42 protein-coding genes and 1 pseudogene (1 of these 43 running past the window's edge) are annotated in these 57,671 nt (G+C 67.8%); 18 read left to right on the plus strand and 25 right to left on the minus strand.

Features of this window, described 5'->3' with window-relative positions:
- Positions 1 to 377 precede the first annotated feature (377 nt).
- Positions 378 to 1,097: a methanethiol S-methyltransferase gene (gene mddA / locus QZ951_RS00485; RefSeq protein WP_292997402.1), complete on the minus strand. Its 720-nt coding sequence runs from the start codon at positions 1,095 to 1,097 to the stop codon at positions 378 to 380.
- Positions 1,098 to 1,176: 79 nt separating this feature from the next.
- Here mddA and QZ951_RS00490 point away from each other — a divergent pair, with 79 nt between their 5' ends.
- Positions 1,177 to 1,446, plus strand: a complete 270-nt coding sequence (locus QZ951_RS00490; protein WP_292997404.1) for a hypothetical protein — start codon at positions 1,177 to 1,179, stop codon at positions 1,444 to 1,446.
- A 109-nt stretch (positions 1,447 to 1,555) separates the two neighbouring features.
- Here the strand turns inward: QZ951_RS00490 and QZ951_RS00495 are convergent, their stop codons facing one another.
- The 4 genes from QZ951_RS00495 to edd form a co-directional block, all read right to left on the minus strand.
- Positions 1,556 to 1,879, minus strand: coding sequence for a hypothetical protein (locus QZ951_RS00495; RefSeq protein ID WP_292997406.1), 324 nt, complete (start codon positions 1,877 to 1,879; stop codon positions 1,556 to 1,558).
- A 173-nt stretch (positions 1,880 to 2,052) separates the two neighbouring features.
- Positions 2,053 to 2,457, minus strand: coding sequence for a hypothetical protein (locus QZ951_RS00500; RefSeq protein ID WP_292997408.1), 405 nt, complete (start codon positions 2,455 to 2,457; stop codon positions 2,053 to 2,055).
- Between the two features lie 202 nt (positions 2,458 to 2,659).
- On the minus strand, positions 2,660 to 3,280 hold the full coding sequence (gene eda, locus QZ951_RS00505; protein WP_292997410.1) for a bifunctional 4-hydroxy-2-oxoglutarate aldolase/2-dehydro-3-deoxy-phosphogluconate aldolase: 621 nt from the start codon (positions 3,278 to 3,280) through the stop codon (positions 2,660 to 2,662).
- Positions 3,281 to 3,360: 80 nt separating this feature from the next.
- Positions 3,361 to 5,223, minus strand: coding sequence for a phosphogluconate dehydratase (gene edd, locus QZ951_RS00510; RefSeq protein ID WP_292997411.1), 1,863 nt, complete (start codon positions 5,221 to 5,223; stop codon positions 3,361 to 3,363).
- A gap of 139 nt (positions 5,224 to 5,362) precedes the next feature.
- Between edd and zwf the strand changes: the two genes are divergently transcribed.
- From zwf to QZ951_RS00525, 3 genes are all read left to right on the plus strand, one after another.
- A complete protein-coding gene (gene zwf, locus QZ951_RS00515) occupies positions 5,363 to 6,823 on the plus strand; it encodes a glucose-6-phosphate dehydrogenase (protein ID WP_292997413.1) in 1,461 nt (486 codons plus the stop codon).
- 1 nt (position 6,824) lies between these two features.
- A complete protein-coding gene (gene pgl, locus QZ951_RS00520; RefSeq protein ID WP_292997415.1) occupies positions 6,825 to 7,538 on the plus strand; it encodes a 6-phosphogluconolactonase in 714 nt (237 codons plus the stop codon).
- A 94-nt stretch (positions 7,539 to 7,632) separates the two neighbouring features.
- Positions 7,633 to 9,102, plus strand: coding sequence for a M20 family peptidase (locus QZ951_RS00525; RefSeq protein ID WP_292997417.1), 1,470 nt, complete (start codon positions 7,633 to 7,635; stop codon positions 9,100 to 9,102).
- Positions 9,103 to 9,255: 153 nt separating this feature from the next.
- Here QZ951_RS00525 and QZ951_RS00530 read toward each other — a convergent pair whose 3' ends face one another.
- The 3 genes from QZ951_RS00530 to QZ951_RS00540 form a co-directional block, all read right to left on the minus strand.
- A complete protein-coding gene (locus tag QZ951_RS00530; protein WP_292997419.1) occupies positions 9,256 to 11,103 on the minus strand; it encodes a vanadium-dependent haloperoxidase in 1,848 nt (615 codons plus the stop codon).
- Positions 11,104 to 11,597: 494 nt separating this feature from the next.
- Entirely contained in the window at positions 11,598 to 12,140 is a 543-nt protein-coding gene (locus QZ951_RS00535; RefSeq protein ID WP_292997421.1) for a hypothetical protein, read from the minus strand.
- Positions 12,140 to 13,372: a phosphotransferase family protein gene (locus tag QZ951_RS00540; RefSeq protein WP_292997423.1), complete on the minus strand. Its 1,233-nt coding sequence runs from the start codon at positions 13,370 to 13,372 to the stop codon at positions 12,140 to 12,142. The genes QZ951_RS00535 and QZ951_RS00540 overlap by 1 nt, the downstream gene beginning before the upstream one ends.
- Before the next feature lie 151 nt (positions 13,373 to 13,523).
- Here QZ951_RS00540 and QZ951_RS00545 point away from each other — a divergent pair, with 151 nt between their 5' ends.
- Complete coding sequence (locus tag QZ951_RS00545) at positions 13,524 to 14,126, plus strand: carboxypeptidase-like regulatory domain-containing protein (protein WP_292997425.1); 603 nt, start codon at positions 13,524 to 13,526, stop codon at positions 14,124 to 14,126.
- A gap of 37 nt (positions 14,127 to 14,163) precedes the next feature.
- Entirely contained in the window at positions 14,164 to 15,336 is a 1,173-nt protein-coding gene (locus QZ951_RS00550; protein WP_292997426.1) for a lipase family protein, read from the plus strand.
- A gap of 9 nt (positions 15,337 to 15,345) precedes the next feature.
- Here QZ951_RS00550 and malQ read toward each other — a convergent pair whose 3' ends face one another.
- From malQ to glgB, 3 genes are read right to left on the minus strand one after another with little or no spacing between them, the layout of a single operon-like run.
- Positions 15,346 to 17,418 (minus strand): 4-alpha-glucanotransferase, encoded by a 2,073-nt coding sequence (malQ, locus tag QZ951_RS00555; RefSeq protein WP_292997428.1) that lies wholly within the window; start codon positions 17,416 to 17,418, stop codon positions 15,346 to 15,348.
- A complete protein-coding gene (gene glgX / locus QZ951_RS00560; RefSeq protein ID WP_292997430.1) occupies positions 17,411 to 19,552 on the minus strand; it encodes a glycogen debranching protein GlgX in 2,142 nt (713 codons plus the stop codon). The genes malQ and glgX overlap by 8 nt, the downstream gene beginning before the upstream one ends.
- Complete coding sequence (gene glgB, locus QZ951_RS00565) at positions 19,549 to 21,768, minus strand: 1,4-alpha-glucan branching protein GlgB (RefSeq protein WP_292997432.1); 2,220 nt, start codon at positions 21,766 to 21,768, stop codon at positions 19,549 to 19,551. The genes glgX and glgB overlap by 4 nt, the downstream gene beginning before the upstream one ends.
- Before the next feature lie 265 nt (positions 21,769 to 22,033).
- On the opposite strand from glgB, the gene glgC reads away from it, so the two are divergent.
- The 3 genes from glgC to cysC all read left to right on the plus strand — a co-directional run bounded on the left by glgC (position 22,034) and on the right by cysC (position 25,477).
- Positions 22,034 to 23,290, plus strand: coding sequence for a glucose-1-phosphate adenylyltransferase (gene glgC, locus QZ951_RS00570; RefSeq protein ID WP_366943773.1), 1,257 nt, complete (start codon positions 22,034 to 22,036; stop codon positions 23,288 to 23,290).
- Positions 23,291 to 23,315: 25 nt separating this feature from the next.
- Complete coding sequence (gene glgA, locus QZ951_RS00575) at positions 23,316 to 24,749, plus strand: glycogen synthase GlgA (RefSeq protein ID WP_292997436.1); 1,434 nt, start codon at positions 23,316 to 23,318, stop codon at positions 24,747 to 24,749.
- A 107-nt stretch (positions 24,750 to 24,856) separates the two neighbouring features.
- Entirely contained in the window at positions 24,857 to 25,477 is a 621-nt protein-coding gene (gene cysC / locus QZ951_RS00580) for an adenylyl-sulfate kinase (RefSeq protein WP_292997438.1), read from the plus strand.
- 129 nt (positions 25,478 to 25,606) lie between these two features.
- On the opposite strand, the gene QZ951_RS00585 is transcribed toward cysC, so the two are convergent.
- Positions 25,607 to 26,212 carry a hypothetical protein gene (locus tag QZ951_RS00585; protein ID WP_292997440.1) on the minus strand — a complete coding sequence of 202 codons (606 nt, stop codon included), beginning with the start codon at positions 26,210 to 26,212 and terminating at the stop codon, positions 25,607 to 25,609.
- Between the two features lie 232 nt (positions 26,213 to 26,444).
- Between QZ951_RS00585 and mdeB the strand changes: the two genes are divergently transcribed.
- On the plus strand, positions 26,445 to 29,150 hold the full coding sequence (gene mdeB / locus QZ951_RS00590; RefSeq protein WP_366943759.1) for an alpha-ketoglutarate dehydrogenase: 2,706 nt from the start codon (positions 26,445 to 26,447) through the stop codon (positions 29,148 to 29,150).
- A 150-nt stretch (positions 29,151 to 29,300) separates the two neighbouring features.
- Here the strand turns inward: mdeB and QZ951_RS20355 are convergent, their stop codons facing one another.
- From QZ951_RS20355 to QZ951_RS00625, 8 genes and pseudogenes are all read right to left on the minus strand, one after another.
- Entirely contained in the window at positions 29,301 to 29,963 is a 663-nt protein-coding gene (locus tag QZ951_RS20355) for a CDGSH iron-sulfur domain-containing protein (protein WP_366943774.1), read from the minus strand.
- A gap of 618 nt (positions 29,964 to 30,581) precedes the next feature.
- Positions 30,582 to 31,286: pseudogene (locus QZ951_RS20360) on the minus strand (ferritin-like protein); the annotation flags it as partial.
- Between the two features lie 24 nt (positions 31,287 to 31,310).
- Positions 31,311 to 31,946 (minus strand): response regulator transcription factor, encoded by a 636-nt coding sequence (locus tag QZ951_RS00600; RefSeq protein ID WP_292997446.1) that lies wholly within the window; start codon positions 31,944 to 31,946, stop codon positions 31,311 to 31,313.
- Positions 31,943 to 36,748, minus strand: a complete 4,806-nt coding sequence (locus tag QZ951_RS00605) for a GAF domain-containing protein (protein WP_292997448.1) — start codon at positions 36,746 to 36,748, stop codon at positions 31,943 to 31,945. The genes QZ951_RS00600 and QZ951_RS00605 overlap by 4 nt, the downstream gene beginning before the upstream one ends.
- 84 nt (positions 36,749 to 36,832) lie before the next feature.
- On the minus strand, positions 36,833 to 38,275 hold the full coding sequence (locus tag QZ951_RS00610) for an efflux transporter outer membrane subunit (RefSeq protein WP_292997450.1): 1,443 nt from the start codon (positions 38,273 to 38,275) through the stop codon (positions 36,833 to 36,835).
- Entirely contained in the window at positions 38,268 to 41,447 is a 3,180-nt protein-coding gene (locus QZ951_RS00615; RefSeq protein ID WP_292997452.1) for an efflux RND transporter permease subunit, read from the minus strand. Before QZ951_RS00615 ends, QZ951_RS00610 begins: the two co-directional genes overlap by 8 nt.
- Before the next feature lie 6 nt (positions 41,448 to 41,453).
- A complete protein-coding gene (locus QZ951_RS00620) occupies positions 41,454 to 42,620 on the minus strand; it encodes an efflux RND transporter periplasmic adaptor subunit (protein ID WP_292997454.1) in 1,167 nt (388 codons plus the stop codon).
- A 501-nt stretch (positions 42,621 to 43,121) separates the two neighbouring features.
- The gene (locus QZ951_RS00625) at positions 43,122 to 44,018 is read right to left on the minus strand and encodes a LysR family transcriptional regulator (RefSeq protein ID WP_292997456.1); all 897 of its coding nucleotides are present in this window, start codon (positions 44,016 to 44,018) and stop codon (positions 43,122 to 43,124) included.
- Between the two features lie 104 nt (positions 44,019 to 44,122).
- On the opposite strand from QZ951_RS00625, the gene QZ951_RS00630 reads away from it, so the two are divergent.
- The 7 genes from QZ951_RS00630 (at position 44,123) to QZ951_RS00660 (ending at position 50,249) form a co-directional block, all read left to right on the plus strand.
- A complete protein-coding gene (locus tag QZ951_RS00630) occupies positions 44,123 to 44,845 on the plus strand; it encodes a pirin family protein (protein WP_292997458.1) in 723 nt (240 codons plus the stop codon).
- Positions 44,846 to 44,898: 53 nt separating this feature from the next.
- Positions 44,899 to 45,603 (plus strand): hydrolase, encoded by a 705-nt coding sequence (locus tag QZ951_RS00635; RefSeq protein WP_292997459.1) that lies wholly within the window; start codon positions 44,899 to 44,901, stop codon positions 45,601 to 45,603.
- A gap of 80 nt (positions 45,604 to 45,683) precedes the next feature.
- On the plus strand, positions 45,684 to 45,959 hold the full coding sequence (locus QZ951_RS00640) for a XapX domain-containing protein (protein ID WP_292997461.1): 276 nt from the start codon (positions 45,684 to 45,686) through the stop codon (positions 45,957 to 45,959).
- On the plus strand, positions 45,956 to 47,824 hold the full coding sequence (locus QZ951_RS00645) for an amidohydrolase (protein ID WP_292997463.1): 1,869 nt from the start codon (positions 45,956 to 45,958) through the stop codon (positions 47,822 to 47,824). Before QZ951_RS00640 ends, QZ951_RS00645 begins: the two co-directional genes overlap by 4 nt.
- Before the next feature lie 2 nt (positions 47,825 to 47,826).
- Entirely contained in the window at positions 47,827 to 48,543 is a 717-nt protein-coding gene (locus tag QZ951_RS00650; RefSeq protein ID WP_292997465.1) for a YoaK family protein, read from the plus strand.
- Positions 48,540 to 48,938, plus strand: a complete 399-nt coding sequence (locus QZ951_RS00655; RefSeq protein WP_292997467.1) for a DoxX family protein — start codon at positions 48,540 to 48,542, stop codon at positions 48,936 to 48,938. The genes QZ951_RS00650 and QZ951_RS00655 overlap by 4 nt, the downstream gene beginning before the upstream one ends.
- 6 nt (positions 48,939 to 48,944) lie before the next feature.
- Positions 48,945 to 50,249, plus strand: coding sequence for an alginate export family protein (locus QZ951_RS00660; protein WP_292997469.1), 1,305 nt, complete (start codon positions 48,945 to 48,947; stop codon positions 50,247 to 50,249).
- Between the two features lie 513 nt (positions 50,250 to 50,762).
- On the opposite strand, the gene QZ951_RS00665 is transcribed toward QZ951_RS00660, so the two are convergent.
- Genes QZ951_RS00665 through QZ951_RS00675 form a run of 3 tightly spaced genes read right to left on the minus strand, consistent with a single transcriptional unit; the run spans position 50,763 to position 54,226 of the window.
- A complete protein-coding gene (locus tag QZ951_RS00665) occupies positions 50,763 to 53,480 on the minus strand; it encodes an excinuclease ABC subunit UvrA (protein ID WP_292997471.1) in 2,718 nt (905 codons plus the stop codon).
- Positions 53,481 to 53,484: 4 nt separating this feature from the next.
- Positions 53,485 to 53,892: a heme-binding protein gene (locus QZ951_RS00670; RefSeq protein ID WP_292997473.1), complete on the minus strand. Its 408-nt coding sequence runs from the start codon at positions 53,890 to 53,892 to the stop codon at positions 53,485 to 53,487.
- A gap of 31 nt (positions 53,893 to 53,923) precedes the next feature.
- The gene (locus QZ951_RS00675) at positions 53,924 to 54,226 is read right to left on the minus strand and encodes an antibiotic biosynthesis monooxygenase (RefSeq protein WP_292997475.1); all 303 of its coding nucleotides are present in this window, start codon (positions 54,224 to 54,226) and stop codon (positions 53,924 to 53,926) included.
- A 181-nt stretch (positions 54,227 to 54,407) separates the two neighbouring features.
- Here QZ951_RS00675 and QZ951_RS00680 point away from each other — a divergent pair, with 181 nt between their 5' ends.
- Entirely contained in the window at positions 54,408 to 55,436 is a 1,029-nt protein-coding gene (locus tag QZ951_RS00680; RefSeq protein ID WP_292997477.1) for a helix-turn-helix domain-containing protein, read from the plus strand.
- Between the two features lie 281 nt (positions 55,437 to 55,717).
- Here the strand turns inward: QZ951_RS00680 and QZ951_RS00685 are convergent, their stop codons facing one another.
- Both QZ951_RS00685 and QZ951_RS00690 read right to left on the minus strand, forming a co-directional pair.
- Entirely contained in the window at positions 55,718 to 57,013 is a 1,296-nt protein-coding gene (locus QZ951_RS00685) for a substrate-binding domain-containing protein (RefSeq protein WP_292997479.1), read from the minus strand.
- A 312-nt stretch (positions 57,014 to 57,325) separates the two neighbouring features.
- Positions 57,326 to 57,671, minus strand: partial view of a filamentous haemagglutinin family protein gene (locus tag QZ951_RS00690; RefSeq protein ID WP_292997481.1) — the 3' portion only. 11,825 nt of this gene lie beyond the right edge of the window; the window shows 346 of its 12,171 coding nt (coding positions 11,826-12,171); its start codon lies beyond the right edge, outside the window; its stop codon occupies positions 57,326 to 57,328.

A 57,671-nucleotide genomic window follows, 5' to 3' on the forward strand; every position in this document is an offset into this window, starting at 1 on the left:
TCTTCAAGGCCATAGAGCGATCGATGGGCTCTTACTGCTTTCATCGATGCTCCGTAATGCATTGGCTTGCTGCCAAGCACCCGGAAGCACCCACAAAAATCACTTGTTATTCTGTTAAAGATCAGGCTTCTGGGCTTCCGCGTCTCGCGTCAGGCCCGTCAGCAGGGAGGCGAATTATAGAGGACTTTCATCCCCTGTCAACTCTTTCCGATAAACCCCGAAAGCGCCGACTCCTTTTTCCTTCCCAACCCCCGCAACGGTGGCCGCTGCGAGGGGGCGAATTATAGGGCAGCCGCACACACCGTCAAGGGGATTTCGAAAGAATTCTCGAAGACCGCGGCGCTTTCCCAGAAATGCTCAAAAAATGGTCACTTTCGTCAAAACGGCAGGAAGCGACCGGTGCGGGCGACATAGTCCTGGTACGGCTTGCCGAGCTCCTTTTTCAATCCCGCTTCCTCGAAGTGCACGCCGACGACGATGTAGATCGACATGCCGACGCTGAAAAGGAGATGGCTCACGGTCATCTCCGGCGTCGCCCATAACGCGATGAACAGTCCCAGCATCATCGGATGGCGGACCCAGCGGTAGAACAGGTGCTCCTTGAAGGCGACTGCGCTGTAGTTGCGGCGCAGCAAGTTCAGCCAGACCTGACGCAGGCCGAACAGATCGAAATGGTTGGTCAGGAAGGTCGAGATCAGCACGATCAGCCAGCCGACCGCAGCCAACATGTACAGCGCCGTCGACAGCATCGGTTCACGAATCTGCCAGACCACGCCCGGCAGCGGTTCCCAGAACAGGTAGGTCAGGATCAGGACGACGTTCGTCGCCAGCACGTAACTGCTCCGCTCGATCACGTGCGGCACGAATTGCGTCAGCCTCCTTTTGAACCAGGGTCGCGCCATGACGCTGTGTTGAACGCCGAACAGCGTGATCAGGCCGATGTCGACGAACAACGCTGTCGCGACCGGCCCCGGTAGGCCGCTGTTGACCGATTTCAACACACCGACATCGTTCAGGAAGCCGATCAAATAGACGAACACGGCAAAAAACAGCCCGTAGCAGGCCACGCCGTAGGCAAACGACAAATAGCGGTTCACGGATTCGGCTCCGGGATGACGTTGCGAAGGATCGACACGCGTTGATCGCGTTGCCGCGACCCGCGATTAAACGACTGTCTTGGCTGCCCGGCAAGCCATGCTGGCTGGCGGCGAGCAGCACGTCATCCGCAAGCCGCCGATCCTCGCATCGACGGTCGGCAACGCCGGGTTCCACCACGGCAGCCGCGTTCAACGGCTCTTTCATCAGCCGTTGCTGAGCCGCGCCGACAAGGCGCAGGCCGAGTCCGACTCGGCAGCGTCCGCTCGGGCAGGCAACTGCGCGTCTCGATCGCGATCCTTCATTCATGCAGGGATCGAAGGTCGGCTGGCCGCTCATTTCTGTGATTGACGCGATCTTCGCAGACGGTGCCCGCCGGGCCCAGTCTTCAAGCAAGCCACGTCGCCGCAAGAGCCGCCCGCGCCCAGCGGGCGGCTCTTGCGGAGACTATCGACCGTGATCAGCGCTTTCGGGTGGTCTGCAGATGCGGAAACTTCGCCTGCTTCCAGGCTTCGATCGCATCCAGCTTCGGCGTGCTTGCGCCATCACTCGTCGCCACAACGGCGCCGTCGGTCACGACCCGCTCGGGTTGCCTGGCCGCTCGCCAAGCTTCGTTCGAATCCACCATCGGCTTGCTGCCAGCCGGTTCCGGCGAGGGCACGGCCTTGTCCGTGGTCGGATAAAGCCAGTGCTGCTTGGTTTTGAGCCAGTCGGTGGCCATGGCGTTGGGAGTTGCAAGGGCTGCGGCAAGCGCGGCGATCGTGAGAAGTTTCCAGTTGGACATGAGATGTACCTCGTCTTGAACGAATAAGGAACAGACCTCTCCCTGCAGTGATGGCCGGGCAGCCATCGGGCTAGTGGGAAGGGCGTGGAGCGATGGGTTGGGGAGCGATGGCAAAGCCATCGGGCGCAGGGCCGCCGCCAAACGCGGCAGCCGGACGCCAGATCAACCGCGACTCAAATCCGGAGACGCGCGGTGACGAGGAAGGTGCTTGATCCCGGCGACGCCGCGGACGGCATGCGTGCGCGGAAGCGGAGCAACGCCGGCGGACGGTAATGCCGCAGCGCCGAAACGAGCGGCGACGGCCAGGCGGCCGGCGGATCGCTCGCTTGCGGATGGGTCAGCTCGGCGACCAGATCGTCCAGATCATCCGTCTGCCTCGCGGTGCGACTGGCGAGGTCCAGCGCAACCTCGCAGCCCGAGCCGCGGTCTTGCGGCGCATCGCCATGACCGTCAGCGATCGCAGCGTGCAGCTTGCAGGGTTCTGCCGTTCCCAAGGCGCCGGGTTCGCAGGCGTACGCCACCCTCAGCTGCATCAGCAGCCCGAGCACGACGACGGCAATGGCGAGAAGCTTCTTCATGGTGCAGTACACGCACAGTTTCAGTGCATTGACTGCCGATGGCAACAGAAGTTCCGGAAATTTCGACTGTCGATCGAACTTAATGATGCAAAAACAAAGCTTTGACGCATCCTCGACAAACGCGCACAGTCATGAGCCCTTGCCCGAAGCGCACCGATTTAGTGCAAAGCACGTGCCCGTCAGCGCATGAAGACGCGATCGATCAGCGCAACCTGCCTGCCGCGCGGGCCAGATCGGTGATGCCCGCCCAGTCGCCGGCTGCGATCATCGCGGGCGGGGCCAGCCACGAACCGCCGACACAGGCGACATTCGGCAAGGCCAGATAGCCGTGCGCGCTCGCGGCGTCGATGCCGCCGGTGGGGCAGAACAGCACGTCGGAGAACACCGAGCCCAGCGCCTTCAGCAGCGGAATGCCGCCCGCGGGCGCTGCCGGGAACAGCTTCAGCGCCCGGAATCCCGCATCGCGCGCCGCCAGCACTTCGCTGGGCGTCATCGTGCCCGGCAGGAATGGCAGGCCGGACTTGCGAACCGCATCGAGCAGAGCCGGCGTTGCCGCCGGGCTGACACCGAACTGCGCCCCGGCCGTGATCGCGGCAAGCAGGTCCTCGCTGGTCGTGACGGTGCCGACGCCGACGATCGCTTCCGGCACGGCCGCCCGAATGGCGCGCACGGAGTCCAGTGCCACCGGCGTCCGCAGGGTCACTTCCAGCACACGGATCCCGCCACCGATCAGGGCCCGGGCCAGCGGCACGGCATCGCGCAGCTCATTCAGGACGATGACCGGCATCACCGGCCCGGCTTTCAGGATGTCGACGATCTGCATGTTCCGCGGGTGCTCCACTGGTGCGTTCTGGTTACGGCGATCAGCCAACGTGGCGAACGAAAAACGTGCTGGACCGGACCTCAGCGTATCTGCAGATCGAAGCCGCTGCGCACGCCCGCCACGGCGTCGCCGACGATCATCGCGCCGTGCTCGGCGTTGCTGACCTGCGACCGCGCCGTCGCGAACAGTTCGCGGCCACAGCCGCTGTCGTTGGCGGACAGATCGGCTTCCGCCGGTTGCCGTGCGAGCCACTCCGCTTCCGGAACCAGCGCCTGCAGCAGGCCTTGCTCGGCGTCGAGCCGGATCACATCGCCATCGCGCACCCTGGCCAGTTCGCCACCGGCCAGACACTCCGGCGACACGTGAATCGCGGCCGGCACCTTGCCGGACGCGCCACTCATCCGGCCATCGGTGACCAGCGCGACATGAAACCCTTCATCCTGCAGCACGCCCAGCGCCGGCGTCAGCTTGTGCAGCTCCGGCATGCCGTTCGCGCGCGGGCCCTGAAAACGGACCACGGCGACGAAATCGCGCTTCAGCTCGCCGCGCTTGAAGGCCGCCAGCATCGCTTCCTGCGAATCGAACACCTGCGCCGGCGCTTCGACGATGCGATGTTCCGGCTTCACGGCCGACACCTTGATCACGGCGCGGCCCAGATTGCCGGTCAGCCGGCGCAGGCCACCATCGGCGCTGAACGGATGCGACGCCGGGCGCAGCACGGATTCATCGAGCGACGCCGCCGGCGCCGGCCGCCAGGCCAACGCGCCATCGGGATCGAGAAAGGGCGCTTCGGCATACGCGTCGAGGCCGCGACCGGCGACGGTCTGGACGTCGCCGTGCAGCAGGCCGGCCGCCAGCAGCTCGCGAATCAGAAAGCCCATGCCGCCGGCGGCGTGAAAGTGATTCACGTCGGCCTTGCCGTTCGGATAGATGCGCGCCAGCAGCGGCACGACGGCGGAGAGATCGGAGAAATCGTCCCAGTCGATGACGATGCCGGCCGCGCGCGCCATCGCGATCAGGTGGATCGTGTGATTGGTCGACCCGCCGGTGGCATGCAGGCCGACGATGCCGTTGACGATGGCCCGCTCGTCGATGACCTCGGCCAGCGGCAAACGGGCGTCGCCCAGCGCGGTGATCGCGGCCACACGCTTGCCGGCGGCGGCCGTCAGGGCATCGCGCAGCGGCGTGTTCGGGTTGACGAAAGCCGCGCCGGGCAGATGCAAGCCCATGATTTCCATCAGCATCTGATTGGAATTGGCAGTGCCGTAGAAGGTGCAGGTGCCCGGCGCGTGATAGCTCTGCGCTTCCGATTCCAGCAGCGCCTCGCGGCCGACCTTGCCCTGCGCGAACAGCTGCCGGGTCTTGGCCTTGTCATCGTTCGAGATGCCCGACGGCATCGGCCCGCCCGGCACGAAGATCACCGGCAAGTGACCGAAGCTCAGAGCGCCGATCAGCAGGCCCGGCACGATCTTGTCGCAGACGCCGAGCATCAGCGCCGCGTCGAAGGTGTTGTGGCTCAGTGCGATCGCGGTCGACATCGCAATCACGTCGCGCGAGAACAGGCTCAGCTCCATGCCGGGCTCGCCCTGCGTCACGCCATCGCACATCGCCGGGACGCCGCCGGCGAACTGCGCCACGGCGAACGCTTCCCGCGCCGCCTGCTTGATGATCGCCGGGAAGCGCTCGAGCGGCTGATGGGCCGACAGCATGTCGTTGTAGGCCGAGACGATGCCGATGTTCGGCCAGCGGCCGGCGCGCAGTTGCTGCTTGTCGCCGGCGTCGGACGCGGCGAAGGCATGCGCGAGGTTGGTGCAGCCGAGCCGACCGCGCGCCGTGCCGGCGAGATGCGCGGCGTCGATCTTCTTCAGGTAGGCGGTGCGGGAAGCGGCGCTGCGGGCCCGGATTCGGGACGTGACGGCGGCGACTACGGGATGCAAGGCCATGAAAACTCCGGCGATGGGGCCACCTGTGCGCGTCCGGACGGGACACTGGCAAGAAAACCGCTAGCCAATGACCGCGACATCGAGCAGGCACGATAGCATTGCAAGAACGGTGCAAAACGCAGTTCGAGAACCTCACGCCATGGCCCAACCGCAGTGCTTTGACCTTGTCTTCTTCGGCGGCACCGGCGACCTCGCCCTGCGCAAGCTGTTGCCCGCCTTGTATTATCGGCATCGAGATACAATCGATTGCACGGGCTGGCGAATCATAGCCGTATCGCGTCAGGCCCTCGATACCGCGGCCTATGTCGCGATGGTTCACGATGCCTGCCAGCGCTTCGTGCCGGCCAAGGATTTCGACGAAGCGGTCTGGCAGAAATTCGCCACGCGGCTCGAATATCTGGCGATCGACGCAACACAGGCCGCCGATTACGGGAAGCTCTCCGCCGCCCTCGCCGACTCGGCCGATCGCATCCGCGTGTTCTATCTGTCGACCGCGGCCAGCCTGTTCGCCGGCATCTGCAACCACCTCGCGAGCGCCGGGCTGGTCACGCCGCTGTCGCGCGTGGTGCTGGAGAAGCCGCTCGGCTTCAGTCTGGATTCGGCGACGGCGATCAACGAATCGGTCGCCAGAATCTTCACCGAGAAGCAGATCTTCCGGATCGACCATTACCTCGGCAAGGAAACGGTCCAGAACCTGATCGCGCTGCGCTTCGGCAATTCGATCTTCGAGCCGATGTGGCACCGCGCCAGCGTGCGCGATGTGCAGATCACGCTGGCCGAGACCGTCGGCGTCGGCGATCGCGGCGAGTACTACGACCGCTACGGCGCGCTGCGCGACATGGTGCAGAACCATGCGCTGCAACTGCTCTGCATCCTGGCGATGGAGCCGCCGTCGAGCATCAACCCCGACGAGATCCGCGACGAAAAGCTCAAGGTGCTCCGTGCCTTGCGGCCGTTCACGCCGGAGGACGTGCGCAACAAGATCGTCCGCGGCCAGTACCGGGCCGGCGCGATCGAAGGCAAGGCGGTGCCCGGCTATCTCGACGAAACCGGCATTCCGGATGGCTCGACCACCGAAACCTTCGTCTCGATGCGCGTCGATGTCGACAACTGGCGCTGGGCGCGCGTGCCGTTCTACCTGCGCACCGGCAAGCGCATGCAGGAGCGGATGTCGGAGATCGTCATCAACTTCCGCGCCGTGCCGCACGCGATCCTGCCCGGCAACGATGCCGGCAACGTCAACCGGCTCGTGATCCGCCTGCAGCCGGACGAAGGCATCGAACTGCACGTGCTGGCGAAGGTGCCGGGTGCCGACATGCGGGTGAAGCCGGTCAAGCTCGACCTCGACTTCGCCGAAACCTTCAAGACCCGGCAATGGGACGCCTACGAGCGCCTGCTGATGGATGTGATCGGCGGCAATCTGACCCTGTTCATGCGCCGCGACGAACTCGACGAGGCCTGGCGCTGGATCGACCCGATCCACGCCGCGTGGGCCGCGCAGGGCGATGCCCCGAAGGGCTACAGCGCCGGCACCTGGGGGCCGACCGCATCGAGCGCGCTGATCGTCCGCGATGGCTTGAGCTGGAAGGAAGAAAGCTGAGATGGCGCTGTTCGAACGGACGCTGGCCGATGGCGATGCCCTGCCCGCAGCCGTCGCCGCGTCCGTCGCCGACGATCTTCGTGCGGCCATCGCGCAGCGCAGTCAGGCATCGCTTGTCGTCTCCGGCGGTCGCAGCCCGGTCCCGTTCTTCGCCGCGCTGCGCCGGGCGGATGTCGACTGGTCGAGGGTCTGGATCACACTGGCCGACGAGCGCTGGGTGCCGCCGTCGGCTGCGGATTCCAACGAACGCCTGCTGCGCGAGCATCTGCTGATCGATGGTGCGGCGGCCGCGCGCTTCATCGGCCTGAAATCGGCATTCGATACGCCCGAAACCGGCCTCGCGGCCACCCGCGCGGCATTGGCGGCGATTCCGCGGCCGTTCGATGTCGTGGTGCTCGGCATGGGCGAAGACGGCCACACCGCGTCGCTGTTTCCGGGCGCGGCAGGCTTGGCGCAGGCGCTGGACGTGGCGAACGCGGACGTCGTGGCCGCGATCACGCCGCTGACCGCGCCGCATCCACGGATCACGCTGACCCTGGCAGCGCTGCTCGATGCCCGGCGCATCGTGCTGCCGCTGTCGGGTGCGGCAAAGCTCGCCGTGTATCGCGCCGCGGTCGCCGCGGATGGCGATCCGTTGCTACGGCCGATCGCGGCGGTGCTGCAGCAGCGCCGGGTGCCGGTCGAGGTCTGGATCGTCGACCCGGCCGTCGTCTGAATTCGTTGTCCGTCCGTACCGAGCACGAGCAACGAATTCCCGCGGGCGCCGGAATCCCGGAGGCAGCGGGCCGCATTGACTATATATTCACATCATGCGCTGGCCAAAGACCGCACTGACTGCCCTCGGCATCGCCCTCATCGCGTTGATCGCGGTGCTCGCGTTCAACACCGCACGACTGCCGGGCATGCCAGGCGCTCGACCGGCCGCGCCCCGCTTGCCGCTCGATGAAAAGGCACTGGCCGAACGGCTCGCGGCTGCGATCCGCATCCCGACGGTCTCGTTCGAGGACAAGTCGCAGATCGATCTGGCGACATTCGAACGAATGGCCGCGCTGCTGGAGACGAACTACCCGAACGCGCATCGGGTCATGACCCGCGAAGTGATCAACGGCCACAGCCTGCTGTTCACCTGGCCGGGCAAGGACCCGGTCGCTGGCCCGGCGCTGTTCCTGGCCCACATGGACGTGGTGCCGGTCGAGCCCGGCACCGAATCGCTGTGGCTGCAGCCGGCGTTTTCCGGTGCGGTTTCCAATGGTTACGTCTGGGGCCGCGGCACGCTGGACGACAAGGTCTCGGTCATCGGCCTGATGGAAGCCGCGGAATCGCTGGCCGCCAGCGGCTGGCAACCGGCCCGTACCGTGCTGTTCGCGTTCGGGCACGACGAGGAGATCAGCGGCCTCGACGGTGCGGCGAAGATCGCCGAAACCCTGAAGGCGCGGGGCGTGAAGGCCACCGTGCTGCTCGATGAGGGCGGCGCGATCACCATCGGCCTGATGCCCGGCGTCAAGCGCCCGGTCGCCGCGATCATGGCCGCGGAAAAGGGCTATGCCTCGTTCAAGCTGACGGCGAAGGCGATCGGCGGTCATTCGTCGACGCCGCCGCCGGATACCGCCGCCAGCAGCCTCGCCCGCGCCATCGTGCGCCTGCAGGATCACCCGATGCCGGCGCGCATCGCGCCGCCGGTGGATGTGATGCTGGAACGCGCCGCGCCCGCAATGAGCCTGCGCAACCGGGTGGTGATCGCCAACCGCTGGCTGTTCGAACCACTGCTGCTGCAGCTGCTGCGCGGCGAACCGGTGACCAATGCGCTGATCCGCACCACGACGGCCCCGACGATCCTGCGCGCCGGCGTCAAGGACAACGTGCTGCCGGCGGAAGCGACCGCCGTGATCAACTTCCGGCTGCTGCCGGGCGACAGCGTGGCGGATGTCGAACGGCACATTCGCAGCGTGATCGGCGACGATGCGATCACGATCACGCAGGAAGCCGGTTTCGGCAATCCGGCCTCGCCGGTGTCCGACGCCAGCGCCCCGGCCTTCCGGCACCTCGGGAACGCCGTGCTCGACGTGTTTCCCGATGCGCTGGTCAGCACCGGCCTCGTCGTTGGCGCCACCGACGCCCGGCATTACGCCGGGCTGTACGACAACCGCTACAACTTCCTGCCGGTGCCGCTGGTGGCAGCGGACCTGAACCGCATCCACGGCGCCAACGAGCGCATCGCCATCGGTGATTTCGCCAACGCCGTGCGCTGGTATCGCCGGGTGCTCGAAACGCTGGAGTGACGGACGCGCCACCAGTCAAAAGGCGCTGCGATCCGGATCGAATCGCAGCGCCTTCAGCCTCTCCGTCAGACCGGGTTCCCAGGCGCCTCGCGGTCAGCAGAGGCTGATGCGGGAGCCTGACGATCAGCCGACGCTGATTCGGTGTCCTGACGATCAGCCGACGCTGATCGTGGATCCGTCGTACTTGGTGATCGTGAATCGCGAACCGGCGCCGGGCTCCTTGAACAGCTTCTGGTTGTCCTTGAGGATGCTGATCGACACCGCCTCGCCCAGCCGCTGCGCTTCGGTGGCGTCCGTGCGCCAGTGCACGCCGCACATGTTGCGGGCCTGCGCGACATTGCTGCCGATCTTGTTCAGCTCGCCGCCGACCGTGAGGTCCGGAATGCTGTCGTCGACGATCAGGCTCAGGCCGTCATCGCTGGTGCGGTAATACGGCCGCGGCAGGATCGTGTTCTCGTCGAAGAAGGCCTTCAGCACCGTTACGCAGGCGCCGGCCACAGTGGCATGGCCGGAGCCATACGAGCAGTGGTTCGGCGAGCCTTCCGGGAAGCCCTGCGACAGCAGCCACGTGCCGCTGCCGCCATTCAGCGCGGCGTTGCGGGCCAGCACTTTCGGCAGCACCGTGGAACTGAACATCGAACCGTGGATCGGATAGTTGCGCGCGCCTTGACGCATCACTTCGAGCCGGCCGCCGAATTCTTCCGGCCGCAGGCGGCGATGCACGCACCACTTCTCGTTCCAGACGTGCTTCAGCGCCCGGGTCGAGACCTCAGCCATCAGCGCGAGGATGAACGGCCCTCCCAGCGTTCCGAACGCGACCTGCGTGCCGTTGAGGATGTTCGGGGTCGGCCCGTTGAAGGCGGCATCGTACGGACGCCCGGCACCGCCTTCGGGCTGGCGGCCGTACGGGTTGCCGGCGTCCCATGGCACGCCCAGCCCGAGCAGGATGTTCATCGCGTTGAAGTAGGCCTGGTAAAGCTGATCGATGTGCGCGAACTGGCACATCGTTCGGCTGCCGGAAATCCAGCGCGCCTGCGACTCCACCGTGATGCCGGGCGTGTTGACGCCGTTCTGCACCGCCAGCCAGGCCGGGAACGTGGTCATGTAGTCGACACCGGGCAGGCCGGCCTTCACGCGCTGGTCGATGAACTGAGCGCCGAACGGAATCGGCTTCAGGAAGAACTGCGACAGCCACGGCCCCACGGTCACGCCCGGGAATGGATCGCGGAACAGGGTCTGCGGCGTGACGATGCCGCCTTCCTTCGGGCCCTTGAAGGCGCTGCCGAAATTCGTGAGATCGGCCGCCGCGGCGGCGATCGTCGGGTCCGTGCTCCACTGGTTGAACGGAATGTCGCGGGTCAGCGCCATCCAGTACAGCTCGGCCATCTCGGCCGCTTCTTCCTTGCTGTCGAAGCTCGGCGCCGGCGGCAGCCCGAGGCGACCGACATCCGCGCCTTCCAGATCGAAGGCCATGCCGGCCTGCGGATTGACCAGACGCCGGCCGTTGCCGAGCGGGTTGTGCACGCCCACCGGCAGGGCATCGAAATCCGCCTGGCGGCCGCTGCGGATTGCGGCGACGAGCTGCGTGAACGCGTTGACGTCCGGCTCGCCGAGGCTGTTGTGCGGCAGCGATTTCGAGAAGCTGGCGATGCCGTTCGGCCAGCGCAGTTCGTCGCTGTTCGGCGTGCCGTTCCGCAGTTCGGCATCGCGATTGGCCTGCGCCGCGTCGACGCGCAGCTCGTAGGCTTTCTTCCGACGCTCGCTTGCCGTCAGCCCGCCGCTGACATCGCCGCCGCCGCCGCCACCGCCACCGCCACCGCCGCGACCGTCGTCGTCGGCCAGCACCGACTCGCTGGTCGCCATCGCGCCGGCGCCGAGCGCGATCGGCAATGCCGTCAAACCGCCCAGAAAGCGTCGGCGGCTGCCCGACGCCGGCCGGCCCTCGTCCTGCATCGCCCCGGCAACCGCTTGGTCCTGCGTGAATTCACCCTTTGTGCCCATGTCGTCATCCCCAGTGGTTCTTTGATGAACATCGGTTTCTGCTCGGCGCGCTGCCGGCAGCGACCGGACGATGGTCGTTGATCTGGATCAAGTCGAGAGGCGGAAAAATGCGCGGGCGAAATCCGCGACATGGTCGGCGACGAACGGACTATTTCGTGCCGACAGCCGGTAGCGCGGTCGCAAGTTGTCCCCAGCTCCGGCCGATGACACCATTTTCACAAGTAGGGATTTACGACAGCCGCGCAGCCGCGCGGGGCCACGGCAATGTGACGCGTTTCACAGGCTCGCGCGGACGGCGGCCGTGCCGCCTTGCCGCGTGCCGGTCAGCGCCGTGGTCACGAAGCAACCTGCGGCGGCGCGATCGCCGCGCCGGCAAGGACGATCGGACGGTGTTGGGTCAGCGCCGATACGGCGGCGGGATGGCCGCCGGGTCATCGGCCGAGCGCTCGGCCTTCGCGAACGAGGGACGAGCGCGAGATGCCGGCGGCTGACGCCTAGTCGGCGGTGCCGAGCAAGGACGCAAGCGGCGGAATCGCGGCCGGATCGGGCTCCCAGCCCTGTGGAAGCATGGCCGCGCGATCGCGCAGCAGCTGCGCCTTCGACATCCGCAGCACCGCCGCCTGCACCGCGGCACGCGCAGCGGCCTCGCCGTCGACATGCACCTGCGTGATCACGTCGCCGGACAGGCTGCGCAGCGCCCGCACCGCCGCTTCGACTTCCGCCGGCGACGAACGCGCGCCATCGAGCACGCGGCCGGCTTCGGCAGCGGCTTCGGCCAAGGCCGTCACCGCCGCCGCGGTCTCGGCGCCACCGTGCGCGTGGTTCTGCAGCTCGTGCGAGAACGCCAGCAGCCGTTCCAGCTCGTCGCAGTCGAACGCGAACTGCGTCGGCAGCTGGCTCGCCATCAGGCCGAGCAGTCCGATCACCAGCCGCGCCTGTTCCTGCGCCAGCTTGTTGGCGGGATCGAGCGCCGGCAGCACGACATCGGTCATCGCCTTGACGATGCTCTGGATCTGGATCGCGGGACGCATCTGCATTACGGGGCCTCCTCGATCAGGGTGCGCATCTCGTCCAGCAGCATCGAGCCGATGCCCATCAGCCAGGTCACGAGCACGTCCTGATGGGTCTTGCCGCCGCGCGCCACGCGGTAGCCGGTTCCGAACAGCAGGGTTGCCATCATGTAGGCGTTGTAGACCTTGTACCAATGCACGCTTTTCGCGTTGACGCCGAGCCCGGACGCCTCTTCGTAGGCCGCGAGGAACGCGCTTTCCGGCAGCAGGCCGCAGGTCAGGAAAGTCTTGCCGTCTTCGGCCAGATGGCCGAACGCCTGACTCGTGGTCCACGCCAGATCCTGATGGCGATCGCCGATGCGGCCGAGCTCCCAGTCCAGCCACGCGGAAATCCGTGCGTCGTGCTCGGTGAACAGGAAGTTGCCGAGGCGATAGTCCGCGTGCACGACGACCGGGCGATCGAGCACCGGCAGGTTCGCACGCAGCCACGCGGCGCACAGCCGCACCAGCGGGATGTCCTCGTCGCTGTCTTCCTCCCAGACCCGCTCCCACCAGTTCACGCCCCACAACGCGCAATCGGTGCTGCCGGCCGCGGGGACGGCGAAGGCATCGAGCCCGCGACCGCGAAAATCGACCGTGTGGATCGCCGCCAGATGCGCGACGAACTGCGGCGCCAGCTGTGCCCGCAGGTCGATCGGCAGATGGGTGCCGAGCCCGGTGACACCGCTGTGCGCGGTGGTCGGCTTGGTCACGCCCTCGGCAAAGCCGTAGATCAGCGCCGGATACGGCAGGTGCGCGCCGTCGGCATCGCACCAGTAGACCGGCGGCACCGGCACCACGCCGCGCATCGCGCGGATCAACTGGAACTCGCGCTGGCGGCTGGTCTCGACGATCGACTCCGCCGGCTCCATCCGCAGCACCATCGGCGTTTTCTGCGGCGTGCGCACGCCGTCCGGACCCGGCGCGTTCCAGTGCAGCGTGAACGCCATCTGCAGCTTGGACGCGCCGCCGGACAGCCAGCGGGCATCGACGATCTCGAACGGGTCGGCCAGTTCCGCCTTCAGCAGCGAGGTGACGCCCTGCACCAGCCGCTCCAGCGGCAGCGGCGTGAAGCCCGGCCCGCTGCGGCGCTCCATCTTGCGGGTCAGAACCCGGTCGATTTCCGGCTCGGTCGGAAAGCGGCGTCGCAGATCCGCGATCCATTCCGGCGATGGCCGGGCCTTGTCGATCACGCCGCGGAAACGGGCCGCGGCGGTCATGCCCGCCCTCGCGCGCAACCCCACGCCGCCGTGGCGGCCGCCAAGCAAAGCATCATCAGGAATTCTCCCGGAGCACCCGTGTCAGGGCTTCGCTGTCAGTCTGCGAGGCCGTCGTCGTTGAAAGCGTCGCCTGTCGCGGCGCGGTGCGTCAATGCCGGAACTGCCGACGACGCGCGTCCGGGTTGAATGTCGCGCCGCAGCCGTCGTAGCCTTTTGTCTCCAGTTTTGTTGCAGCGTGGTGCCCATGCGCAGGCAGGCTGATCCAGCGACGGCGACCCGGCGGCGAAGGCTCTGGCCGGTCGCCGGCCTCGCTGTGCTGGCCGCTGCGCTCGCATTCCTGCTCCCGCCGACGGAGGCGCTCGCCATGTCGAAGATGTGCCTGTTCTCGGAAGTCAGCGGCGTGGTGCTCGACCACGGCCAGCCGGTCGCCGGGGCCACGCTGGAGCGCAGTTGGTTCTGGCACTGGAAAGACCAGAAAGGCGGCGACAGCACCCAGACCGACGCGCAGGGCGCGTTCCGCTTTCCGTCGGTCTTCGGCGGCTCCCTGCTCGGCTCCTTCCTGCCGCACGAGCCGTTCGTCGAACAGAAGATCCTGATCCAGCACGGCGGCAAGACCTACCGCGCGTGGGTGTTCGAAAAGGGCAGCTACCGCGAAAACGACGAACTGAACGGCAAGCCGATCCGGCTGGTGTGCCGCCTCGAAAAGGACCCGGTTCGCAAGGACAACGTGTTCGGCATCTGCGAGTGGAATTGATCGCTGCCCAGTAACCCCGATCCGGGAGAGCCCGACGATGAGCATCACGCCGCTGACCCCTCGCCAGGCCGCGCTGATCGCGCGCGGCGTCTATCAGCTTCGCGAAAGCGCGATCGCCGATGTGCTCGCCGATGGCAACGATCTCGGCACCGGCGGAGAGTTCGCGCTGGAGGCCGGCAAGCGCTTCGAGGGTCGATCCGGCGCGCTGGCGTTCAAGAAGCTGACCGGGTTCGGCTACGTCGCTGCCGGTACTGGCCGACGGCAGGGCGAACTGCTGATCGCCACGCGCGGCACCGCGATCGGCATCGACTGGCTGTCCAATTTCAATGTCGGCGTGCAGCGCGGGCCGTCGAGCCATCTGGTGCATGCCGGCTTTCACGAAGTCTGGAAAACGTTCCGGGACGATTTGCGCGACTTCGTTCGCGGCCGCAACGTCAGCCATGTCCACTGCGTCGGCCACAGCCTGGGCGGCGCGCTCGCCGGCCTCAATGCCGACTGGGCCTCGAGCCAGCGACTGGCCGCGACCTCGCTGTACACCTTCGGCGCGCCGCGGCTCGGCCTGCCCGACTTCTCGCGCGAGCTGACCGAGCGCCTCGGCGCCGACAACATCTACCGCGTCAGCCACGTGGCCGATCCGGTGCCGATGATCCCGATCTTCCCGTTCCGCCACATGCCGTACACCCGCGGCGGCTATGTCATCCGCAACGGTGGCGGGCTGATCAGCATCGCCGCGCACAACATGCTCGGCAGCTACATCCCGGGGGTCGGCACGGCCGGTTGGGATGCGCTGGCCAACGAGGATGACGAGCCGACGAACGACGACAAGATCAAGCGCTGGGTCGAGTCGACCTCGAACAGCGGCGGTCCGGCGCATCTGTCGGCAAGCCTGCTCGGCCTGATCGCGCGGGCGCTGAACTGGCTGCTGAAGCAGGCCAAGAACCTCGTCGTGGGCGCCATCGGCACTGTCGTCGCGATCGGCGCGACGGTGCTGGACCAGATCGCGTACCTGCTGGCGCGGGCGGCCGACCTGTCCGGCGAGATCGCCGGCTGGGTTCGCTCGCTGGTCGGGCGAATCTTCAGCTACCTCGGCCGGGTCGTGGTCGGCGCCGCGCAGATCACGGCGGCCTTCCTGCGCTGGACGCTCGGCCTGCTGTGGTCGAGCCTGCAGGCGACGGCGACCCGGGCGCTGACCTACGCCGGCGTCGGTTGAGCCGCGGCGCTAGCGGCGCGCGGCGATCGCCGCGATCCGCGCCGCCACCGCCGGCGCGTCGAGCATCGTCCCGACCGCGCCCGGCAACCGCCGCCGCCAGTTCGGATGCTCGTCGATCGTGCCGGGCACGTTCGGCTGCTCGATGACGCCGAGCAGGTCTTCGGCCGGGATCAGCGCCAGCGGCGGCGGTGTCGACGCGACGAAGACGCAGGCGGCGTCGACCACGGCGGCCGTGTCGTCATCCGCCGGCTGCGCCCCGGTGACGATGCCGGCATGGACGAACGCGGCCCAGAGCTTGGCGCGGTCCTCGGCACGGGCGGCGCGGTCGCCGGCCTCGTCCTGACCTTCGCCATAGAGCGCCAGCCGCGCGCGCCAGTCGATGTCACGCCCGGACCACCAGCCCGCAACCGTCGGCAGGTCGTGGGTCGTGGTCATCGCCACGGCATCGGCCGGCCATCGCGTCGGCTCGACGAACAGACCCCAGTCGCGCTCGAACCACAGCACGCGCATGCCGAGGATGCCGGCCGGGCTCATCCGCTGGCGGAAACCGTCCGGCACGGTGCCCATGTCCTCGCCGATGATGACCGCGCGATGCCGCCACGATTCGAGCGCGATCAGACCGAACAGGTCGTCGATCGGGTATTTCAGGTAGGCGCCCTCGGTGGGCCCGGCGCCATCCGGCACCAGCCACAGCCGGCCGAGCCCGATCACGTGGTCGATGCGCAGGCCGCCGGCGTGTCGCAGCTGGCTGCGCAGCAGTTCGAGGAATGGGGCGTAGCCGCCGCGGATCAGCGCACGGGGCGAATACGCGGTGAGGCCCCAGCCCTGCCCGAGTGCGTTCAGCGCATCCGGCGGCGCGCCCACCGACAGGCCGCGCAGGAAGTCCTGCGGCCGGCTCCAGCCGTGGCTGCCGCCGCCATCGGCGCCGACGGCGAGATCGCCGATCAGCCCGATCGCCATGCCGGCCGCCTTCGCGGCCGCCTGTGCCGCGCGCTGTCCGCGATCGGCCAGCCATTGCAGTTGCAGGTGGAAGAGGACTTCGGCGGCATTCCGTTCGGCGAACGCGGCAACCTCGGCACTGCCGGCATCGCGAAACGGCGCAGGCCACGTCTGCCACTGCCACAGCGGCGGTTGCTGCGCGAGGAAATGGGCCTGCAGCGCTTCGAAGCGCGCATGGTCGCGCAGCGGCTCGCCGCCCGCGGCCACGAACTGCGCGAACTCGTCGCGCAGCGCCGACGGCAGTGTGTCGAAGCCGGCCAGCAGCCGTCGCGCGAGGCGAAGACGGATGCGACCGGCGGCGGGCCAGTCGACCATCGGCCGCGCTTCGAGTGCGGCGGCTTCGTCGTGCAGGCCTTCGTCGGCGAGCGCCGCGTCGACCGCCGCGCGGCCGAACACGTCCGCCAGATCGATGTGCTGCGCGTTGACGAACAGCCGGCTCGACGGCGAATACGGGCTGAAGCGTTCGACATCGGCCGAGAACAGCGCATGCACCGGACTGACCGCGATGGCCGACGCGCCGTGCCGCGCAGCGGCCGTCGCCAACTGCGCGAGACCGCCGAAGGTGCCGATACCGCCGTCACCGGCGCTGCGCAGCGCATAGATCTGCGCCGTCAGCCCCCACAGCCGCCGCGTGCCGACCAGATCCTGCACGGTGAAGGCGCGGGCCGGCACCACGGCGAGGGTCACGGTCTGGCCGTTGATCGAAAGCCGGTGATAGCCATCGTCATCGACCGGCCCGATCCGGCATTCGCCGTCGGCATCGGCCTCGGCCGTGCCGGTGACGCTGCCCGCACCGTTTTCGAGTTCGATCCGGTACTCGCGACTCGCCGGATCATCGATGCGCCCGACTTTCGCGCGCTCGCCGGCACGCACCACGAGCATCGGCGCCAGCACGGCCCGCGCGCGCGCATCCGCCAGTTGCGCCAGGCTGGCGCGGCAGGCCGCGTCATCGGCGCAGTCGTAGCCGAGTGCGGCAAGCACGGCCTGCAGGGTGGCCGGCGCAACGTCGCGCGGCACGCCCTGGTAATCGATCCAGCGCGTCGCGAGGCCCGCAGCCTCGGCCAGCGCGTGCAGCTCAGACATGGGCGGCTCCTTCCGGCGCTCCTTCGGGCGCCCTTTCGATGGCGGCGATGGCGGTGATCAACACGACCGAATGCGCGGCGACCTGCACCGTGTCTTCGCGCAGTTCGGCAACGGCGGCGAGCGGGTCGGCGCTGTCGATCTCGCGCTGCCACGCCAGCCGCGGCGTCGGCAGGCGGAACGGGGCGTCCTCGAACGAGCCGTTGATCAGCAGCAGCGTCACGTCGACCCGGGTCGCGTCGATGGGAACCGCGCGGCGCAGGATCACGCGGCGGCCGTGCACGTCCTGCCAGGCATCGGGCGTCATGACATCGGCGCGCTCGTCGAACCAGGCGATGTCGAGCACGAACGGCAGCGGCTCCGAGCGGCCGTGCAGGAACGCGGCACTGCGCAGCGAGGGATGCGCCTGCCGCGCGGCGATCAGCCGGGCGACGAACGCGGTCAGCGCGCGGCCGTCGTCGGATTCGGCCAGCGACCAGTCGAGCCAGGCCGTGCGGTTGTCCTGGCAGTAGGCGTTGTTGTTGCCGCCCTGGGTCTGGCCGAACTCGTCGCCGGCCAGCAGCATCGGCGTGCCGTGCGCGGTCAGCAGGGTGGCGAGCAGGGCGCGCTGGATGCGGGCGCGCAGCAGCCGGATCGCCGGATCGTTGGTCGGCCCTTCGACGCCCCAGTTCGCGCTGTGATTGTCCGAGTGGCCGTCGCGGTTGTCCTCGCCGTTCGCGGCGTTGTGCTTGGTCGCGTGGCTGACCAGATCGGCCAGGGTGAAGCCATCGTGCGCCGTGATGAAGTTCAGCGAGGCCGAGGGCCGGCGCGTGCCGTGATCGAAGAAATCGGCGGAACCATGCAGCCGCGCCGCCAGCGCCGGGCGCATCGCTTCATCCCCGCGCCAGAAGCGCCGCACGTCGTCGCGGAAGCGGTCGTTCCACTCGGCGAACCCCGGCGGATGGCGACCGAGCTGGTAGCCGCCGGGGCCGATGTCCCAGGGCTCGGCGATCAGCTTGACCTTGCTCAAGCTCGGGTCCTGCCGCAACGCGTCGAAGAAGCCGCTGCCCGGATCGAAACCAGCCGGCTCGCGGCCGAGGGTCGAGGTCAGGTCGAAGCGGAAGCCGTCGACATGGAACATCTGCACCCAGTAGCGCAGGCTGTCCATCACCAGCTGCAGCACGCGCGGGTGACTCAGGTTCACCGTGTTGCCGCAGCCGGTGTCGTTGATGCAGTGGCGCTCCGCACCCGGCATCAGCCGGTAGTAGCTGGCGTTGTCGAAGCCGCGGAAGCTCAGCGTCGGCCCCAGTTCGCTGCCTTCGCCGGTGTGGTTGTAGACCACGTCGAGAATGATCTCGATCCCGGCGGCATGCAGGCGCCGGATCGCGGTGCGGATCTCGCGCAGTCCGCCTTCGGACAGGTAGCGCGGCTCCGGCACGAAGAACGCGAGCGTGTTGTAGCCCCAGTAGTTGCGCAGCTTGCGCGCCTGCAGCTCGCGGTCCTGCACGATGGCGTGGATCGGCAGCAGCTCGATCGCGGTGATCCCGAGCTTGACCAGATGCTCGATCATCTTCGGGTTCGCCAGTGCCGCGAAGGTGCCGCGCTCCGGTGCGCGGAAGTCGTCCCGGCGCATGGTCAGGCCGCGCAGATGCGCTTCGTAGATCACGGTCTTCGACCACGGCACGTTCGGCGCGCGGTCGTCACCCCACTCCAGCACGTTCTCGCCGACGACCGCCTTCGGCATCGACAGCGCGCTGTCGCGCCGGTCGAACGACAGATCGAGCTTGGCCGAGCCCAGCCGGTAGCCGTACAGGTTGTCGCTCCAGGTGATCGCGCCGGCGAGGCGCTTCGCGTACGGATCGAGCAGCAGCTTGTACGGATTGAAGCGATGGCCACGCAGCGGCTCGTACGGGCCGTACGCGCGATAGCCATAGAGCTGGCCGAGTCGGGCATTCGGCAGATAGCCGTGCCAGACCTGATCAGTGCATTCGGGCAGCGGCAGGCGTTCCAGTTCGCGCTTGCCGCTGGTGTCGAACAGGCACAGCTCGATCTTCTCGGCGTGCGCAGAAAACACCGCGAAGTTCACACCGCTGCCGTCCCAGGTCGCGCCGAGCGGCCACGGGTTGCCGGGTTCGAGCCGCCGCCGCACCGGCGTCATGCTGCCACCAGCATGAGGCAGGCCAGCGGTGGCAGATCCAGCACGAGACTCGCCGGATAGCCGTGGCTGGCGTGATGTTCGGCGATGTGCACGCCGCCGTTGCCGCCACCGGTGCAGCCATCGGTGCCGCCGTAGATCGCGGCATCGGTGTTCAGCCGTTCGCGCCACGCACCGGGACGATGCACGCCGACGCGATAGCCGTGGCGCGGCACGGCCGTGAAGTTGCAGACCACCAGAACCGGTGGCGCATCGCTGTCCGGCGCGAAGCGCAGCCACGCGAAGACGCTGTTCGCCGTGTCATCGACGACGACCCAGCGGAAGCCGCGGCCATCGCAATCGCCGCGATGCAGCGCCGGCAGGTCGCGATACGCGGCGTTCAGATCGCCAACCAGACGCTGCAGGCCGCTTTTCAGCGGATCGGCGAGACCCGGCCAGTCCAGTTCGATGTCGTGATTCCACTCGCGCTCCTGCGCGATCTCGCCGCCCATGAACAGCAGTTTCTTGCCGGGATAGCCCCACATCAGCCCGTAGTACGCGCGCAGCCCGGCATGTCGCTGCCAGGCATCCCCCGGCAGCTTGGCCACCAGCGCCTTCTTGAGATGCACCACCTCGTCATGCGACAGCGGCAGCACGAAGGCTTCGGAGAACGCGTACATCAGCCCGAACGTGATGTCGTCGTGATGGAACTTGCGGTGCACGCCTTCGCGCGCCATGTACTGCAAGGTGTCGTGCATCCAGCCCATGTTCCACTTGTACGCAAAGCCCAGACCGCCCTGCGCCACCGGCGCGGTGACGCCCGGCCACGAGGTCGATTCCTCGGCGATGACGATGGCCCCCGGGCAGCGCTCGGCCAGCACCGTGTTCAGTTCCCGAATGAAGGCGACCGCTTCGAGATTCTCGCGGCCGCCGTGGAGGTTCGGAATCCACTCGCCGGCCTTGCGTGAGTAGTCCCGGTGCAGCATCGAGGCCACGGCGTCGACGCGCAGGCCGTCGATGTGGAAGTGCTCGATGAAATGCAGCGCGCTGCCGATCAAGAAGCCGCGCACTTCGTTGCGGCCGAAGTTGTAGATCAGCGTGTTCCAGTCCGGGTGATAGCCCTCGCGCGGGTCCTCGTGCTCGTACAGCGCGGTGCCGTCGAAGCGGCGCAGGCCGTGGGCGTCGGCCGGGAAATGCGCCGGCACCCAGTCGAGGATCACGCCGATGCCCGCTGCATGGCAGGCGTCGACGAAGCGGGCGAACGCTTCCGGCGAGCCGTGGCGCGCCGTCGGCGTGTACAGCCCCAGCGGCTGATAGCCCCAGCTGCCGCCGAACGGATGCTCCATGACCGGCATCAGCTCGATGTGGGTGAAGCCGAGGCCGGCGACATACGGCACGAGGCGCGCGGCGAGCTGATCCCAGTCCGGCACGCCGCCGGCGCCGAAATCGTTCCGCTGCCAGGAGCCGGCGTGCAGCTCGTACAGGCTGATCGGCGCATTGCGCGCCTGCCGCGTCGCACGTTCGGCCAGCCAGCCGGCATCACGCCAGGCAAACGCCTGCGGCCCGGGGATGACGGATGCGGTATCCGGCGGCAGCTCGGCCTGCCGGGCGAACGGATCGGCCTTCAGCCAGCGATCGCCATCGGCCCCGAGCACCTCGTACTTGTAGACCTCGCCGGCCGCAAGCTGCGGCACGAACAGCTCCCAGATGCCGGCCTCCACGCGCAGCCGCATCGGATGGCGCCGGCCGTCCCACAGGTTGAACGGACCGACCACCGACACCCGCCGCGCGTTCGGCGCCCAGACCGCGAAGCGCACGCCGGCCACGCCGTCGATCACCATCGGCTGCGCGCCCATGACCCGGCCCAGCTCGCGGTGGCGGCCTTCGCGGAACAGGTGCAGATCGAGCTCGCCGAGCAGCAGGCCGAAGCGGTACGGATCGTCGAGGTCCTGCTCGCCGTCCGGCCACTGCACGCGCAGGCGATACCCCGCGGTCGTGCCGTCAGGGGCCACGATCGCGCCTTCGAACAGGCCGTCGCCGTGCACGCATTCGAGTGTCGCGAGCACGGTGCCGCGGGTCGCGTCGAGCACCGTCACCGCGCGCGCGCCGGGCTGGAAGCTGCGGATCGTTGCGCCATGCCGCCCGAGCACGGCGAAGGCGTCGACCGGTTCGCCGCGCACGAGCGCGTCGAGCCTCGGATCGCGCGATGCGTCGCGAGCGGGCCGCTCCGGGCGGTTCATGCGGGGTCTGGGCAGGCGGCGGCAAACATCGGCATCGGCAGTCGAAACAGGTTCACGGAGCGCAGGAACAATGACGGGCCGATTCGACGGCTGGATGGCATCGAATTCGCATGGTTCGTGCCGCGTTTTGCACTTCGATGGTGCAAGGTGCAGCAAAAGCCATCCCATCCGATCCCGCACGCGGCCCGAAACGGCACGCGCTGAGCGATCATAGTCCAACGACCCGGTTGCGCCGGGTCACCCGCCGGGGCCGTGGAGAGTGAATGTGTCAACGCAGCCGGAAGTGCGTTTCGTCAGCCGTGCCACCCGTGAAACGCTGGCACTGGTCATGGCCGGCGGGCGTGGCTCGCGGCTGAAACAACTGACGCTAAACACCGCGAAGCCGGCGGTGCCATTCGGCGGCAAGTTCCGGATCATCGATTTCACCCTGTCGAACTGCATCAACAGCGGCGTGCGCCGCGTCGGCGTGCTGACCCAGTACAAGAGTCACGCGCTGATCCGCCATCTGCAGATGGGCTGGGGCTTCATGCGCGGCCAGTTCGGCGAATTCGTCGAACTGCTGCCGGCCGAGCAGCGCAGCGAAGGCATGAGCTGGTACACCGGCACCGCCGATGCCGTCTACCAGAACATCCCGTTCATCCGCGCGCACCAGCCGGCGCACGTGCTGATCCTCGCCGGCGATCACATCTACAAGATGGACTACGGCCCGATGCTTGCGCACCACGTGGCGACCGGCGCTTCGGTGACGGTCGGCTGCCTCGAAGTGCCGCTGTCCGATGCCACCGAGTTCGGCGTGATGACCATCGCCGACGACAGCCGCATCGTCCGCTTCGACGAGAAGCCGAAAGACCCCAAGCCGATGCCCGGCAAGCCCGACATGGCGCTGGCCAGCATGGGCATCTACGTGTTCGATGCCCGCTTCCTGCTCGACTTCCTGAATCGCGACGCCGGCGTCAGCGAATCGAGCCACGACTTCGGCCACGACATCATCCCGAAGGCGATCGCCGAAGCGGCGGTCTACGCCTACCCGTTCCGCGACCTGTACGACAACGGCAAGCAGGGCTACTGGCGCGACGTCGGCACCGTCGACGCGTTCTGGAAGGCGAACCTGGAACTGACCGACGTCTTGCCGGAGCTGAACCTGTACGACGAGCGCTGGCCGATCTGGACCCACGCCGCGCAGTTGCCGCCGGCCAAGTTCATCCTCGACAAGCCGGATGCGCGCGGCTGCGCGATCGATTCGATGGTCAGCGCAGGCTGCATCATCGCCGGCGCCGAGGTGCGCAATTCCGTGCTGTTCAACAACGCGCGGATCGAGACCGGCAGCCGGATCAGCCACTCGGTGCTGCTGCCGGGCGTGATGGTCGGCCGCAACTGCACGATCAACAAGGCGGTGATCGACGAAGGCTGCGTCATTCCGGACGACACCTGCATCGGCGAAGGCACCGGCGGCCCGGCGAGCTACTACCATGTGACGAAATCCGGCGTGACGCTCGTCACCAAAGAGATGCTGCTCGGCTGATCCTCCCTTCCCTCCCGCGGAACCCATGACCCGACTTCTGTTTGCCGCCAGCGAGGCGGTGCCGCTGGTGAAGACCGGCGGCCTGGCCGATGTCGCCGGCGCGCTGCCGGCCGCCCTGATCGCCCTCGGCGTCGATGTTCGCGTCGTCCTGCCGGCCTATCGCGGCTGCCTCGACAAGCTCGAAGCGCCGACGGTGATCGGCGCGATGACCGTTCGCGGCCAGAGCTTCCGGATCTGGGAAGGCCGGCTCGCCGGCTCGCCGGTCATCCACTGGCTGGTCGACTACGCGCCGCTGTATGGCCGCGATGGCGATCCGTACCACGATCCGCAGCATCGTCCGTGGTCGGACAACGCCTGGCGCTTCGGCTGCTTCTGCGAAGCGGTGGCGCGGCTCGCCGCGGGCGAAGGCAGCGGCGGCTGGAAGCCGGACGTGGTCCATTGCCACGACTGGCAGACCGGCCTCGTTCCGGCCTGGCTCAAGCTGCGCATGGCCGGACCGCGCGCCGTGTTCACCATCCACAACCTCGCGTACGGCGGCCTGTTCCCGCGGGCGGCGTTCGAGTCGCTCGGCCTGCCGCCGGGCTGGTGGTCGATCGACGGACTGGAGTTCTACGGCCAGATGTCGTTCCTGAAAGCCGGCCTCGTCTATTCCGATGTCATCACCACGGTCAGCCCGCGCTATGCCGACGAAATCCGCACACCGGCGTTCGGCTGCGGCTTCGAAGGCGTGCTCGACAAGCTGTCGGCCCGCGTCCACGGCATTCTCAACGGCATCGACACCGACGCGTGGAATCCGGCCACCGATGCCCAGCTGGCCCAGACCTACAGCTCGTCGACCCTGAAGGCCGGCAAGCTCGCCAACCGTCACGCGCTGCAGGATGAGCTGCGCCTGCCGCGCGACGAGGCGATGACCGTCGTCGGCATGATCGGCCGGCTGACCGACCAGAAAGGCTTCGATCTGGTCGTGGCCGCGCTGCCGGAACTGATGAAGCTGCCGGTGCAGCTGGCGATCCTCGGCGCCGGCGACAAGGCGCTGGAAGCCGAACTGGCGATCGCCGCGACCCGCTACCCGGGCCGCATCGGCCTGAAGCTCGGCTATGACGATCAGCTCGCGCGGCGCATCGAGGCCGGCAGCGACCTGTTCCTGATGCCGTCGCGGTTCGAACCCTGCGGCTTGAACCAGATGTACAGCCAGCGCTACGGCACCGTGCCGGTCGTGCACCGGGTCGGCGGGCTGGCCGATACCGTGGTCGATGCCACGCCGCGCACGCTCAAGAACGGCACGGCGACCGGTGTGGTGTTCGAGGACGCGGATGTCGGCGGCATCGTCTACGGCGTCAGCCGCGGCGTCGAGCTGATGCACGACCCGATCGCCCGCATCGGCCTGCAGCACAGCGGCATGTCCCGCGATTTCTCGTGGGCCGCGTCCGCCCGGCAGTACCTCGCGCTGTATCGCTGAGCCGGCGCGACGCGACGTTCGATCGATTTCCCAAGCAGCGGCGCGCTCGGTAAAGTCGCGCCCGCTGCAGCCGCCCACCGCACCACGCACCGACCCCCGAGTCCCGCATGACCGAACAGATCGCGACCAATGTCCACTGGCACCACGGCGAAATCAGCCGCGCCGACCGCTACCGAGTCCTCGGCCAGAAGGGCGCCACGCTCTGGTTCACCGGCTTTTCCGGCAGCGGCAAGAGCACCGTCGCGGTCGCGCTCGAAAACGAACTGCTGAAGCGCGGCCGCCTGACCTACCGGCTGGACGGCGACAACATCCGACTCGGCATCAACAAGAACCTCGGCTTCACCGCCGCCGACCGCACCGAGAACATCCGTCGCATCGGCGAGATCGCCAAGCTCTTTACCGATGCCGGCGTCATCGCGCTGTCGAGCTTCATCAGCCCGTACCGCGCCGACCGCGATGCCGTGCGTACGCTGCATGCCGACAGCGGCATGGATTTCATCGAGATCTACGTCGACTGCCCGCTCGAGGAAGCCGAGAAGCGCGATCCGAAAGGCCTGTACAAGAAGGCCCGCGCCGGACAGATCAAGAACTTCACCGGCATTGACGATCCGTACGAAGCGCCGGAAGCGCCGGAACTGGTGCTGAAGACCGCCGAAATGACGCTGCAGCAGGAAGTCGACGCCGTGATCGCGCTGATGGTCAAGCGCGGGCTGATTCTCGACATCTGATCGTCGACGGGCTCGGCGAGTCACCGCCGGGCCCGAGGCCCCTCGCCCGCGCGTGACGGATCGCGCGACGGGGCCGCGCGCGTCGGCGCTCTGCAAGGCTTCAGCTTGCGCCGCGTGGCCGATGCGCGATCAGCGCGACGGCGATTGCCACTGCCATTCCCATTGCAGCCAGAAGGTTCGGGTATTGCCGAACTGCGACGGTGTGGCGCTGCGGGTCAGGGCGTCGTTGTTGATGCGGTAGTCGGCGTATTTCGCGGTCATCCGGCCGTAGCGCGCCCGGGCGCCGAGCGCGAACGCCGTCGCCAGATCCCATTCGATGGCAAACGCACGATCCGCCGCCGGGACCCGGTAGCCGTGGACCGCTGCCGTGCCGGCATACGGCCCGCTGGCGTAGGACAGCGTGCCGGAAACATCATCGAGGCCCTCCGCCGGCCGGTGCGGAATGCGATCCGCCGCGCCATTCAGGGCGGCAAGCGACGGCAGCGCCTGATCGAACCCCGTTCGGGCGGGGCCCGCCCGATGCTCGCGCTTGATGCTGGCGCGCAAGCCGGCCCATTCCTGCCACCAGCCCGTCGGCCGCGGCGTGACGGGATCGGCCGCCATGCCCGCAGCGCCGACCTGAGCGTCGACCGTCGCCCGCGGCGCCTGCGCGGCGACCGACATCGTGGCCGCCAGCAATCCGCCGAGCACGAGGGCCCCCGGCCATGGGGTACAGCGCGGAAGATTCCGAGGCATGGGCTTGCTCGGCGAGGGAGGTCAGCGGGTGATCGGCGCCACCGCATGCGCCTTGAGCGGGTGACGCCCGGCGTACCCCTTTGGCCGACCAAGGGCGGGTGAACCGCCGCGCACCGATGCCTGCGACCGCTCGTGCTGCTTGGTATCGTCCGACGTGCTGCCGCGCGTTCGAATCCGCGCAAGGCGCACCGCCGACTCCTGATTCGCGTTCGCCCCGGGCGACCGTTCGAGCATGCCCATGACCGCAGAAAGCAACCGCAGCAATAGCCTGTCCCCGGCCGGGCTTCCGGACATCGATCCGCTCGAGACGCGCGAATGGCTGGAATCGCTCGACGCCGTGCTGGCCGGCGCCGGCAGCGAGCGGGCGCAGTTCCTGATCCAGCGACTGGAGGCGCGCCTGCGCGACCGCGGCAGCGTGGCGCTCGCGCAACCGTATTCGGCCTATCGCAACAGCATTCCGCTGGACCAGCAGGGCGCCTACCCCGGCGATCTCGCGATCGAGGAGCGGATCACCGCCATCCTGCGCTGGAACGCGCTGGCCATGGTGATGCGGGCCAATGCCGCGTACGGCGATCTCGGCGGCCACATCGCGTCCTATGCCTCGGCCGCGGAAATCTTCGAAGCCGGCTTCAATCACTTCTTCGACGCGCGCGATCTGGTCTATTTCCAGCCGCATTCGGCGCCCGGCGTCTATGCCCGCGCGTTCCTCGAAGGTCGCCTGAGCGAATCGCAGCTCGCGCACTATCGGCAGGAACTCGCCGGCGGCGGGCTCTGCTCGTATCCGCACCCATGGCTGATGCCGGACTTCTGGCAGTTTCCGACCGGCTCGATGGGTCTGGGCCCGATCAGTGCGGTCTATCAGGCGCGCTTCCTGCGCTATCTGTGCGACCGCAAACTCAGCGGCGCGAACGACGATGTCGAGGGCCGTCACGGCGAGCGTCATGTCTGGGGCGTGTTCGGCGACGGCGAGATGGACGAGCCGGAGTCGATCGCCGGGCTGACCCTGGCCGCGCGCGAAAAGCTCGACAACCTGACCTTCATCGTCAACTGCAACCTGCAGCGTCTCGATGGCCCGGTGCGCGGCAACGGTCAGGTCATCCAGGAGTTCGAGGCGCTGTTCACCGGCGCCGGCTGGAACGTGATCAAGGTGCTGTGGGGATCGGACTGGGATGCGCTGTTCGCGCGCGATGCCGAGCACACCTTGCTGCGCATCTTCGCCAACACGCCAGACGGCGAATACCAGACGCTGGGCGCGAAGGACGGCGCCTACAACCTCGCGAACTTCTTCCAGCGCGACCCGGCGCTGGCGCGGCTGGTTGCCCACATGAGCGATGCCGAGATCGATGCCCTGAAGCGCGGCGGTCATGACCTGCGCAAGCTGCACGCCGCATTCGCCGCGGCCAAGGCGCACAAGGGCCGGCCGACCGTGATCCTGGCCAAGACCAAGAAGGGCTACGGCATGGGTAGCGCCGGCGAGTCGCGGATGACGTCGCATCAGGCCAAGAAGCTCGATGTCGAAGGCCTGAAGGTGTTTCGCGACCGCTTCCATCTTCCACTGTCGGATGACGATTGCGCCGCCCTGCGCTTCTATCGGCCGGCCGACGACAGCGTCGAACTGCGCTACCTGCGGGCCCGGCGCGAGGCGCTCGGCGGCTATCTGCCGTCGCGTCGCCCGGTCGCCGAGCCGGTCGCGGTGCCACCGCTGGCCAGGTACGCCGAGTTCGCGCTGCGTTCGGACGGCAAGGAGATGTCGACGACGATGGCCGCCGTGCGCATGCTCGGCGGCCTGCTGAAGGACAAGGGCTTGGGGCCGCGCATCGTGCCGATCGTCGCCGACGAGGCGCGCACCTTCGGCATGGCCAACCTGTTCCGGCAGGTCGGCATCTACTCGCCGGTCGGTCAGCTGTACGAGCCGGAAGATGCGTCGTCGATGCTGTCGTACCGCGAAGCCATCGACGGTCAACTGCTGGAAGAAGGCATCAACGAAGCGGGCGCCCTCGCCTCGTGGACGGCGGCCGCCACCTCGTACAGCGTCAACGGTCTGGCGATGCTGCCGGTCTACATCTACTACTCGATGTTCGGCTTCCAGCGCGTTGGCGACCTGATCTGGGCCGCGGCCGATCAGCGCGCCCGCGGCTTCCTGCTCGGGGCGACGGCCGGCCGCACGACCCTGGGCGGCGAGGGCCTGCAGCATCAGGACGGCAGCAGCCACGTGATCGCCGCCACCGTTCCGAACTGCCGCGCCTACGATCCGGCCTTCGCCTGCGAACTGGCCGTGATCATGGACCACGGCGCACGGCAGATGATGGAACGGCAGGTCGACGAGTTCTATTACCTGACCGTGATGAACGAGAACTACGCCCAGCCGTCGCTGCCGGCCGGCGTCGAAGCCGACATCATCAAGGGCATGTATCGCTACGGCGGCCATCTCGTGTCTGGCGCGAAAACCGTGGTTCGACTGCTCGGCTCGGGCACCATCCTGCGCGAGGTCATCGCGGCAGCGGACCTGCTGGCGAACGACTGGGGCATCGCATCGCAGGTCTACAGCGTCACCAGCTTCAGCGAGCTCGCGCGAGATGCCGCCGATGCCGCGCGCTGGAATCGCCTGCATCCCGATCAGCCGGCACGCATCAGCCATGTCGCGCAGCAACTGGCAGGAGCCAGCCTGACGATCGCGGCGAGCGACTACGTTCGTGCCTATCCGCAACTGATCGCGCCGTATGTCGACGGCCGCTACCTCACGCTGGGCACCGATGGCTTCGGCCGCAGTGACACGCGTGCCGCGCTGCGCCGCTTCTTCGAGGTCGATGCCCGCTCGATCGTCGTCGCCACGCTCGATGCCCTCGCGCGCAGCGGTGACTTGGACGCCGCGCGTGTGACCGACGCGATCGGCCGCTACGGCATCGACACGACAGCGTCAGCGCCGTGGACGCGCTGAGCTGATCTCGCCAACGGCGGCGGGCAACCGGCGGCAACTTGCGGAACCGACGGGCTCGATCCGATTCGCGGCTGGATCAGGCAGTACCAGCAAGGCCGCCGCTCTGTCAACGTGCTCGCGCCGGAGCCGATCCAGATGTCGCGTCGGGCGTCAGTCCGCGGTGAACCCGTTGACCAAGTGGGTGCTGTCGCAGAACGGCTTGTTGCGCGATCCACCGCAGCGGCAGAGCCGTGTCTCGGTGACGCGCGCCACCGTCCGGCCGGTGCCTGCGCAGATTTCCAGATTGCCGCAGACCGCCAGCGGTCCATTCGGTTCGGGATCGACCGCGAGCACCCCGTCGCGAATGGCCAGCGCAGTGGCATCCACGGTCGCGGGTTCGCCGCTGGCGACGAAGGCACCGACATGCGATCCATCGCAGAACGGCTTGTTCGACGAGCGTCCGCAGCGGCACAGCGTGGCGCGGTAGCCGATCGCGGCTCCGTGCAGCGCGATCGGCGCGCGCACCGCCAGCGGTCCGTTCTCGCGAACATGCAGCGTATTCACCCGTGGCGGCGCCTCCTGCGGGCCACCGTCGTGCCGCTGATAGCGGATCGCCCCGGACGGGCAGTTCTCGGCGACCGACACCAGCGTCTCGGGACGCGTTTCATCGGGCTTGATCCAGGTACCCGGCGTGTTCGCGAGGAAGACCTGCGGCAGGTTCAGCACGCAGTGCCGTGAATGGATGCAGCGCTTGCCGTCGAACGCGATGTCGATCGCCGTGCCCGACGCCCGCTCGATCCCGTCCGACGCGATTGCCGCGGCCGACGACGCCATCGGATCGGCCGCCGCCGGGCCGGACGCCGTCGCCGAAGCGGCGGGCAGCGCCGGCGAGGACATGGCCGCCGGCGGCGGCGCCGCGCTGCCGATGCCGATCTCCGCCAGAAGCGCATGAGCGGCCTCCAGCGCCTCGCCTGCCGCGATCAGCGCGTGATCCTCGGCGGAGAGACGCCGGACGGCTTCCAGCAACTGCCGGTTGCGCTCACCGAGCACTGCCCGTTCGATCGTTCCGCCCTGCAGCGGTGACAGCGCCCGGATCGTCGCGAAGCTGACGCCGGCCGTGCAGCCGGGCGCGGATTCGCTGGCCGGCAGCTGGCTCAGTCGACTGCCAATCTGTGCCAGCGCGCGCATCATCAGCACGCCGGATTTCAGCAGCGCGCGCTTGTCGACCGCCGGCCGCTGCGGCACGGCCCAGGCCTGCAGCAGCAGGCGCAACATCTGCACGTAGCTGGCGTTCGCCAGATCGATCAGGCTGGCTGCCGGCTCGGCCGTGATGTGCAGGCGACCCGTCGCGACGATCGGCGGCCGCATCAGCGGGTTGCGCGCCGCACGACGCGCCGGCGCGAACGAAGGCCTTGCTTCCAGCAGCGCTTGATACTCGCGGCGGATGGTCTGGAACCGTGCGAAATGCGAGTCGCCGCTGGTCACCGAACCCTCACCCTGCACCACGATCGTGTCCAGTGCCGCCAGCGCGCTGTCGAGACAGGCCACGGCCACGAGACCGGGCAGCGCTGTATCGGTCGGTCGTACCTGCAGCGAACGATCGCCACAGAACAGCACGTCCGCGCCAAGGGTGCCGGACAGGTAGCGCAGCCCCTCGCCGATCGCGGCGTACAGTTCGCCGACCGTGGCGTAGTCACCCCCGAACGGCATCAGTCGCGAGCGATCGACCCGGCGACGATAGCTCGATGCGGTGAAGCCCTGACCATCGGACAGCGCGGACGCCACCGGTCGTTCGAGATAGATGAAGTGATCGAGCGTGTCGAGATCGAACGGGGCCAGCTCGATCACGACGCCCGCCGGGTACATGCCCGGGCTCACCGGAAAGTTGGGTCGACCGAAATGCGGCGTGCCGCCCAGTGCGGCGGTGAGATTCGCAACCAGTGTCAGGTGCGTCATCTCCTCGAGCGCGACACCGAGGATCACCCGACGCCACTTTCGGACGGCGACGAGTTCGGCGTCGGACAGTTCCTCGTCGGTCGAGTCCTTCAGGCTGAACATCGCGTACAGATAGCAGCACATCAGGTTGTGCTCGATCTCGGCCGCCTCGCCGAGGGCGGCCATCAGCTGTTCGCGCGATTCGATCTGGACAATGCTCATGGCGGGTGCCGGTCTCGTCTTCCGTTACAGGTGTATCAAGCCGCGCTGATGGGCTATGGCCACCGCTTCGGTCCGACTGATTGCATCGAGCTTGGTCAGGATGCTCTTGACGTGCGTTTTCGCCGTGCCCTCGGTGATGTTCAGACGCCGCGCGATGTCCTTGTTGCTGCGGCCCTGCGACAACTGCACCAGCACTTCGATCTCGCGATGGGTCAGGCTTGGCCGCGCCATGCGCTGAAGGGCCTTGGCCGCCACCGAGTGCGAGGTGTACTGACCTCCGTCGGCCACCGCACGGATCGCGCTGAGAATTTCCTGTCGTGGCGCATCCTTCAGCAGATAGCCGCGGGCGCCGGCTCTGAGACACTGGAAAATGTCCTCGTCGCCGTCGTACGTGGTCATGATCAAGATGCGGATTTCGGGATAGCGCGCGATCAGCCGCTGCACCACGGTCAGGCCATCGGCCTTCGGCATGCGCAGGTCGAGCACGACGACATCCGGCTGCTTCTCCTCGAACAGGGCGATGGCCGTTTCGCCATCGCCGGCTTCGGCGATCACGGTCAGATCGCTCTGCAGGTTGATGATCGCAGCGAGCCCATCCCGGACGATCGGGTGATCATCGGCCAGCAGCACGGTGGTCTTGCGGGCGGTGGGCGCCGTCATGTCGAGGCCTCGGCTTGATCGGCAGCGATGCGGACAGAGATGCGGGTGCCCTGCCCGGTCCGGCTATCGATGTCCAGCCGTCCACCGATCGCCCGCGCCCGTTCGCGCATGTTGTCGAGCCCGAAACCCTGATGCGCGTACAGCGTCGGAATCTCGGCCATGCCCTGACCATCGTCATCCACCTGCAGCACGACGTCATCGGCCTCGCGCATCAGGCTGATGACGATGCGACTCGGCCGACCATGCCGCTGGGCGTTGCTGACGGCTTCCGTCGCGATGCGGAACAGTTCGTGTTCGATGGCCGGCCGCAGCCGGATCGCGGCAATCGGCTGGCTCAGCACGCAGCGGATGCGGCCGGGCACGGCCGAGCGATCCGCCAGTTGCTGCAAGGCGCTCTGCAGCCCCCCGACCTTGCTCTGGAATGGCTGCAGCGCCATCACCGAGCGCCTCGCTTCGGCCAGCCCGAACCGCGCAAGGTCCTTGATCTTGTCGACGAAGCCGCCGATGTCCGGCGACAGATTGCCGGATAGCGTCTCTTCCATCGCCTCGATCTGCATCAGCAGCCCGGTGAAATTCTGGGCGAGGCCATCGTGAATCTCGCGGCCGATGCGGTTGCGCTCCGCCAGCACGGCGGACTGCCGGCCTTCGCTCGCCGAACGCTCGGACAGCTCGCGCAGGCGCAAGGCCAGCGTCGCCTGATGCGCCAGCGCCTGCACCAGCTGCAGCTGCTCCTCGCCGAAATTGCAGGCATCCGTGAACCGCGCGGTGAAGGTGCCGATCACCTCGTCGCCCAGAATCAGCGGCACCCCCAGCAGCCCGCGCACGCCGAGCTTCTCGAAGAACGCGCGCAGCTGGCCGCCGTGATCCGGCATCTGGTCGAGATCGTAGACCACCGGTCGGCGCAGACGCACATGCTCCTTCCAGCGCAGGTCCCGGCCTGCCGGCCATTCGCGGGAGACCGGATCATCGCTGTCGGCATCGACGATGCGCCCGTCGCCGTAGATCAGATGCACCGCGAAGCGCGCGTGATGGACCGGTTCCGCGGCATCGACCGACCGGGCCGCGGAGTCGGTGACGTCGACCCCGTCGGCAGTGCCCGGTACGCGCAGCCACAGCGCGGCAGAACGCGCGCCGAGGCGCTCGGAAAGCACCATCAGGACCCGTCCCAGGGCCTGCTCGACCCGCGTTTCGGTCGCCAGCACATCGAGCGTCTGCTGCAGCGTGTGATTCGCGCCGGTGAGTTCCTGAAGCCGCAGGCGCGCAGCACTCTCGCGCTCTCGGCGGACCACGTCGATCAGGCGCTCGCGATGCATCGCCGACGCCACCACGCGCGCCGCCGTCGACAGGGCATCGATCTCGTGAAGCCGATAGGGCCGGCGACGCTCGCAATCGTCGAACGAGACGAAGCCCTGGTAGTGCCCGTCGACCAGGATCGGCAGGATCGCCGACGTCTGGTTCTGCAGGCGCTCGAAGTAGCGCTGCGTCGCCGCTGGCAGTTCGCCCGCGATCAGCCAGACCGGCTCGCCGCCGCGGATGCGCTGCAGGTGGTCGCCCAGCCAGTGCGATGGCAGTTCCCGATGCATCTGGCTGCCCAGCCGATCGATCAATGCTTCACCGACCCATTCGGCATGCACCCGATGCGTCGAACCGCCATCGCCGCACGCCTCGTGCAGCATCAGCTGGGTGCGACTCCAGCCGCCGGCTTTGCCCAGACGCTCGAGCGCAAGCGGCAGGGCGCTCGACAGATCGGCGGATTCCAGCAGCAGGCGGCTGGCTTCCGCAGCAGCGCCGAGCAACACCTCGCGATCGAGCAAGGCACGATTCGCCGCTTCCAGCGCCCGCGATCGTTCGTACGCCGCGAGGGCCTGCTGTTCGATGATGGCGCTGCGTCGGGCATCCTCCGCCAGCTGGGCGATTTGCAGGGCGATCGACGCATGCTGCGCCATCACTCTGGCGTGCTCCAGCTTGAACGTGCCGGGCCAGTCGAGGCGGGTGAAGCACAGCCCGAACAAGCCGACCAGACGGCCGCCGACGATCAGCGGAATGTCGATCACGCGCTGGTGTCCGCGCGCGCGATGCCACGCGATGCTGATCGGCCACGGGTGTCCTTCGAGATCGGCTTCGACCTCGAAGGACACCAGATCCTCCCGCCGCAGCCGCTCGACCCACGGTGCCGAGATGGCCTGCGGCACCGGCTCCCGCCACAGGGCCATCGCCGGATCGTGTTCGATCGAATCGTCCCGGTCATCGGTCACCGAGTACGCCATCCGCAGGTCCCCGGTGGCGTCGTCGTAGGTGAAGATCGCGGCCGATCGCGCACCGACGATGGAGTTGGCTTCACGCAGCAGCGCGCGCAGGAAATCCGGCACGTTGTGCAGGCCGACGAGGTTCAGGGTCGATCGTCGCAACACGTGATTGGCGCGCGTCAGCTGCTGCGCCTGTTCGCGCGCGGCCTGCTCGCGCTCCTGCGTGATCGCGGCCGACTTGGCCTCGTCGCCCAGACGCAGCAGTTCCAGGGATACCGTGATCTGGTCAGCGAGCAGCCGCAGCAGCCCGTGCGGCCGCTGCACCGGGGCGTCGCGGCTGGCAAACGCGAGGCCGAGCCACCCGAGCAGACGCTGATCGGCGCGCAGCGGTATCAGCCGCAGACCCTGCAGCCCGTGCTCGCGATTGAAGCGCACGAACCGCGGCCACAGGCGGATGGCCGCGTTGGGCACCTCGACGCTGTCGATGCCATCGACCATCAGCGCGTCGAGCAGGCGCCGTGCCTCAGCGGCGACCAGCGACACGGCATCGAGGCCGCGATGGCGCTGCTCGGCATGCGGAATGCGCCCCTGAGGGCCCATCAGCACCGGCAGGTAGGCGGTTTCACCATCGATCAGCGCGATCGCGCCGCTTTGCGCGCCGGCGAGCGGCAGCGTCGCGGCGAGCATGCGTTCGAGAAAGCCATCGATGTCGTCGTCCTCGCCGAAACCGCCGATGGCGCTGTGCATGGCGGCGTTGGCCAGTGTCAGTTCCTCGTTGCGAAGCCGTGCCTGGCGCAGGCTGACTTCCCGCTCTTCGAGCAAGGCGCGCTGCACGTCGTGGCGCTCGAGTGCCGCGACGATGCCGTCGCAGGCGGCCCGAAGCGCGGCGAGACAGGCACGGTCGATCGCGGGCTCGGTCGACCAGTCGAAGCAGAGCCAGTGATCGACCTGGCCACGAAAGCGGATCGGCAGCAGCAGGTTGGCCCGGCAGCCGATCGCCTGCCAGTGCGCGCGCGACCGCGGATCGTGCAGGTCGTCGATGCCGACGTACACCGCCTCTTCCCGCTTCAGCCGATGCAGGAAGTCGACGAAATCGGCCGTCGGCGGGACCTCCACCGGTGCCAGCGACGGCACGCCCGGACGCGTCCAGAGCAGTTGGCTCAGTGCAATCGACGGCTCGACCGATGATCCGGGAAACCCGCCGAACGCCGCCCGGTCAGCACCGACGGTCTCGGCCATCAACGCCAGCCAGCGTCGCAGGCCCGCCTCGAACGGCTCTTCGCTCATCAGGGCGCGGCTCGCGGCGACCGAAGCCTCGAGCACGGCATTGAGCGCCAGCGCATCGCGGGTGCGGGCCTGCTCGATCGTCAGCCGCGACTGCTCGAGCCGGTGCCGTGCCAATGCGTCGCTGATGGTCGACGCGATGGTCTGCATGGCTGCCAGATCGGCATCGGCGAATTCATCGAGCGCGCAACCGAAGTCGAAACCCAGCAGGCCCCAGATCTGGCCTTCGATCATCAGCGGATAGCAGACGCCCCAGGCGACGCCGAGTGCGAGCTGCTCGCTGCGAAAAGGTTCGTCGAGCGTGTCGATCTCGACCAGCAGGCGGCCGGATTGCCGGAGTTCGGCGAAGCAGCGCGTCCAGGTGCTGTCGTGCCGAAGCATGGCGAAGCGTGCCATCGGCGTATCGGATTGCCGCTGCACGCCGGGGCGTGTCCACTCGTGACCGAGCGTCTGCCAGCCGTGACGCTCGGGATCGGCCGGGGTCCAGTCGATCCGCGCCATCGCCGCACGGATGGCGGAGGTCGCTTCGCCGACGCGGCGCAGCACGCCCCCGAAGCAGCTGTCCGGATCGCGCGCCGCCAGCAGTTCCTCGGCCGACGCGGCCACCGCCGCCAGCAGGCGCGTGTGCCGCTCGAGCCGACGCGCCGCCTCCGCTGCTGCATCGGCCCGATCGATCTCCGCCTGTCGCCGGGCCTGCTCGGTCTGATTGCGGATGACGGCGGACGCGATCGCCGATGCCGCTGCGCGCAGGGCATCGATCTCGATCGCCTGAAACGGCCGGTCGTGACTGCAGTTGTCGCAGCCGATGGCGCCCCAGAAGCGCTGTTCGACGATGATCGGCACGAACAGATCGGACCGCGACGCCGTCGCGATGCTGAGCGCATGGTTCGCCCCGGTCTTCTGCGCCACCGGCGAGCTGTAGACCATTCCCGCCAGCAGCGGCCGGAACACTTCCTCGTATTCGGCATACGCGAACGGACCCGGGCCGATGACCTCGCACAGCGCCTTCAGACCCGGGCGATGCGCTTCGGCGGCGATGAAGCCGGCCTGTTCGTCATGCGAGTAGCGGATGACCCAGAAGCGGTCGAGATCGCTCGCCCGCTGCAGCGCCTCGCAGGTCAGCCGCAGGGCATGATCGAGGTCCGGCAGTTCGAGCATGTGCCGCGAGATGGCGACCAGCGCCGACAGCAGCCAGCTGCCATCCGACGATGCGGCGTCGCCGGCGATTCCAGCAGCGGCAGCAGGTGGCAGGAAGGCACCGGGATCGTTCACGTCGAAATCGTAGCGCGCACGCCTGTGTCGGCGCATCCGGTTCCACGCGAGGCGCCATGCCAGGTTCGGCAGGCGTCGGTCCACTCAGCGTCCCTCGCCTGAATCGAGCTGCGGCAGCGGTGCGTCCTGCCAGCCACCGCCGAGCGCGCGGTAGATCGCGATGAGGCTGGTCGCCATTGCCGTGCGCGACTGGCTCTCCCGGTCTTCCGCTTCCAGCAGCACGCGTTCGGCATCCAGTACCTGCAGGAAATTGCTGATCCCGCCTTCGTAGCGCAGCCGCGACAATCGGGCGGCGGCGGCGCTCGCCTCCGCGGCATCGCGCAGATGGGCATAGCGGGCGCGGGCGCGGGTGTAGGCGATGAATGCGTTCTCGGTTTCCTCCAGCGCCCCGAGCACCGTTTGCTGATACCGGGCCAGCGCCCCTTCGGTGACGGCGCGCGAGCTGTCGATCCGGGCGAACACGCGGCCGAGATCGAATGCCGCCCAACGGATGCCGGGACCGAGCGTGTAGGTATCGGTGCCGGATGCGCCGAGCCCGGTGCCGGTCAGTGCCGCGTAGCCGATGCTGCCGCTGAAGGTCACGCGCGGAAACAGATCGCCCACGGCAACGCCGATCCGCGCGGTGGCGGCATGCAGCTCGCTTTCCGCCCGCTGGATGTCCGGGCGGCGGCGCAGCAGATCGGCCGGCGTTCCGATGGCGACGATTTCCGGCAACGCAGGCCAGGCTGGCGGCGACGCCAGCTCATCGATCAGGGCCTCCGGCAGCTGCCCCGTCAGCACCGCCAGCCGATGCTGCGCCTGCGCAACGCTGACTTCGAGCAGCGGAATCGTCGCCAGCGTCGTGGCCAGCTGCGCGCGCGCCTGACTGGTGTCGAGTTCCGTGCCGCGGCCGGCATCAAGCCGGACCTGGGTCACGTCCAGCGTCGTGCGCTGATTGCCGGCGTTGCGTCGGGCAACGCCCAGCTGATCCTGCGCGCCGCGCAGCTCGAAGTAGCTGCGGGCGACATTGGCCGCGAGCAGCACCTGGGCATTGCGCAGATTGGACTCCGCCGCTGCCAGGTCCGCCGTCGATGCCTCGACACTGCGCCGCACGCGGCCAAAGAAATCCAGTTCCCAGGTGACATCGAAGCCGGCATCGACGATTTCCGTGGTCCGCGGCGCCCCCGGCAGCTGCAGGTCTTCGCTCTGTTGCTGCTTGGTGTAACCACCGCCGACGGACGCGGTCGGCAGTTGGTCGAACCGCGTCAGCCGCCGCTGCGCCCGGGCGGCATTCAGGGTGGCCAGCGCCGCCTTCAGGTCATTGTTGTGGCGGAGCGCGGCATCGACCAGCCGGTCCAGCTGCGGATCGCCGAAGCGCGTCCAGAACGCCGCGATGTCCAGCGAGGCCGGGGACAGGCCCCGGTCGAGTCGGGCGAAGCCATCCGGCAGTGTCGATGGCGGGGACCGGAAATCCGGCCCCACCGCGCAGCCCGCGGAAAGGACCGACAGCACCAGCGCCACGCTCAGACGGATTTGACGGTCAGACATGGCCGTGCCCCGGCTGCGTGCCGTCATGCCCCGGCGGCGCGACCTTCCGGGGCGCCACGGCGGAGCTGAAGGCGACGAAGAACACCGGCGTGAAGAACAGCCCGAACAACGTCACGCCGATCATGCCGCTGAACACCGCGACGCCCATCGCCTTCGAGACTTCCGCGCCGGCACCGGTGGCGCGCACCAGCGGCAGCACGCCCATGATGAAGGCGAAGCTGGTCATCAGGATCGGCCGCAGACGCAACTTGCAGGCTTCGATCGCGGCCTCGATCCGGTCGCGGCCCTCGTCATGCAGCTGCTTGGCGAATTCGACGATCAGGATCGCGTTCTTGCACGCCAAGCCCACCAGCACGACCAGCCCGACCTGGGTGAAGACATTGTTGTCGCCGCCTTGCAGCAGCACGCCGAGCACCGCGGCGAAGATGCACATCGGCACGATCAGGATGACCGCCAGCGGCAGGGTCAGGCTTTCGTATTGCGCCGCAAGCACCAGAAACACGAACAGCACGCACAGCGGAAACACGGTCAGCATGGTGCCGCCGGACGAAATCTGCTGGAACGCGAGGTCGGTCCACTCGAAGGTCATGCCGGACGGCAGGGTCTCGTCGAGGATGCGGCTGATTTCGGCCTGCGCCTCTCCCGATGACACGCCCGGTGCGCCGCCGCCGTTGATGTCGGCCGAGCGATAGGCGTTGTAGCGCTGCACCACTTCCGGGCCGAACGATTCGCGAATCGCCATCACCGACCCCAGCGGCACCATCTGGCCATCGCGCGTGCGGGTCTGCAGGGTGGCGATGTCCTCGACCTGCGAACGGAACGGCGCATCGGCCTGCACCACGACTCGGAAGGTCCTGCCAAAGCGATTGAAATCGTTGACGTAGAGCGAACCGAGAAACACCTGCAGGGTCTGGAAGACATCGGTCAGCGCGATGTTCTGTTCCTTGACCTTCACGCGATCGACATCGGCAAACAGCTGCGGCACGTTGATCTGGTAGTTCGAGAACATGCCGGCCAGCTTCGGGTTCTGCCAGGCCTTGCCGAGCGATTCGTTGACGGCCGCCGCCAGCGCTTCCGGCCCGCGATCGCTGCGATCCTCGACCTGCAGCTTGAAGCCGCCCAGCTGGCCAAGGCCGATCACCGGCGGCGGCGGAAACACGGCAACGAAGGCGTCCTGGATCGACCCGAACTGCTGGTTCAAGGCACCAGCGATGGCATTGCCGGACAGCTCCGGCGTGGTCCGCTGCTCGAACGGCTTCAGCGGAATGAACATCACCGCCGCACTGGACGTGTTGACGAAGCCGTTGATCGACAGACCCGGAAACTGCACCGCGGCCGACACGCCGGGATGGGCCAGCGCGATCTCGCCCATGCGTCGCGTGACGGCTTCGGTGCGGTCGAGCGAGGCCGCGGGCGGAAGCTGCGCGATGCCGATCAGGTACTGCTTGTCCTGCCCCGGGATGAAGCCGCCCGGAACCGCACTGAACGCGTAGTAGGTCGCACCGAGCAGCCCGGCGTAGATCACGAATGCCAGCCCGCGACGATGCGTCAGGATGCAGACCCAGCGCCCGTAACCGGTGCTGGCAGCATCGAACGCGCGATTGAACGGGCGGAACAGCCAGCCGAGCGCGCGATCCAGCACGCGCGTCAGCAGGTCCTTCTGCGTGTGGTGGTCGCGCAACAGCAGGCCGGCGAGCGCCGGGGACAAGGTCAGCGAGTTGATCGCCGAAATGATCGTGGCGATGGCGATGGTCAGCGCGAACTGCCGGTAGAACTGCCCGGTCAGCCCGGGGACCAGCGCCACCGGCACGAACACCGCGCTGAGCACCAGCGCGATCGCGACGATCGGCCCGCTGACTTCCGACATCGCGATGCGCGTCGCCTCGCGCGGCGCATGCCCGAGCATGATGTTGCGCTCGACATTCTCGACCACGACGATGGCGTCATCGACGACGATGCCGATCGCCAGCACCATGCCGAACAGGCTCAGCGTATTGATCGAGAAGCCGACCATCAGCATCACGCCGAAGGTGCCGATGATCGAGACCGGCACCGCGATCAGCGGAATGATCGACGCGCGCCAGGTCTGCAGGAACAGGATCACCACCAGCACCACGAGCGCGATCGCTTCGAGCAAGGTGTGGACGACCGACTGGATCGACTCCCGCACGAACACGGTCGGGTCGTAGACCACCGAGTAGTCCATGCCGGCCGGGAAGCTGGCCTTCAACTGGTCCATCGTCTGCCGCACCGAGGTCGACAGCGCCAGGGCATTGGAGCCCGGCGACTGGAAGATCGGCAACGCGACGGCCTGCTCGTTGTTCAGCAGGCTGCGCAGCGAGTACTGCGCCGCCCCGAGCTCGATCCGCGCCACATCCTTGATCGTCGTGACTTCGCCGTCACGCCCGGTCTTGATCACGATGTCGGCGAACTGGCTTTCGTCGAGCAGTCGGCCAGTGGCATTGATCGCGAGCTGGAACTGCGCTTCCGGCGCCGGCGGCGCGCCGATCTGCCCGGCCGCGACCTGCAGGTTCTGCTCGCGGATGGCGGCCACGACATCGCCCGCCGTCAGCGAGCGCGCCGCGAGCTTCTGCGGATCGAGCCAGATGCGCATGGAATAGTCGCCGGCGCCGAACACCTGGACATCGCCCATGCCGGGCAGGCGGCCCAGCTGGTCGCGAACGTTCAGCACCGCGTAGTTGCGCAGATACAACGAGTCGTAGCGGCCATCGGGAGAGCGCAGATGGACGACCATCGTCAGATCCGGCGAACTCTTGCGCGTGGTCACGCCGAGATTGCGAACTTCTTCCGGCAACCGCGGCAGCGCCTGCGCGACGCGGTTCTGCACCTGGACCTGTGCGCGGTCGATGTCGGTGCCGATGCGGAAGGTGATGGTCAGCGTGAGATTGCCGTCGACCGTTGCCGTCGATGACATGTACAGCATGTCCTCGACGCCGACGATCTCCTGTTCGAGCGGCGCGGCAACGGTGTCGGAAATCACCGATGGATTGGCGCCGGGGTACGCCGCGCGCACCACCACCGACGGCGGGACCACTTCCGGGTATTCGCTGATCGGCAGCTGGAAGATCGCGATGGCGCCGCCGATCGTGATGAAGATCGACAGCACCGCGGCGAAGATCGGACGGTCGATGAAGAAGAAGGCGAATTTCATCGTCGATCAGCCTTTCGCCGCAGCGGTGACCGGCGTCTGCGATTCGACCATCGGCACCGGCTGTGGCGTCACCGGCGATCCGGGACGCACGCGCTGCAGGCCGTTGACGACGATCTTCTCGCCCGGCTTGAGTCCTTCCCGCACCACGCGCAGACCATCGACGACCGGACCGATCTTCACCGGGCGGTACTCGGTGCTGCCGTCTTCCTTCACCACCAGCACGTACTTCACGTTCTGGTCCGTGCCGATGGCGCTGTCGCGGATCAATGTCGCGTCGTACTGGCCGCTGCCGAGCAGCTTGACCCGCGCGAACAGGCCCGGCGTGTACAGCCGCTTGTCGTTTCTGAACTGTCCGCGCGCGAGGATGGTGCCGGTCTGCGGATTGATGGCGTTGTCGACGAACACCATCACGCCTTCGTGCGGATGTCCTTCCTCACTGGCCAGCCCGACGAACAAGGGATTGGGCGTGTCGCGCGAACTCTTTCGCTCGCCTCGCCGCGCGAGTTCGCCATAGCGCAGGAAGGCACGTTCGTCGGCATTGAACTCGACGTAGATCGGATCGATCGAGACCACCGTCGTCAGCAGCGTCGTGCCGCCGGTCACCAGATTGCCGAGCGTCACCGCCGCGCGGCTGACCAGCCCGCTGATCGGGGCATGAACCTTGGTGAACTCCAGATTCAGTGCCGCCGACTGCACTGCCGCTTCGGCACCCTGCAGGCCGGCCTCCTGCTGCCGCACTTGGCTGACGCGCTGGTCGTATTCCTCGCGCGAGATCGCGCGAGCGCTGAGCAGGGTCTCGGCGCGCGCAAGATCCGCCTTCGCCAGCGCCAGCGTGCTGCGGCCTTTCGACAGTTCCGCCTGCGCCCGGTCGTACTCGGCCTGGTACGGGCGCGGATCGATCTCGAACAGCAGTTCGCCGGCCTTCACTTCCCGTCCCTGCGCGAACGCGACGCGCTGGATGTAACCCGACACGCGCGGTCGCACTTCGACCCGTTCCACCGCTTCGAAGCGGCCGGTGAACTCGTCGTAGTCGGTGATCTGGCGCGTCAGCACTTCGGCAACGCTGACCGGCGGCGGACCCTGCTGGGGCTTGGGCGTCGGCTTGCCACAGCCGGCAAGGCTCGCTGCAGCGCAACTGACCACCACGGAAAGCACAGCAAGCCGAGGGCGCATGGATTCGGTTCCGGCATCTGGAGGCGGCGGTCATCCCTCGCGCCTCCGGTCCGCCAGAGCCCGCGACGGGACTCCGTCAGGTGCTGAAAGTGTCCGAGAGCGGCGGCACCGCGCCCATTCGTCACATGGCCGGGGCGTGTTCCTGCATCGGAGCGATCCGACGCTCTGCCTTTGGAGGCAGATCGATGCACCAGAACGGCCGACGTGCCGCTCGATCGACCGTGTCGCGAGCACGAAATGCCGCCGGCCGCGCCAGGGCGCATGAATCACGGGATTCCTCGCCTTTTCAAGGCGCTGGCGTGTTGCGGGAGCATCCGAAAGTGCCCGGAACGCACGACATCCCGCCGCTTCGGCTCCCCCATTCGAGTGGCTGCCCATCGCTTGCAGCGCTGCGTCCGCTTGCTCAGCCTTGCGGCCGTATCGTGTCAAACCGGGTCAGCGCGGATGGCGAATGCCGGCAGCTCATGGACGACAGCGACCACGCCTTGCGCGATGTCGCCGCTAGCGCATCGTCGCGGGCACGCGGCGCTGGAAGCAGTCCACCGCGGCCCGGGCGGCCGGTCCGGCGAGTTCCGGGCGCACCGTGACCAGATACAGCTCCATGTTGCGTTCGCCGCCGACCGCCAGCGGCAGCGGTCGCACGCTGCCGTCGCGCAGCGCCGTCGCCAGCAGGTGTTCCGGCAGCCAGGCATAGCCGAGGCCGGCCTTCACGGTGGCCAGCGAGGCTTCGATGCTGCTGACCGTGCAGCGCCGGCTGGCACCGAGCCAGCCCTCGTTGCGCGGCCGCTTCTGGCCCGAATCGCGGACCACGACCTGGACATGGCGCGCCAGATGCTCGGTGGTCAGCGGCACCTCGACCGCGAACAGCGGGTGGTCCGGTGCGGCGATGGCGATGAAGCGGATGTCCATCAGGAAGCTGCCGAGGAAGCCCGGCGGCACGCGGCTGGTGACGACGACATCGGCCGCCGCGTCCTCGATCGCCTGCTCGGCACCGGACAGCACGGCGTCCGATACCTGCATCTGCGTGCTCGGACACAGTTGCTGCAGCTCGGCCACGATCGACAGCAGCAGACCGCGCGGGAATGCGACATCGACCACCAGCCGCAGCTCCGGCTCCCAGCCCTGCTTGAGCTTGCGCGCGAGCTGTTCGAGCGTTTCCAGATCGCGCAGCAGTGGCCGGGCACGCTGCAGCAGCACCCGGCCGTGCTCGGTCAGCACCGCCTTGCGGCCCTCGACCACCAGCAGCGGCACGTCGAGCGCTTCCTGCAACCGCGCCAGTGCGTAGCTGACCGCCGGCTGGCTCTTGTGCAGCGCCGCGGCGGCCTGCGCGTAACCGCCGTGGTCGATCACCGCCGCCAGCACGGCCCATTGGTCCAGCGAGGTTTTCGGCGTCGTCATTCCTCGAAAATATCAAGTTACTTGATTGATGGCATCCGAATTTCGAGCTTTTTTATAGAAATCATGGCTACTACAGTGTTCGCACACCTACCGGAGATCACGCCATGAATCAGATTCGACTCGCCAGCGACCGCGGCCACGCCCAGCACGGCTGGCTCGATTCGCATCACAGCTTTTCGTTCGGCAGCTACTTCGACCCCGAGCACGTCGAATACGGCCCGCTGCGGGTGATCAACGAGGACCGCGTGCAGCCCGGCAACGGCTTCGGCACCCATGGCCATCGCGACATGGAAATCATCAGCTACGTGCTGGCCGGCGAACTCGCCCATCAGGATTCGCTCGGCAACGGCTCGGTGATCCGCCCGGGCGACGTGCAGCGGATGAGCGCCGGCACTGGCGTGCGCCACAGCGAGTTCAACCCGTCGCAGACCGATCCCGTCCACTTCCTGCAGATCTGGATCCAGCCGAGCCAGACCGGCATCGCGCCGAGCTACGAGGAAAAGCGCTTCGACGACGCCGACAAGCGCGGCCGCCTGCGCCTGATCGCCTCGCCGGATGCCGCCGACGGCTCGGTGCTGATCCATCAGGACGCCCGGCTGTACGCCGGCCTGTTCGATGGCCGCGAGGCCGCGACCCTGATGCTCGCCCCCGGCCGCCGCGCCTATGTCCACGTGGCGCGCGGCGCGATCCGCGCCAACGGCGTGCGGCTTGCGGCCGGCGATGCGCTGAAGGTCGCTTCGCTCGACGAAGTCGGCCTGAGCGATGGCGAGCACGCCGAAGTGCTGGTCTTCGACCTGCCGGGCGAACAACCGACCCGCCGCAACTGATCCACCCGCCGCACCGCACCACCACCATCACCATCACCGAAGGGAGAACCGCCATGTCAAACCTCACCACCCTCGCCAAGCGCTCCGAGAAGGGCCTGCTGACGCCGGACAACTGCGTGCTCGCGATGATCGACCTGCAGCCGCAGATGCTGTTCGGCGTCTCCAGCCACGATCGTCAGACGATCATCAATAACAATGTCTTGCTGGCCAAGGCCGCGCAGGTCTTCGGCGTTCCGGTCGTGCTGTCGACCGTCGAGAGCAAGGCCTTCAGCGGCAACACCTGGCCGCAGCTGCTGGCCGCGCTGCCCGGCGTCGAGCCGATCGAGCGCAGCTCGATGAACTCCTGGGATGACGCCAACTTCGTCGCCGCGATCGAGAAGACCGGTCGCAAGAAGATCGTGCTGACCGGCCTGTGGACGGAAACCTGCGTCGCGCTGCCGACGATCCAGGCGATCCACGATGGCTACGAGGTCTACGTTGCCGAAGACTGCTGCGGCGACGTCAGCCTGCTGGCCCACGACAACGCGATGAAGCGCGTCTATCAGGCCGGTGCGAAGCCGGTGACGGCGCTGTCGACCCTGCTGGAGTGGCAGCGCGACTGGGCCCAGCGCGACACCTACGACGCGGTGATGGACATCGTGAAGACCCACAGCGGCGCGTATGGCGCCGGCGTCGAATACGCCTACACCATGGTTCATGGCGCGCCGCCGACCGTGCTCGCCCCGTACCGCGTGCCGGCCCCGGCCGCGCACGGCTGAGCCGGACTGCCGCGGACGACCGGCGCGCAGCGTCGATCGTCCGCGTACCGACGCCGCCCCACGAATCTGGAGACGCCGCCATGAAGATGTATCTGCTGTCGCTGGGCGCCGGCCTGCTGGTCGGTGCGATATACGCGCTGCTGAACGTGCGCTCGCCGGCCCCGCCGGTGATCGCGCTCGTCGGACTGATGGGCATCCTGCTCGGCGAGCAGGCGGTGCCGCTGGTCAAGCGGGTGCTGGTCGCGAAGGAGCCGGTCACCGTCGGCTGGGTCAAGGCGCAGTGCGGCGAGCATGTGTTCGGCGAACTGCCGGGCAAGGCCACCGTCAAGCCGCGCGCACAGGGAGACGCCGCATGAACGCCGTGCCCCCGGTCAAGGCCGAGATGATCGTCCGCAACGCGCGGATCACCACGCTCGATCGCCAGAAGCCGCAGGCCACGGCGCTGGCGATCGCCGAGGGCCGCTTCGTGGCGGTCGGCACCGACGAGGAGGTGATGGCGCTGGCCGGTGCCGGCACGCAAGTGATCGATGCCGGCCAGCGGCGGCTGATCCCCGGGCTGATCGATTCGCACATCCACGTCATCCGCGGCGGCCTGAACTACAACCTCGAGCTGCGCTGGGATGGCGTGCCGTCGCTCGCCGATGCGATGCGGATGCTGCGCGAGCAGGTGGCCCGCACGCCGGCGCCGCAGTGGATTCGCGTGGTCGGCGGCTTCAGCGAATGGCAGTTCGCCGAGCGCCGCCTGCCGACGCTCGACGAATTGAACGCCGCGGCACCGGACACGCCGGTGTTCATCCTGCATCTCTACGACCGCGCGCTGCTCAACGCCGCCGCGCTGCGCGCCGCCGGCTACACCCGCGACACGCCGAATCCGCCCGGCGGCTGGATCGTCAAGGACCACCGCGGCGAACCGACCGGCCTGCTGCTCGCCGAACCGAACGCGCTGCTGCTGTATTCGGCGCTGGCCAAGGGACCGAAGCTGCCGGTGGAGTATCAGAAGAACTCGACGCGCCACTTCATGCGCGAACTGAACCGGCTCGGTGTCACCAGCGTCGTCGATGCCGGCGGCGGCTTCCAGAACTACCCGGACGACTATCAGGTCATCGAGGACCTGCACGCCGCCGGCGAACTGACGCTGCGCATCGCCTACAACCTGTTCACCCAGAAGCCGAAGGAAGAAGTCGCCGACTTCACGAAGTGGGCGACGATGGTCAAGCCGGGTCAGGGCGATGCGATGTACCGCCACAACGGTGCCGGCGAAATGCTGGTGTTCTCAGCGGCGGATTTCGAGGACTTCCGCCAGCCGCGCCCGGAACTGCCGCCCGGCATGGAACCCGACCTCGAGGCGGTGGTGCGAGTGCTGGTCGCCAACCGCTGGCCGTTCCGTCTCCATGCGACCTACGACGAATCGATCGCCCGCGCACTGAGCGTGTTCGAGAAGGTCGACGCGGAGCTGCCGTTCGACGGCCTGCACTGGTTCTTCGATCACGCCGAAACGGTCAGCGACCGCAACATCGCGCGCATCGCCCGGCTGGGCGGCGGCATCGCGATCCAGCACCGCATGTCCTACCAGGGCGAGTACTTCATCGAGCGCTACGGCACGAAGGCCGTCGAACGCACGCCGCCGTACAAGCGGATGCTGGAGATGGGCGTTCACGTCGGCGCCGGCACCGATGCCACCCGCGTGGCCAGCTACGACCCGTGGAATGCGCTGTGGTGGCTGACCACCGGCAAGACCGTCGGCGGCACGCGAATGTATCCGCCGGCCCACCTCGTCGACCGCGAGACGGCGCTCGGCTTGTACACGAAGGCCAACGCCTGGTTCTCGAACGAGGAAGGCGCCAAGGGCCAGATCAAGGTCGGCCAACTGGCCGATTTCGCGCTGCTGTCGGCCGACTACTTCAGCGTGCCGGAAGACCAGATCCGCCAGCTGGTGTCGGTGCTGACCGTCGTCGGCGGCAAGCCGGTCTACGGCGACGACGCGTTCAAGCCGCTGGCACCGATCCTGCCGCCGGCGATGCCGGACTGGTCGCCGGTCAACTTCGGCAGCGGCTACTTCAAGCCCGATCGCGAAGCGCTGCACGCGAAGGCGCAGGCGAGCTGCGGCTGCGCGTCGAGCTGCCAGGTCCACGGCCATGCCCACGGCCGTGCCGACACCACCGCAACCGACGACCCGCGCGGCTTCTGGGGCGCGCTCGGCTGCTCGTGCTGGGCATTCTGATCATGACCGACACCGCCAACGTACCGATGGCCATCGTCCGTCCGGGCACCGTCGCGCCGCTGCTGAGCTTCGTCGCCGGTTATGTCGATACCGTCGGCTTCATCGCGCTGTTCGGCCTGTTCACGGCCCACGTCACCGGCAACTTCGTGCTGATCGGCGCGTCGTTCGTGCACGGTGCCGATGGCGGCGTGATCGCCAAGCTGCTGGCGCTGCCGGTGTTCATCGTCGCCGTGGCGCTGACCACGGCCTTCGTGCGCCACCGCGAACGCCGGCAGCGGCGCGCGCTGACCCCGGTGCTGTGGGCGCAGATCGTGCTGCTGGGCGGCTTCGTGATCGCGGCCGTGCTGGCGGCCCCGATCAGCGCCGCCGACGCACCCGGCGCCGTGCTCGCCGGCCTGCTCGGTGTGGCCGCGATGGGCGTGCAGAACGCGGCCTCGCGGCTGGTGTTCACGACGCTGTCACCGACCACGGTGATGACCGGCAACGTGACCCAGGTGGTGATCGACAGCGTCGACCTGCTGCGCGGTTCGACTGCCGACACCCGGGCGTCGACGCAAGCGCGGATTCGCAAGATGTGGCCGCCCGTGCTGGCGTTCGCGATCGGTGCCGCGGCCGGTGCGGTGCTGTACGCGCTGCTCGGCATCGCCTGCCTGCTGGTGCCGATGCTGGCGATAGCCGTCGTCTCGAGGATCGCCCAGCCTGCGGGCGCGACCGCATGAGCCGCGCCGTGTATGCGCTGGCTCGCGGCGGGCTGTGTCTGGCCTTTGTCTACAGCGGCCTGAGCAAGCTGCTCGACTTCCCGGCAGCGATCGCCGAGCAGCAGCACTTCGGCCTGTCGCCCCCGGCGCTGTTCGCCGCCATCACCATTGCCGTGCAGCTCGGCGGCTCGGCACTGGTGCTGTTCGGGCGTGGTCTCGGCGCGGCAGCGGGTGCGCTGATGCTGGCCGGTTTCACCGTGCTGGCCACGGTCATCGGGCATCCGTTCTGGACGATGACGGGCCTCGAGCGCTTCCACAACCTCAATGCCTTCCTCGAACATGCCGGGCTCGTCGGCGGCTTCACGATCGTGGCGCTGCTGGCGCGGTCGTCGCGCATCCGCGCCACGCACGGCTGAATCACGATGCGGATACCGCTCGCCGTGCTCGCCGTTGCGCTGCCGGCCTGCGGGCTGGCGGGAGTTCCGGACTGTTCCATCGCGCTCGATGGCAACGATCCGCAGCGATACCTGTGCTTCGGCGGCGAAGTGCGGCTGCGCTACGAGCGCCGCGGCAACGATGATTTCGGCACTGGCGACGGCGACTCCGACGCCGCATACCTGCTGCAGCGCGTGGCCCTGCAGGCGGATCTGCACGCCAGCGCGCACTGGCGCCTGTTCGCGCAGGCGCTGTCTGCCATTCAGTACGGTGATCGCGCCACGGCATCGCCGATCAATCAAAACCCGATCGATCTCCAGCAGGCGTTCGTCGACTACGGATTCGGCGACGTCGCTGCGAGCCGCGGCAGGCTGACCGCGCGGCTCGGCCGCTTCGGCCTGAACCTCGGCTCGGGCCGGCTGGTCGCGACCCGCGCCGCACCCAACGTGCCGTACAAGTTCGACGGCCTGCAGCTGATCGCCTCGCGGGGCCGAGAGCAACTGCAGGGCTTTCTGCTGCGGCCGTCGCAGGAATCGCAGCGCCAGCTGGACGGCCAGAATGATGGCCGGAGCCTCTGGGGCCTCTACGCGACCGCGCCGACCGGCTGGCCGCTGCCGGCGACGCTCGATCTGTACTACCTCGGCGCTCGCGATGACCAGCGCCGCTATGTCCGCGGCGAGGCCGACGAGCAGCGTCACAGCATCGGCGCACGGCTGTCCGGTGATCGAGACCCCTGGCGCTACGACTGGGAAGCCGTCGTGCAAGTCGGCCGCTTCGGGGATCAGGAGATACGGGCCTGGACGCTCGCCAGCGATACCGGCTACCGATTTCGCGGGCATCCCTGGCAGCCGCAGATCAGCCTCAAGGCCGACTATGCCAGCGGCGATGCACGCGGCACCGGCAGGCGTCTCGGCAGTTTCAATCCGCTGTACTTCCGGGCGGCGTATTTCAACGATGCGGCGCTGATCCGTCCCACCAACATCATCGACCTGCATCCGTCCCTGCAACTGAAGCCGACCCCGGCGCTGACCGCCACCCTCGCCGTCGACCTGCTGTGGCGCGCCACGACGCGAGATGGCATCTACAGCCCGGCCGGCGACGTGCTGTTGCGACCGGCGACTGGCAGCAGCCGCTGGATCGGCACCAGCAGCGAGGCGTCGCTCAGCGGAAGTGCGGGTCGGCGCTGGGTCTGGACGCTGTCCTACGTGCACCTGTTCGCCAGCGACGCCGTGCGCACGGCGGGAGGCCGCGATGTCGACTTCCTCGGCGGCTGGGCCACCTTCAGCTGGTGAGCCGCTCCCGACACATCGCCGCCCTGCACGTCCACGCCGATTAGCTTTGCCCTCAGCGCGGTCGGCACGGCGGCAACAGGCTTAAGGTAGGCGCTCGCTCTGGTTCTTCGCGGCCGGCCCGCGACGCATGACTATCCAGCCGACGCAAAGTTGACCAATCGGGAACACGACAAAATCTGATGGATCACGCTGCACCGTCCTAACGGTTAGATCCGTGACGGATGCTTTTTGACCGCCGGCAGTGGCTGATACCCGTCAAATTTGAACTGACGCTGCCCGCAGGAAGTGACAGACAAAAACAAAGGGGCCTACATTTTCATGTAAGCCCCTGCATTTTTTTCAGCTACTTTTTTTGGCTGGGGGACTAGGACTCGAACCTCGATAAACAGAGTTCGATGGTTGGCCATTATCGCAGCCGGTATTCGATCGTCCGCTTTGGTGCCAATACCTGACGCTCGGGAGTAGCAGCTTTGCGGAAGCCAGTGGTCCCGGATTGAAGTTCGGCATGGGCTTTCAGTCCTTGCTCGTCGGCAAGTCGTTGATGGCGGCAGGTTCGGGCAGGGGCGCTCGCTGATCTTCCAGATGACGCCGTAGATAAGCTGCGGTTCGGCTGCTGTGCGACTGGGCAACTTGTCTCGGGGTTCCGGTCGCGACGATGGTACCGCCCGCCGCCCCTGCCCCCGGCCCGACATCGATGACCCAGTCGGCGCGCGCGATGACGCGCAGGTCGTGCTCGACGACGACGACGGTGTTGCCACGCTCGACCAGCGCGTCGAGCTGGGCGAACAGCCGGTCGGCGTCGACCGGATGCAGGCCGGTGGTGGGTTCGTCGAGCACGTAGAGCGCGTCGCCGCGCTGCGCACGCTGCAGCTCGGTGGCGAGCTTGATGCGCTGCGCTTCGCCGCCCGAGAACTCCATGGCCGGCTGCCCCAGGCGCAGGTAACCCAGTCCCAGTTCGTGCAGGATCGCCAGCGGCTTGCACACGACCGGCTCGTCGGCGAACACGACGAGCGCTTCGTCGACGGTCAGGCGCAGCACGTCGGCGATGGAGCGATCGCGCCATCGCACGGCCAGCGTCGCCTCGTTGTAGCGCGCGCCCTTGCAGGTAGGACAGGGCGCAAAGACGCTGGGCATGAACATCATCTCCACGCTCACGAAGCCCTCGCCCTCGCAGGTCGCGCAGCGACCCTTGCCGACATTGAACGAGAACCGCCCGGCGTCGAAGCGCCGATTGCGCGCCGCAGGGGTGGCCGCGAACAGGCGCCGCACTGGGTCGAGCAGGCCGGTATAAGTCGCCAGGTTCGACCGCGGAGTGCGGCCGATCGGTTTCTGGTCGACCACGACGAGCCGACGGATCCGGTCGACATCGCCGTCCAGGCGTCCGCGCGTACGCTGCACCGCCGTCGCAGGTCCCTCGTCCGGCGCCTGGTCCGCCGGCACGTCCTCGTGACCCAGATGATCGCGCACCAGGTCCACGAGCGCCCGGCTGATCAGGCTCGACTTGCCGGACCCGGACAGGCCGGTGACCACCGTGAAGACGCCGAGCGGCAACTGCACGTCGACGTCGTGCAGGTTGTGGAGGGACACGCCGTGCATTCCGAGGTGATGCGTCGCGCCGCGCCGTCCGCCCGCCACGACTGCTTGCGGTTCGAACAGCACGCGCGCGGTCTGCGAATCGGCAACGGCCCGCAGTCCCGCGGGCGGCCCGCTGTACAGCACGCAGCCGCCGTGCTCGCCGGCACCGGGCCCGACATCGACGATCCAGTCGGCGCGCCGCATCGTCTCAAGGTCGTGCTCCACCACGAAGACGGAGTTGCCCCGTTTCCGCAACTGCTGCAGTGCCTCGATGAGCGCCTCGCCGTCGGCGGGATGCAAGCCGGCGGAAGGCTCGTCGAGGACGTACACGACGCCGAACAGCTGCGACTGGATCTGCGTCGCCAGGCGCAGGCGCTGCAGTTCTCCGGCGGAAAGGCTGGGCGTGGCCCGGTCCATCGAGAGATACCCGAGTCCCAGGCGCTCGAGCACTGCAACGCGGTCGACGACATTGCGCGCGAGGCGCTGTGCCGCGACCCGCTTCTCCTCGGAAAGCGTGGGTGTGCGATTGGAATCGAAGGCTTCGGCGTGCGCGGCGTGCCCGCTGGCCGCGCGACGGTCGCGATCGCGGTGGGTGGCGGCGCGATCGACTCGTGAGCGACGACCGCGCGCGGCGTCCTCGAAGCGGCCCTCGGCCGCGGGCGCCAGCAGTGTTGCGATCTCGTGCAGCGAGCGCTGGCTGAGGTCCCCGATGTCGAGGCCCGCGAACGTGACGGACAGCGCCTCGGGCTTGAGGCGTTTGCCTTCGCAGGATGCGCAGCGTGTGCCGCGCAGGAACCGGGCGACGCGCCGCTTCATCAGCGCGCTCTGCGTGGTCGCGAAGGTGTGGAGCACATAAGCCCGCGCGCCCGTGAAGGTTCCCTGGTAGCTGGGCGCGATTCCTCGGCGGCGCGCGTCGGCGACCGCGGCGAGCGTGAAACCTGCCCACACCGGTAGGGTCGGCTGCTCGTCGGTGTACAGGATCCAGTCGCGCATCTTCTTCGGCAGGCGATGCCACGGCACCTCGATATCGACGCCCCGCGAGGTGAGGATGTCGCGCAGATTCCCACCATGCCACCCGGGCGGCCACGCGGCGACCGCGCCGTCCTTGATCGAGCGCGATGGGTCGGGGACCAACAGCGCTTCGGTGGTTTCATAGACATGCCCGAGGCCGTGGCACGCCGGGCACGCGCCCTGGGGCGTGTTGGGCGAGAAGTCTTCCGCATACAGCATTGCTTGGTGCGGCGGATAGGTTCCGGCGCGCGAATAGAGCATGCGGATCAGAGTCGACAGGGTCGTCACGCTGCCAACCGAGGAGCGCACGCTCGGCGTGCCGCGCTGCTGTTGGAGCGCAACCGCGGGCGGAAGCCCCGTGATCGAATCGACGTCCGGCACGCCGACCTGGTGGATCAGGCGTCGCGCGTAGGGCGATACCGAGTCGAAGTAGCGGCGCTGGGCCTCCGCGTAGATCGTCGAGAAGGCCAGCGAGGATTTTCCCGAACCCGAGACGCCGGAAAACACCACGAGCGCGTCCCGCGGGATGTCGACATCGACATCGCGCAGGTTGTGCTCGCGCGCGCCGCGTACGCGCACGAGACCGTCGGTGACGTCGTCGTCCTTCGGTCCCGCGGATATCGGCCCAGAATCCTCGCCGGACATCCGGTCAAAACGCCGCGGCGCCCGCCTGTGCGACGGTCTGGTCCTGCTCGCCCGAGCCGCCGCTGACGCCGACCGCGCCGACCACGTGGCCGTTCTTCTTCAGCGGAATGCCGCCGGCGAAAATCATGATGCGGCCATGATTCGAACCGTGAATGCCGAAGAACTGCTGGCCCGGCTGCGAGTTGTCGGCCAAGTCCTTGGTCGCGATGTTGAAGGCGCGCGCGGTGAACGCCTTGTTGATCGAGATATCGACGCTGCCGATCCACGCCCCGTCCATGCGCTCGTGTGCGACGAGATTGCCGCCGGCGTCGACGACGGCGATGTTCATCGGCTGGCCGATTTCCACGGCGCGTTTCTCGGCGGCGGCCAAGATGGTCTTGGCGTCGTTCAGGGTGACGAGAGAGATTTCCATGAGCGATGACTCCTTATTGTCGTCGTGGGATTCAGCCGGGCATCTTGGATGCGAGCACGTCGATCTTCTCGATGCTCGGCGGCTGCGAGAACAACTCGGCCGCCTGTGCCATCAGCGCCGCGGCGACTTTTCCGGACAGATGCGCTTGGCGGCCGGCGTCGTTGGGAAAGACATCGAAGATGGCGTAGCTCGAAGGTCCGATCTTGACGCCGAACCAGGCGATGGTCGCCGGCTCTTCCATCACGAGGGGGCGGCCCCCGAGCAGAAACGCCTCGACGTCCTTTTCCTTGCCGGGCTTGGCTTCCATGCGAACCCACAGTGCGGTCGTGACCATGATTGAACTCCTGTTGCGAGACGGTGGATGTACGTTGGCTAACACGTGCTGCAAGCGTCGGCGGCGGCGGGTAGCAGCGACCACGTGGCGTAGTGTGGTCTCGTCCAGCGCCACGGTCGGTGTGGCGGAAACGACATTGAACCGACAAAATCCGCCAACCCGCCCGCACGTCCCGAAACCCATGAACATCGTGCTGCTCGCTCTCGATGGGAACCTGCCCTCTGGCCTGGTCGGTCTCGCCGATGTGTTCTGGCTGGCTGGCAAGGCCAGTGCGCTCCAGCCCGACGCTCCGCGCTGGCCCTGCGAGGTGATCCTTGCCAGCCCCGACGGCCGCGCCGTGACTGATGGCCGGGGCCGTCCCTTGCCGGTGGACGCCGCGCTCCACGACATCCCCCACGCCGACGCCGTGATCGTGCCCGGCCTCATGCCCGCGGGCGATGGCCTGCCGCCGCGAAACGCCCAGACCGCCAGGGCCGCTACTTGGCTCAGGCGACAGCACGCGCACGGCGCCTGGGTCTTGGGCAACTGCTCCGGCGTGTTCGTGCTCGGCGAGGCGGGTCTGCTCAACGGCCGCCGCTGCACCACCACCTGGTGGCTGAACGACGAGCTGAAGCACCGCTTCCCCCGCTGCGACGCGGCCTGGGGCAGCGCGCTGATCGAGGATGGTCGCGTGGTCACGGCGGGCGGGCCAATGTCGTGGATCGACCTAGCGCTCTACACCATCCGCGTACTGGTGGGGCCAAAGGCGGCGCGAATCGCCGCCGACTTCGCCGTGATCGATACCGCACCGCTGGCGCAGAGCGTCTACGTGCCACCGGGCCATGTGCAGGCGCGCGATCCTTTTCTGGTTGCAGCCGAAATCGCTGTGCGTGGCCATCGTGCCGATGTGGCGCTCACGCCCTGTGCGCTGGCCGCGCAGCTCGCCACCAGCGAGCGCACCCTGCTCCGGCGGCTGAAGAATCTCGGCCAGCAATCGTCCAAGACCTTCATCAGCCGCGTGCAGCTCGAATCCGCCCGCACCCTGCTGGAAACCGATAGCGCGGCGGTAAAGGCTGTGGCGCAGCATTGCGGCTGGCGCGACGAGGGAAGCTTCCGCCGCGCTTTCGTACGGCATACCGGCATGACGCCGACTGCGTATCGCGTTTGGGCACGACAGCGGCGCGGGGACGTGACCTCTAGCGATGCGTGCTCAACGTCCGCTTCGGGATGATAGTGGCGGACGGCTTACCACGATAACGCCAGGCGAGCATCGACGGAACTGATGCCAATCCCGGCGGTACTCCAAGATCGCATCGACCTGAATACAGGCGGACATGCGTCCGAGTCAGTGCCGATTCACGCCGGTCACGGCACAAAAAAACGCGGAGAGGTTTCCCCTTCCGCGCTCAAATGCTTAAAGTTCTGATTCGACGCTACCGCATGACAACCGCGGTGGCGCAAGTCGTTGCCAGACCGGTTCCAAGTTGCCTTGGAACCGGCGCTTCGCAAGGTTTAGTTGACGCAGCCGTTGATGGTGCGCGTCAAGTTGCCGCTCAGGTAGGCGTAGCCCGAACCGGCACGAACGCTGTCGCTCGGCGCGTCGTTCGTGTTGTTGCGGATCGTCGCGTTGTACGGCGCCACGAGCAGGCGGCTGACCGCGGCCGGCAGGCGATTGGCGGTGTTGTAGGCCAGCAGGTAGCTGATGCCGATGATCGGATAGTTGTTCGCCGGGGTGGCGTACGAGTTCGGATCGGCGAGCAGCACGCAGCCGGCATCAGCCACGTTGGTCAGCGTCAGCAGGGTCGGACGACCGTTGCTGTCGTTCGCACCGAGGGCACGATCAGCCAGGATCGAGATCGTCGGGGCGGTCAGCGAGGTCGGCGCACGACCGTTGATGCTGGTGAAGCGCAAGGTCGGGGCGCGCAGCAGCGTGTCGGAGACTTCCGTGTAGCCGATGGCGCCATCGGTGGCGGCGGCCGAGTTGGCCACACCCGGGTTGCCGCTGGCCGCGATCGAGCCGGCCGGCAACGGGCTGATGGCCGCTGTGAACAAGCTCTGCGTGCTGTAGCCGTTCGAGCGCGGGCAGTTGGCCGACAGCCAGTTGGTGAAGCTGAAGGTCGTGCCCGAGCTGTCCGAACGGTAGACCACGCGGATCGCCTTGGCCGGATACGAAGCGCTGATCTGGTTCCAGTTGTTGATCGTGCCGTTGAAGATGCCGCACACCTGCTGCGTGGTCAGATTCAGCGTCGTCGCAGCCGGCACGTCGGCATTGTTGAAGGTAACGGCGATGGCGGCAGCGATGACCGGGAACTGCACGATCTGGCCATGCGCTGCACCCTTGTTCGTCAGACCGCGGGCGAACTCGACATCGGACAGCGGCGCGTCAGAGGCGGCGAAGTCCGGTTCGGAAATCGCGGCCGGGGCGCCGAAGCCGGTCGGCGTGCCGGCGAAGGTGCCGCAGGTACCACTGGCGAGCACCGGCACGCCGGCGGCGGTGGTTCCGATGATCGCGTTACGGCCGGTGCCCGAGCCGGTCTGGCAGTACGAGATGCCCTGGACCTGCGACTGGCCGAAGCCGCGCTGGGCCACTTCGCCGAAGATCGTGCCTTCGAACGCCGGGTTCGCGGCGCGAGTGGCAGTCGTCTGGCGGCTGCTGTTGGCCGGCGCTGCGGCGTTGTAGAAGCTGCCACCGACATAGGCGTTGGCCGGGAGGGTGGCACCGCCGCCGTACAGCGTGGCCTGAGCGGAAACGCCAAACGACGTCAGCGCGAGCACGCCGGCAGCAATCGAATTGAGCTTGATGGACATGAGGACCCCTGAATGTTTATTCGGAACTGAGCTGGAATTGGTGTGGCAACCGGATGTCGCGTTCGTCCCTGTACGACAGTCGCTTTTTTACCGAGCATGCATGTCAGTTCCGCTATGTTTTGAAGAAACCTGTGCAGCGGATGGCGTGGGAAAATCCATCGAACTCGACCGCTCGCCCACTCGAAATCCGCCGGGCGATAAGCGTGTTATCGCGGGCATCAGTCACTGCTCTCGCTGAGCCATTGCCACTGCCCGACTGCCGCCTTGAACAGGCCTGCAGTCGGGATATCGATGGCTTGCGCCGTGTGCCGCTCAGCGTTGCAAACGGCGCTTCTGTTCCTCGTCTGGAGTGCCGAATCCGTAGACCTCGACAGTGATCACTGTTGCAGCGCGGTCGATCGGACGCGCTGCCAACGCAGCGGCCTGCTGGGTTGCTGCGGCAGCCGCGGCCGAGCCTGAATTCAAGGTGCCGGAATCAATCGCTGACAGCCGCAGGCCGATGCTGGTGCCCTGCACCTGCACGTTGTCGGCATTGGCCACGGCGCGCGCAGCGACGATCAGGTTGCCGGAGACGCGGATGCCAGCATCGCCGGCATCGACGGTGCCGGCCGGAGCGATCAGCGCGACGTCGCCTGGTTCCGCGCCGGCCACGGTCTGC

It is taken from the genome of Nevskia sp. (assembly GCF_021732705.1).
Lineage (GTDB): Bacteria > Pseudomonadota > Gammaproteobacteria > Nevskiales > Nevskiaceae > Nevskia.

Excerpts from the sequence above, each read along its gene's own strand:
- QZ951_RS00550 (WP_292997426.1), top strand. The coding sequence starts at position 14,164 with ATGAGCATCACGCCGCTGACCCCTCGCCAGGCCGCGCTGATCGCGCGC.
- QZ951_RS00640 (WP_292997461.1), top strand. The coding sequence starts at position 45,684 with ATGAAGATGTATCTGCTGTCGCTGGGCGCCGGCCTGCTGGTCGGTGCG.
- QZ951_RS00675 (WP_292997475.1), bottom strand. The coding sequence starts at position 54,226 with ATGGTCACGACCGCACTGTGGGTTCGCATGGAAGCCAAGCCCGGCAAG.
- QZ951_RS00620 (WP_292997454.1), bottom strand. The coding sequence starts at position 42,620 with ATGCGCCCTCGGCTTGCTGTGCTTTCCGTGGTGGTCAGTTGCGCTGCA.
- QZ951_RS00685 (WP_292997479.1), bottom strand. The coding sequence starts at position 57,013 with ATGTCCATCAAGCTCAATTCGATTGCTGCCGGCGTGCTCGCGCTGACG.
- QZ951_RS00670 (WP_292997473.1), bottom strand. The coding sequence starts at position 53,892 with ATGGAAATCTCTCTCGTCACCCTGAACGACGCCAAGACCATCTTGGCC.
- glgX (WP_292997430.1), bottom strand. The coding sequence starts at position 19,552 with ATGACGCCGGTGCGGCGGCGGCTCGAACCCGGCAACCCGTGGCCGCTC.
- QZ951_RS00645 (WP_292997463.1), top strand. The coding sequence starts at position 45,956 with ATGAACGCCGTGCCCCCGGTCAAGGCCGAGATGATCGTCCGCAACGCG.
- QZ951_RS00585 (WP_292997440.1), bottom strand. The coding sequence starts at position 26,212 with ATGCCTCGGAATCTTCCGCGCTGTACCCCATGGCCGGGGGCCCTCGTG.
- QZ951_RS00545 (WP_292997425.1), top strand. The coding sequence starts at position 13,524 with ATGCCGGAACTGCCGACGACGCGCGTCCGGGTTGAATGTCGCGCCGCA.
- pgl (WP_292997415.1), top strand. The coding sequence starts at position 6,825 with ATGGCGCTGTTCGAACGGACGCTGGCCGATGGCGATGCCCTGCCCGCA.
- eda (WP_292997410.1), bottom strand. The coding sequence starts at position 3,280 with ATGCAGATCGTCGACATCCTGAAAGCCGGGCCGGTGATGCCGGTCATC.
- edd (WP_292997411.1), bottom strand. The coding sequence starts at position 5,223 with ATGGCCTTGCATCCCGTAGTCGCCGCCGTCACGTCCCGAATCCGGGCC.
- QZ951_RS00630 (WP_292997458.1), top strand. The coding sequence starts at position 44,123 with ATGAATCAGATTCGACTCGCCAGCGACCGCGGCCACGCCCAGCACGGC.
- QZ951_RS00635 (WP_292997459.1), top strand. The coding sequence starts at position 44,899 with ATGTCAAACCTCACCACCCTCGCCAAGCGCTCCGAGAAGGGCCTGCTG.
- zwf (WP_292997413.1), top strand. The coding sequence starts at position 5,363 with ATGGCCCAACCGCAGTGCTTTGACCTTGTCTTCTTCGGCGGCACCGGC.
- malQ (WP_292997428.1), bottom strand. The coding sequence starts at position 17,418 with ATGTCTGAGCTGCACGCGCTGGCCGAGGCTGCGGGCCTCGCGACGCGC.
- QZ951_RS20355 (WP_366943774.1), bottom strand. The coding sequence starts at position 29,963 with ATGGCGTCGTCGGCCGCGGCAATCGCGTCGGACGGGATCGAGCGGGCG.
- QZ951_RS00660 (WP_292997469.1), top strand. The coding sequence starts at position 48,945 with ATGCGGATACCGCTCGCCGTGCTCGCCGTTGCGCTGCCGGCCTGCGGG.
- mdeB (WP_366943759.1), top strand. The coding sequence starts at position 26,445 with ATGCCCATGACCGCAGAAAGCAACCGCAGCAATAGCCTGTCCCCGGCC.
- QZ951_RS00600 (WP_292997446.1), bottom strand. The coding sequence starts at position 31,946 with ATGACGGCGCCCACCGCCCGCAAGACCACCGTGCTGCTGGCCGATGAT.
- QZ951_RS00650 (WP_292997465.1), top strand. The coding sequence starts at position 47,827 with ATGACCGACACCGCCAACGTACCGATGGCCATCGTCCGTCCGGGCACC.
- glgB (WP_292997432.1), bottom strand. The coding sequence starts at position 21,768 with ATGAACCGCCCGGAGCGGCCCGCTCGCGACGCATCGCGCGATCCGAGG.
- QZ951_RS00610 (WP_292997450.1), bottom strand. The coding sequence starts at position 38,275 with ATGTCTGACCGTCAAATCCGTCTGAGCGTGGCGCTGGTGCTGTCGGTC.
- QZ951_RS00625 (WP_292997456.1), bottom strand. The coding sequence starts at position 44,018 with ATGACGACGCCGAAAACCTCGCTGGACCAATGGGCCGTGCTGGCGGCG.
- QZ951_RS00530 (WP_292997419.1), bottom strand. The coding sequence starts at position 11,103 with ATGGGCACAAAGGGTGAATTCACGCAGGACCAAGCGGTTGCCGGGGCG.
- glgA (WP_292997436.1), top strand. The coding sequence starts at position 23,316 with ATGACCCGACTTCTGTTTGCCGCCAGCGAGGCGGTGCCGCTGGTGAAG.
- QZ951_RS00500 (WP_292997408.1), bottom strand. The coding sequence starts at position 2,457 with ATGAAGAAGCTTCTCGCCATTGCCGTCGTCGTGCTCGGGCTGCTGATG.
- QZ951_RS00525 (WP_292997417.1), top strand. The coding sequence starts at position 7,633 with ATGCGCTGGCCAAAGACCGCACTGACTGCCCTCGGCATCGCCCTCATC.
- QZ951_RS00615 (WP_292997452.1), bottom strand. The coding sequence starts at position 41,447 with ATGAAATTCGCCTTCTTCTTCATCGACCGTCCGATCTTCGCCGCGGTG.
- QZ951_RS00540 (WP_292997423.1), bottom strand. The coding sequence starts at position 13,372 with ATGACCGCCGCGGCCCGTTTCCGCGGCGTGATCGACAAGGCCCGGCCA.
- QZ951_RS00495 (WP_292997406.1), bottom strand. The coding sequence starts at position 1,879 with ATGTCCAACTGGAAACTTCTCACGATCGCCGCGCTTGCCGCAGCCCTT.
- QZ951_RS00680 (WP_292997477.1), top strand. The coding sequence starts at position 54,408 with ATGAACATCGTGCTGCTCGCTCTCGATGGGAACCTGCCCTCTGGCCTG.
- cysC (WP_292997438.1), top strand. The coding sequence starts at position 24,857 with ATGACCGAACAGATCGCGACCAATGTCCACTGGCACCACGGCGAAATC.
- QZ951_RS00665 (WP_292997471.1), bottom strand. The coding sequence starts at position 53,480 with ATGTCCGGCGAGGATTCTGGGCCGATATCCGCGGGACCGAAGGACGAC.
- QZ951_RS00535 (WP_292997421.1), bottom strand. The coding sequence starts at position 12,140 with ATGCAGATGCGTCCCGCGATCCAGATCCAGAGCATCGTCAAGGCGATG.
- QZ951_RS00655 (WP_292997467.1), top strand. The coding sequence starts at position 48,540 with ATGAGCCGCGCCGTGTATGCGCTGGCTCGCGGCGGGCTGTGTCTGGCC.